The following is a 57,671-nucleotide window of genomic DNA, read 5'->3' on the forward strand; positions in this document are numbered from 1 at the left end:
TATTTGATGACATTCGTGATGTATTCGCGCAGACAAATGAAGCGAAGGTCCGCGGCTATAAAAAAGGCCGTTTCAGCTTCAACGTGAAGGGCGGACGATGTGAAGCCTGCCGCGGAGACGGGATTATTAAAATAGAAATGCACTTCCTTCCTGACGTATACGTTCCATGCGAGGTGTGTCACGGCAAACGCTATAACCGTGAAACGCTTGAAGTGACGTACAAAGGAAAAAGCATCTCTGATGTGCTTGATATGACGGTTGAAGATGCTCTTTCTTTCTTTGAAAATATCCCGAAAATCAAACGTAAGCTCCAAACCCTTTATGATGTTGGTTTAGGTTATATTACGCTCGGCCAGCCGGCGACGACCTTGTCAGGCGGAGAAGCGCAGCGCGTGAAGCTCGCATCAGAGCTGCACAAACGCTCGACCGGACGCACGCTCTACATTTTAGATGAGCCGACGACAGGTTTGCATGTCGACGATATCGCCAGGCTTCTTGTCGTGCTGCAACGGTTGGTAGACAACGGAGACACTGTACTGGTTATTGAGCATAACCTTGATATCATTAAGACGGCCGATTACATTGTGGATTTGGGCCCGGAAGGCGGAGCCGGGGGCGGAACCATTGTCGCGTCAGGAACGCCTGAGGAAATCACTGAAGTGGAAGAATCATATACAGGCCGTTATTTGAAGCCTGTTATCGAACGTGACAAAACACGCATGAAATCGCTCTTGAAAGCGAAAGAAACAGCTACATCTTAAAACCCTCTGTTAAGAGGGGACAGCTTGTCAGCAAGTCCATCCTTGGACTTAGCAGGCAAGCTTTTTCTTTACGGCATAATAGGTTTAGAATCGTCTTTGGGTAAAATTTCTTTGGGAAAACGCCTAAACATTTACAAATTGCTGTCGATATATGAATTGAAAGGCGGATGAAGATTTCCAAATTAAGCAGACAAACCCTATTAAGGGGCTTAAAGGCATCCTTAAGCAATAACTGAATCTACATAGGTTAGAAGCTTTATTGGAGTCTGATACGCCAGAAATCAAAGAAAAGGAAGTCTTTGATTTCAAAAACATATACACATGGAGGTATTTTTCACATGAGAATCAACCACAATATTGCAGCGCTTAACACACTAAACCGTTTGTCTTCAAACAACAGTGCGAGCTCAAAAAACATGGAGAAACTTTCTTCTGGTCTTCGCATCAACCGTGCGGGAGATGACGCAGCGGGTCTTGCGATTTCTGAAAAAATGAGAGGACAAATCAGAGGTCTTGAAATGGCTTCTAAAAACTCTCAAGACGGAATTTCTCTTATTCAAACAGCTGAGGGTGCATTGACTGAAACCCATGCAATCCTTCAACGTATGCGTGAACTTACTGTTCAAGCAGGAAACACAGGTACACAGCAAACTGAAGATTTAACTGCAATTAAAGATGAAATGGATGCTTTAACTGAAGAGATCGATGGAATTTCTCAACGTACTGAATTTAACGGAAAAAAACTTTTAGACGGTAGTGAAACAGCAGGATTTACATTCCAAATTGGTGCAAATGCTGGCCAAAATATTAATGTTACAATTGGTAACATGGATGCAACAACTTTAGGAGTAAAAGGTATCGATGTTTCAGCAGATGATTTTAGTTTTGACACTGAGATTGTTAAAATCGATAGTGCAATTACAAGTGTTTCAAACCAACGTGCTAAACTTGGTGCGGTACAAAACCGTCTAGAGCACACAATCAATAACTTAAGCGCTTCTGGTGAAAACCTGACTGCTGCTGAGTCTCGTATTCGTGACGTTGACATGGCGAAAGAAATGAGCGATTTCACAAAAAACAACATTCTTTCTCAAGCTTCTCAAGCGATGCTTGCTCAAGCAAACCAACAGCCGCAAAACGTGCTTCAATTGTTACGTTAATTTTGAACGGCTATCTCTTTCTGTTAGTTACAGCTTGCCGACAGAGTCCATTAACTGGATGTGCCGGCAGGCTTTTTTTGTTACAATCATTTTGTGACAGCCAGGGAATCACTTGTTTTTTCAAAACAAAAAAGGCAAGATATTGTCATCTAACCTTTAACTTTGTTTCAGTTATAATGAATGATATGTTTTCCGCAATTACAAAGTCTTCTTATACAGCTGCTTACTTACACTCATTAAATCTTGAACAATATGCGTGTTGCTGCTGTCGAGCAGCACTTTTATATATTGGATATCGTGAGAGATCGGGAAGGGTCCGTGAATCTGCTCAAGCTCGGCGATCATTTCACGATTCATTCTTTTTTGTTCATGAATCAGCTTTAACACTGATTCTTGTGTTACTGTATAGTCACTGGGATCTTTCTCCATTGCTTGTCCAGCCTCCTTGGTTGCCGTAAGCTTTTTACATATTGTAATCGGTATAGCCGGAAGATTCTACTTCTAAAACTTTTTAAAATCCAATTTCCGTAAATCGGAGCATGTCTAAAGAATGAATTTGAAACCTGAAGAGATTTTAAACGTATAAATAAGTAAAACGTCCCTGATCTTTTGTCATGGACAATCTACAATAGGAGTGTGGAATGAATTGAACCGTAATCAAGCTATTATTGCATCACTTTGTTATTTCAGTGTGTTCATTGCGCCAATCATTGTGCCGATTGTCGCTTATTTTGTTGTAAATGAGAAAGAAACAAAACGCCATGCGATACGCTCTCTTATTTCTCACATTGTTCCGTTTGTCGGCTGGCTGTTCCTTTTTATTGCTTTACTTGGCGGAGCCGTTGCGATTGATGGAGACAGCTTGCTTCCTGTATTTGTAATCATTGGGGGAGCGGTTATTTATTTCTTAGTTGTCATTGGCATTATCATTTGGAATGTGATTCAGGGCATTAAGGTCCTGCGTGCAGCATAAGTAGACAATGGGGAGGAGATCGTAATGAAGCAAGAAAAGGAACGAATCCTTAAGCTTGTTGAGGAAGGAAAGCTTACAGCACAAGAAGCTTTGACACTGATTGAAAAGCTTGACAGCGACTACAAGGAAAAAGAAGAGAAAATCACAGCGCTCTCAGTTCACGTTCATGACGAGGAAGAGCCATTTACAACGGCAAAAAAAGAAAGCGGCAAGCCGTCTTTAGGAGCCAAGCTGTTTGACTGGATTGATTCTGCTGTGAAAAAGGTCAAGGAAGTTGACCTTGATTTAAACTTTGGCCATGCGTATGATGTTCAGCACATTTTTCAATTTAAAGATACTGACTTTTCCAGTGTTGAGCTTCAAATTGCCAATGGCAGCGTGAATATCGTCCCTTGGGAAGATGACGATATCAGAGCGGAATGCCAGGCGAAGGTATATCGCGCTGACAGCCAGGATGCGGCGAGACACGCATTTCTTCAGCATATTGAATGTGAAATCAAAGGTAATAAATTTTTTATCCGTACTGAGAAAAAGACGATGAAAACGAATGTCACTTTGTATATTCCTCAGAAGGAGTATGATAAGATTCGAGTGAAGCTGTTTAACGGTCCGGTCAGAGGGGAACATTTACATGTAAAAGAGTTCTCAGCGAAAACGACAAACGGCGTGTTGTCGTTCTCGCACTTAACAGCCGAAAAAGCCATAGCTGAAACGGCCAACGGGCAAATTAAGCTCGCCAGCCACAGCTGCGAAACGATAGAAGCGGAAACCATTAACGGATTGATCGATCTCCGAGGGAAAAGCGAATCCATTGACGTTCAAAGCTTTAACGGAAATATTGCGATTAACGTTACAGAATCGGACTGCCGCTCCATTTATGCAAAAACAACGACTGGAAGTGTGGAGCTTGCGATTCCGGACGATCTCGCAGTGAAGGCAGAGCTGAAAAGCAATCTTGGTTCGCTGTCCCATGAATTAATGGATGTTGAGATGCTGAAGGAAAAAAATGATACCATTCAAAAAGAAATGATGTTCACTTCAAATCAGGCACATGATCAAAACATCACCGTCTTCTCAGAATCACTAACAGGCGCCATCAAACTAAAGTACTCACAGAGGTGATCGAATGAATAAGCTTTATCGCTCAGAAAAAAATAAGAAAATCGCCGGTGTTATCGGAGGTCTCGCGGAATATTTCAATTGGGACGCATCACTCCTCAGAGTCATAACTGTCATCTTAGCCATTATGACAAGTGTCTTCCCGGTTTTGCTCATTTATATCATTTGGATTTTTATCGTCCCGTCAGAAAGGGATATGAAATGACATGGTAAAATGGGCAGTCAGCATTTTAGTCAATGCATTGTTATTAATCGTCATTGATGGATATATTGACTCCATCCATATCAGCAGCATTGGGGCAGCGATTATCGCCAGCCTCATTTTATCGATCTTAAACGTGCTGATTAAACCGCTTTTAATTATCTTTACACTGCCGGTCACCATGGTGACGCTTGGACTCTTCTTGTTTGTGATTAACGCCATCACGCTTATGATGACCGCGTCCATTATGGGTGACAGTTTTCAAATCGACGGCTTCGGCACAGCGATATGGGCATCCGTTATCCTGTCGGTCTTCCATTTGCTGATTCAAAAAGGCATTTTAGAGCCTCTTAGAAAAAAATAAAAAAAGCTGCCCGCAAAGGCAGCTTTTTTACATGTTTTGCAGCCTCCTTAAAAAATTGTGAAGTGAAGTGTTCGCTTTTTGTCAGCAGTCCCGCGTATATGTCGTATACCATCTGCTTTGTCAGATTGGATATTGTTTAAAAATGAACTCATAAGCTTCCCTGTTCAGACGCAAAATACATGAAAAGGGAGGTGCTTTGATGAGGAAATACACGGTTATTGCTTCTATATTACTGTCTTTTCTTTCCGTTTTGTCTGGCGGCCATCATGAATCGAAAGCTTTTCCTGTTGTACAGCAGGAACTATTTCAAACGCCTCATTACATACCCTTGCTTGAAAATCCTCCTCAAATTGATGTGAAAGCTGAAATGAGAAACAATCTAATGATTGAGGCTCAAGTTCGCGATAATTCGTATCAAGCATTTTCCGCCTTTCTTTTTTATAAACAAAGTAATGAGCTGGGCTACAAAATGGTGCCGATGGACCCGACCCCCGGAGCGGTCCGCAAGTTTTTGGCACAAATTCCGAAACGTTTGATTTGGAACAGCGAGCTTGAGTATTACATTGTGATGTCGAATGGGAAGCAGCGGGTGAAGTCGGAGACGAAGAAACTGAAGCTTGAAGGATACCAGGCTGACCTTGCCCATATTCCGGAGCTTCTGATCACAGAGCTGGCGGTTGATACGAAGAACATAGGACGCGCAGACGGTTATGAATTTATTGAGATTTTTAATACGACTGACAGAACGATTGATTTTAAAGACTACCATATCCGTTACCGCTACCCAAAAGAAGGGCCTGACTCCGATCTGATTTGGAGGCCTGATGAAAGGATCTTGATACCATCCGGCGAAACGTTTGTCGTCTGGCTGAAGCCTGCCGGGCATCCAGAATTGACGTCAGAGGATTTCAATCGTTATTATCAGACACAACTAAAAGAAGGAAAAAATCTCGCGGTGATAGACGAGACAGAGGGTATGGCCAATACGAGGCCGCGGGCCGTTGTGATATCAACGAATACAGGAAAGGACATTTCGGTTGCGCATTATCGGAAACATGCGCTGCGCCGGCTGTCATCAGTGCTTTATAAGTATCCGCTGAACGGAACCGCAGAACTTCTGAACATTTCAATCGGGGAAAAGAATCCGTCTCCTGGAACCGTATTACAGGCACAGGTGCCCGAGCAGAAACGGAAAATCAAGCTCGATAAAGAAAAGCCGGTCATTGAGGATTTGACTGACCGCAAGCCTGTCCGCCCTGCTGAAAGCATTGAGCTGCGGGCTGACATACGGGACCGAAGTCTAGTGAAAACAGCGGCCTTTTACTACCGGACGGATGAGAACAAACCGTTTAAGCGAATTCTTGCTGAAAAAGACCGCAACGATAATCTCTACCATTATATTGTGTATTCGCCTGAATTGATCGGGAAGGATCAGCTAGAGTATTATGTGGCGGCCGGGGACGGGATCAATGAAGCGAGAACGCCGGTCAAAATGATTGATATTAAACAAACAAGCAAGTCGCACGGCCTGCGGATGAATATTGAAAACAGAGACACGCTGTCGGGAACTCAGTTTCTCAAAGCCACGACAGAAGGGCGAGCTGACCGCATTAAGCTATGGGTTGACGGGAAAAAACAAGTGACAGAGCCCGCGATGGAAAAAGAAGTATATTTTGCATTCGATACGAGGAAAACGAACCTTTATTTTAAAAACGCGGTAACGATGGAAGGCAAAGTGCTGAAGGTGTTCGATGATACAACAAATAAATACCGCACCTATTCTGTTCCATTGCCAGAGACACTGCTTCGGAAAGGGAAGCAGCTGCAGCGTATTACAATACGATCGGGTTCGAAGGTGTCTCCGTTTGATACGGCTGAAAACCGTGATGACTTCTTAGTCAAAAACGCCCGATTGGTGTTATCGGATGGAACGGTGATCAGGGATCAGAGGGTGTCCCCTGAGAAGGAACTTTTTATTGGCGATAATCAGCGCTCGAATAAAAGCTGGCAATTCCAGTTCAATCTGCCTGACGGACTGTTTACATCACAGCTGCTGGAGTGGGATACATCAAAGCTTTCTGAAGGCGCTCACCATATTCAAGCAAGCGACGGCAAGGAAAATGTCAGCCTGGTTGTACGGGTAGATAATTCAGGACCTCACATTGAGCCGAATATCACCGAGGGGCAAACGTATAAAGGAAACCTTATTCTGCAGGCGGATATGTATGATAAATGGAGCAAAATTGAGGAAGCGGAAGCGTCTTTAGATGGAGAAAGCGTTACACTCCCATATCATACGTCATCTTCTGACCTTTTGCCGGGAAAACATTCTCTAAAAGTGACAGCAACGGATCTCGCGGGCAATAAAACAGTGATTGAGAGGATATTTAAAACCGAACGAGAGCATCCGGACCAGCCGGAGGTTATAGACAGCGAAGCCGACACGCATAAGGCCAAGCTTTCTGTACGGGTGAAAGATCCGACGAATGATGCCATGGATGTTGGTTTTTATAGGGGATTTCAATATACAGCGCGCAATCATGTGAAAATATTTAAGCACGCGTCACTGACTGAACCGCCGAAAAGCTTTGTGCCGGAAAGGGAGACCCCATTTACGAATAAAGAATTGGAGCGGGTATCAGCTGTTGATGGAAAAACAGTATCGACAGAAAACAAAGAGCTTTTCCCTTATCATCGCTTTGAAGTGACGGTTGATCCATCAATTGATGAGAATGATCTGGCTGAAGCAGTCTGGAAGGGCAGTTCTTTGCCGGGGAGAAAGGTGACGATGTATGCTTGGAATTATCGGACAAACGAATGGCAGCCAGTTGACAGCTTCGTCGCGAAGGATGACAAACCGTTTACGCTGAAAGCGTCTGTGATTGCCGCCGATTTTGTACGGGAGTCGAAAATGAATGTGATTGTACAGGATGAAATTCCCCCTGCGAAGGATATGTACACATTTGTCTGGATGTCTGATACACAGTATTACGCCGAAAGCTATCCGCATATTTTTGATAAACAGACCGAATGGATAAAAGATAATCAAAAGCAGCTCAATATCAAATATGTGTTCCACACGGGTGATATTGTAGATGATTCCGCTGATATCAGACAGTGGAAAAACGCTGATCGGTCAATGTCCGTTCTGGATAAGAGCGGAATTCCTTACGGCGTGCTGGCCGGCAACCACGATGTCGGGCATAAGGACGGCTCCTACAGGGCGTTTGGCAAATATTTTGGCAGCGATCGTTTTGATAAAAAATTGCATTATGGCGGTTCCTATAAAAACAACCGCGGACATTATGACCTGATTTCTAGCAACGGCAATGATTATATCATGCTGTACATGGGATGGGGCATTACGGATGAAGACATCGCGTGGATGAATCAGGTGTTGAAGAAACACCCTGACCGGATGGCAATTTTAGCTTTTCATGAGTATTTGCTGGTCAGCGGAAACAGAAGCCCAATCGGAGAGAAAATATTCAAAGAAATCGTAAAGCCGAACCCGAATGTCGTGATGGTGTTGAGCGGGCATTATCATAGTGCGATGAGAAAAACAGATGAGCTGGATGATGATGGTGATGGGAAACCGGATCGTCTTGTGCATCAAATGCTGGCCGATTATCAGGGCGGGCCAGAAGGCGGTCAAGGGTATTTGCGTTTGCTTCAATTTGACCAGACCAATGACATGGTGCACGTATCGACGTATTCTCCGTATGTAAAGGATAAGAATTACTATGATACGGATATCTATGGCAACAAGGATGAATTTTCCCTTTCGCTTGATTTGAAGCCAAGAATCAAAAAGGTGGAAACGGATTATTTTGAATGTAACGTATATACCAATGAAGAGCTCGGAAAACGGGAGCAAGTGAAGAGCGGGGATACAGCTGAATTCCGCTGGGATCATCTTGAACCGCAGTCTGTTTATTATTGGTACATTATAGTGGAAGACAGTTTTAACGGCAAAACGAAATCACCGATCTGGAAGTTCAAGACGAAAAAAGAAACATATCGTCCGGCACCAGACCAGTTTGATTTTCGCCATGTCTCCAATCCTTAAAAAGGGTTGGAGGCTTTTTTTATGAAAGACGATCCATATAGTGGACAAATGTATAACGGTCGCCTCTGTATACGGATTTTGCATGCTCAAAAGCAGTTCCGTTCTGCAGATATGTTGTTCGTTTGATTAATAGGACCGGCGCTCCCTTTTGAATACCAAGAATGTTCGCTTCTTCCGTGGTGGCAGCGCTTGGCTCAAGCTCCTGTTTTGCACGGGAAATCGGTATGCTGTTGTACCTTTCAATATGATCATAGATCGACGACTGAAAATGCGATTCGTTTAATTCACCCGCAAGCTCAAACGGAATATGTGAGGACTCAATCGCCATTGGAATATCATTTGCCAGCCGCACCCGAGTGATTTTATGGATAGAGGAGGGGTGCCCGCAGCCTAATATAGCCGCGAGCTCCTCAGTTGAATCAATAAGCTGATAATCAATGAGCCTGCTGCCCGGTGTCATCCCGCGGCTTTTCATATCCTCGGTAAAGCTTGTCAGCCCTTGAAGTGCTTGTTCCATTTTTGGCTTGCTGACAAAGGTGCCCCGCCCTTTCAGGCGATAGAGCAAGCCTTCATTAACTAAATTAGAAAGCGCCTGGCGAACTGTCATCCGGCTGATCCCGAATTGTTCGGCATATTCGCGCTCCGAAGGAAGAGGCATATCCGGCTGCAGCTCTCCGCTCTTAATTTGTTTTTTTAATTGCTCCATAATCTGATAATAAATTGGAATAGGCGATTGTTTATTGATATTCATAAGTCAGCATGTTCCTTTCAAGGTCTTAATGACGCGGCTTCACGATCAATCAAAACCGTAACATCGGAATGCAGGTGCAAAGCAGATGCGGGAAAATCTTCGCTTATGTTTCCTTCTAACAGCTTACGAACAGCTTCCGCTTTGCTTTTTCCAGAAATAAGCAGCAGAATGCGCTTGCTTGAGAGTATCGTTTGAATTCCCATTGTGAGCGCTTTTTTCGGCACGCTGTCTATAGAAGGAAAATATCTGGCATTCGCTTGGCGGGTTTGCTCATTTAATGTCACAACATGAGTTCGCGACTTGAAAGACGTTCCCGGTTCGTTAAAGCCGATGTGTCCGTTTCGGCCGATGCCGAGAACCTGAATGTCAGTGCCGCCGAGGGACTCGACTAGCTGTTCATACCGTCTGCATTCGGCTTCCAAATCGTCTGCATTTCCATTCGGAATAAAATGCCGGCTAGGCTTGCTGTCGATATGCTGAAATAAACGGTCATTCATATAGAAGTGATAGCTGTTCGGGTCATCGCTTGAAAGTCCGGCGTACTCATCCAAATTAACTGTAGTGACGTTTTGAAATGAGAGATTCTCAGTTTGGTGCAGGCGGATCAGCTCGCGATACGTGCCTTCCGGTGTGCCGCCCGTCGCTAACCCGAGAACGGCATCAGGTTTTTCTTTGATTGTATCTGCCGTTATTCTGGCTGCTTTTTGGCTTAGCTCTTCATATGTTTGACATTCCATTACTTTCATATCTGGTCAGCCTCCTTGGATATAAATGCAATGTTTCCGCGGCAAATGGTGAGAATCACCTCGCAATCACTGCTGACAATCACCAAATCTGCATCTTTTCCCACAGTCACACTGCCTTTTCGGTCAAAGATGCCCAGCTGTTTGGCCGCGTTTGCAGAAGTTATATTAGCTATATCCGTCCAAGAGCAATTTGTAAACTCACGCATATGCCGTGCGCCTTCGTTCATTTTGAGGATCGAACCGGCAAGGGTTCCGTCTGAAAGAAGAGCTGTTCGTCCTCTTACCGTCACACTTTGGCCGCCGAACTCATATACGCCGTCTTTCAGGCCTTTTGCCCTCATGGAATCGGTAATTAAAATGAGCTTGCTGCTGCCTTTCGCCAAAAAAGCAAGCTTTGCAGCTAAAGGATGGGAGTGAATGCCATCGGCGATAAGCTCTGTCACAAACCCATCATGGGCCAGCGCCGTTCCGATCACTCCGGGCTCTCGGTGATGAAACGGGCTCATCGCGTTGTACAGATGAGTCATATGGCTCGCCCCTGCTTTTGCGGCATCCGACAGCAATGCGGAATCGGCATCCGTGTGCCCCATGGACGCGATAATCGATTCGTCTTTCAAATGGCGGATCAGTTCAAAATGCTGATCCTCCTCCGGCGCAAGTGTAACAATTTTGATCAGTCCGCCCGCCTCCTGCTGCCACTTTTTGAAAAGCGCAACATCCGAAGGCCTAATCCACTCCTTTGGCTGTGCTCCGGCTCTTTTAGGCGAAACAAAGGGGCCCTCTAAATGAATGCCGAGCAGTTCTGAACCTAATAAAGAGGACTCTTCAGCCGCTTTCCACTCTCTTGCGTTCACCAAAGCTTGAGAAATGTTCCCATGTTCCTGGGTAATCGTTGTGGCTAAAAAGCTCGTCGTGCCTTCTTCGGGAAGTCTTGACGACATGATGTCGAGCGTGGAAAAGCTTGCATCCATCGTATCTGCGCCATAGCCGCCGTGGATATGAATGTCAATCATGCCGGGAAGCAAAACGGAATCCGCAGGTGCTTGAATCTCTTTTGAATATTGCTCCTTGGGCCGTTCTGCTGAAACTGTGCTGATTTTTCCGTCATTGATTCCGACATAGCCGTTTTTAATTACTTCATTTTCTGTCACGATCGCAATGTCTTTGATAAGAAGACTCTCTGCCATAGATGATCCGCCTTTCTGGAATTTGAATACCTTTATTTTACTCTTTTTCAGACTAGTGATCTAGACCAGCTGAGGTGTTTTCCCCCCTTTTATAAAATCTGTTTTAGGTTCAAGCCCGAAAGTGATAAAATGAAAGTATTGTGAGCAAGCTCGGGGCAGCCCGGAACAGGAGGAACATATCGTGGCAAAGGTTCGCACAAAAGACGTAATGGAACAGTTCAATTTGGAATTAATCAGCGGAGAAGAAGGAATTAACCGCCCGATTACAATGAGTGACCTATCAAGACCAGGCATTGAAATTGCCGGATATTTTACATATTACCCGAGAGAGCGCGTGCAGCTTCTCGGAAAAACAGAGCTTTCTTTCTTTGAACAGCTTCCTGAAGAGGAGAAAAAACAGCGAATGGATTCTCTGTGCACTGATGTAACACCAGCTATTATTCTTTCTAGAGATATGCCCATCCCGCAGGAGCTGATTGACGCCTCCGAGAAAAATGGGGTGCCTGTCCTCAGATCGCCGCTAAAAACGACAAGACTGTCAAGCCGTTTAACCAACTTCCTTGAGAGCAGGCTGGCGCCTACCACAGCAATTCATGGCGTTCTTGTCGATATATATGGTGTCGGCGTGCTGATCACAGGAAAAAGCGGCGTCGGAAAAAGCGAAACAGCGCTGGAGCTTGTGAAAAGAGGGCATCGCCTTGTTGCCGATGATTGCGTTGAAATACGGCAGGAGGATCAGGATACTCTTGTGGGAAACGCTCCGGAATTAATTGAGCACCTTCTTGAGATCAGGGGCCTTGGCATTATCAATGTGATGACGCTATTTGGCGCTGGCGCGGTCAGAAGCAATAAACGAATCACGATTGTCATGAATCTTGAACTCTGGGAGCAGGGCAAGCAATACGACCGGCTCGGACTTGAGGAAGAGACCATGAAAATCATTGATACAGAAATTACAAAACTGACGATTCCCGTCCGTCCAGGCCGAAATCTTGCAGTCATCATCGAAGTGGCAGCAATGAACTTCAGATTGAAGCGGATGGGGCTGAATGCCGCTGAACAATTTACCAACAAGCTGGCGGACGTCATTGAAGACGGTGAACAAGAAGAATAGGAGTTGGCGTTAAATGAATGAAGCGATAGAACCACTCAATCCGATAGCATTTCAGCTGGGGCCGTTAGCCGTCCATTGGTACGGAATCATTATCGGTCTCGGCGCTTTGCTCGGGCTGTGGATTGCGATGAGGGAAAGTGAAAAGCGGGGGCTGCAGAAAGATACGTTTATTGATCTTGTCCTGTTTGCCATTCCAATTGCGATTATTTGCGCACGAATTTATTACGTTGCCTTTGAATGGGATTATTATGCGGCACATCCGGGAGAAATCATTAAGATTTGGAAGGGCGGCATTGCCATCCATGGCGGATTAATCGGCGCCATTTTAACGGGTTATGTGTTTTCGAGAGTGAAAAACCTTTCGTTCTGGAAGCTTGCGGATATTGCCGCGCCCAGCATTTTGCTCGGCCAGGCGATCGGCCGCTGGGGGAACTTCATGAATCAGGAAGCGCACGGCGAGGCTGTCAGCAGAGCCTTTTTAGAAAACCTGCACCTGCCTGAATTTATCATCAATCAAATGTACATCAATGGGCAATATTATCATCCTACTTTTTTATATGAATCACTATGGAGTTTTGTCGGCGTCATTGTTTTACTGCTGCTGCGCAGAGCGAATTTGCGTAGAGGCGAGATGTTCTTGTTCTATATCATTTGGTATTCAATCGGAAGATACTTTATTGAAGGAATGCGGACTGACAGCTTAATGCTGACTGATTCACTTCGCATCGCTCAGGTGATTTCAATCGTATTGATTGTTTTGGCTGTGGCAGCCATCATCTTCAGACGCGTCAAGGGATACTCGAAGGAGCGGTACGCGGAGTAGACGTCAACAAAGGGGGATGAGGGATGAAGAAGATCTTTCTGGCCGGTCTTGCAGCAGGTCTTCAAACAACATGGACGCTCGGTAAAGTGATTTTCCCGGTAACGCTATTGGTCACTTTGCTTCAGCATACCCCTGTCATGGATTGGCTTGTACGGCTGATCACACCGGTAATGGGTCTCTTCGGGCTTTCTGGTGAAGCGGCCATTCCGCTTGTACTGGGAAATATGCTGAATCTGTATGCGGGAATTGCCGCGATTTTGACATTGGATTTGTCTGTAAAAGAAGTCTTTATTTTAGCTGTTATGCTTTCATTCTGTCATAACTTGATTATCGAATCGACAGTTGCCGCAAAGGTTGGTATCAGAATTGGCGTTATATTGGCGGTGCGCATCGGTTTGGCCGCTGTGTCAGCCATCGTCATCAACCTCATTTGGCATGGTGGACAGGAAACGGCGCAGTACGGTTTTATCGCTGCGAAGAGCGCGGCGCCAGACAGCTGGCTGGCAATGCTGGCAGAAGCCTTAACGAAAGCCGGACTTGGTGTTTTGCAGCTGGCGGCAATTGTCATACCGCTGATGATCATCATCCAGTTTTTAAGAGATTTAGGCTGGCTGCTTCGGTTCTCCAGGTGGCTGTCTCCGTTTACGCAGCTGCTTGGCATGAATAAAAATACGTCTATGACGATGGTGGCGGGACTGACGATTGGTCTGGCCTACGGAGCGGGTGTTATGATCAAAGCTGTTGAGGATGACGGCGTGAGCAGGCGGGATATGACATTGGCATTTATATTTCTCGTTGCCTGCCACGCGGTCGTAGAAGATACACTTGTCTTTATTCCGCTCGGCATACCGGTCTGGCCGCTTCTTTTGATTCGTGTCACCACAGCAGTTCTGCTGACAATGGCTATTGCGCACACGTGGAAAAAATGGAAACCCTCAGCGGTTGGAAAGGAAGCAATATGAGTGATAAACAAGTAACGACGATTCTGTTTGATTTAGACGGAACGCTTATTAATACGAATGAATTAATTATCGCGTCCTTTTTGCATACACTGGAGCATTATTATCCGAGCAAGTATAAACGAGAAGATGTCCTTGCATTTATCGGGCCGTCTCTTTTTGAAACTTTCTCCTCGATGGATCCTGAAAAATGCGATGATATGATCGCCATGTACAGAGCGTACAATCATGACATGCATGATTCACTCGTGACTGAATATGAAACGGTATATGAGACCCTGGATGCATTAAAAAAAGCCGGCTTTACATTAGGAATTGTGACAACAAAATTAAGAGATACTGTCAATATGGGCCTCAAGCTCACGGGAATCGGCGAATTCTTTGAAACAGTTGTCACCCTTGATGATGTGACGAATGCAAAGCCTGATCCCGAGCCTGTGCTGTTAGCGCTGAAACAGTTAGGAAGCAAGCCCGAGGAAGCCATTATGGTCGGAGATAATTACCACGATGTGCTGGCAGGCAAAAACGCCGGTACAAAAACGGCAGGAGTCGCATGGACGATTAAAGGGCCGGAAATGCTGGCGAAGCATGAGCCGGATTTTATGCTTGAGAAAATGAGTGATCTATTACAAATCGTTGGAGTGAAGTAATCTGTGAGAAAAACAGATCGTCATCCGGTCTCGGGGGCCAACTCACTGTGGCATGTCTATCAAACGGTACCTTTTTTAAAGGTCGTCAAAAATTTCATTGTCATTCAAATTGCGAGATATACGCCGTTTATAGGGATGAAAAACTGGCTGTACCGTACATTTCTGCGGATGAAGGTTGGAAAACATACATCCTTTGCCCTCATGGTGATGCCAGATATCATGTTTCCGGAAAAGATCTCAGTCGGAACAAATACAATCATCGGGTACAATACGACCATTCTGGCCCATGAGTATTTGATTCACGAATACCGGATCGGCAAAGTTCTGATCGGAGACGAAGTGATGATTGGTGCCAACACGACCATTCTGCCCGGGGTGAAAATAGGAGATGGCGCAGTTGTGTCCGCCGGAACGCTTGTCCATAAGGATGTGCCTGACGGGGCATTTGTCGGCGGAAATCCGATGAGGATCATCTATACGAAGGAAGAAATGCAAGAAAGATTGAAAAAGTCCGCTGAATAAAATCAACGGACTTTTTTGGTTAAAATTGAGTGTTGTTGTTTTCGTAAATATGCTGAACACCAATCCATTTTTGACCGACATTAGAGTAGCGTGTATTTGTCATTCTGACCGTGCTTGTTTTGCTGTCCGTCCGGAATATCGCTTCCTTCATGTTTGTGATGGTGCACTTGTCGATGATCACATCAACGTGGAAGGTTGAACCGCCAAGCTGTCTAATGAACTTCCCGCCATTGTCCGCCGTGAAGTTTTTCACTGTGAATGTACTGGCTTTATTGATTTGGAATATCTTATCTGACGCTTTTTGAGCAGAACCGCCGTCGATCGTCACTTTTCCTTCCTTCTTCACCGTTAACGCATCCTCACCAACATCTTCCCATTTCACATTCTGAATGTTAACGTTTCCATAAGTGTGTACACCATCAGCGGCAGGTGCACCAAGCACCACATTTTTCAGGGTTGCTCCATCCTCCACACGAAAAACAGGGTCTTGGTTTTCTGACTGGCTTCCGTCGCCTAATTCTTTCCCTGCCACAAACCGCTGTCCTTTCCCGTCATATGTTGTATTTTTTGGTACGATAATTGTTTCGTGCACCACTTTGTCTGCTGCAAAAACGGTTGATGGCTGAAACTGGCTGAACCCCATAACCAAACCGAACATAAATAGGATAGACACGAATTTTTTCAATGATAAATCCTCCTCGGATATCTTTCATTTTTTGCAAGAGAAGCGTCAGCGACTTGCACCGGCTTCTCTCACATAGATCGGGGCAAGGCTGAATCTGCTTTAATCATAAAAACAGACAGCCTGAAAGTAAAGACAATTTTGGGTGATAAATGGAAAATGAATCGATCTTACCGATTGAAACCAAAAGCATGAATATTGTCGTATTTGCTCAGGATAGAGCATAGTGAGGCTTTCAGGTGTTTACTTTTGAATAACCACGGCCTGGCTGCCCATTTGTTTCCACGCTTTTTCAAAGCTTGTTCTATCGGTTTTTCTGTTTTTATAGCCATACGGATCATTGAGATACACATATTTATCATCATATCCCGTAACGGCGACGCTGTGTTCGCTGTACGTAATTTCTATCGTTCCGTTTGGCGTTTTCCATGTCTGCATGTTGTCAACTGGCGTAAAGTTGGCTGTCGTAATAACCCAAACTGGATTGCCTTTTTCAAGCTGTTCATAAACAGCAGAAATGCTTTTTCCAGTCAGATCAGACACTTTGTCTCCCGCATAGGTTTTCGCCAGCTGATAGATCGGTCGATGGTAGACACCGAGACCAGGGCCATTCGCCATATCCCCGACAAATCCGTCATTCGGATCACCCTTTAATCCGCTGCTGTATGTCAAAGGCACTGTGGCAACCTGATTTGCCAGGGTGTTTTTTGTCACGTCGTATCCCGCGTAATTCAGCACCATCGCAAGGCTTGTTACTTCACAACCGTTATAGAGCCGGGGTGCGTCCATTTGATTGTAAAGGATGACATCCAGCGGTTTTGCGCTTCCCTTCAGCTCCTTTTTGCTGTTCGCAGCTGAGTCTGTATCGCTATCAGAAACCACTTTTTTAAGGCTGTTCAAAAAAGGAATATCTATATCTTTTGCATCTATTTTAAGTCCGAAAAAAATAACGCCTGAAAGAATCATCAGGACACATAGAGTTCGCAGTGTTTTCATCTTTATCTCCTTGTTCTCTATTTGATTTGTATTATAGCATGCCAAACATAAAGAATTTGAGATATTACGTACCTTTAATACATTATTCATGAATTTTTCATAATGAGGAGAAGGATATTTGAACTAAAAAAATCCTAACTGAAGTTAAGCGTTGATTTTCATTCTTTCATCTGCTAACATATTATCATATTAGCGAACTAAAGGATTCGGAATTTTCCTTCATAAGATAACAGCGGAGGTGCTCGGGTTGATGTTTATGTTTGAAAAACCGCACGGCATGAGAGATACACTGCCCGGTTTATACGAAACGAAAAAAAAGGTGAGACGATCGTTAACCGATTTGATTGATAAATGGGGATATCAATTTATGGAAACGCCGACACTGGAGTTTTACGATACCGTTGGCGTCCAGTCAGCAATTGAAGAGCAGCAGCTGTTTAAGCTACTTGATCAGGACGGCAAGACATTGGTGCTTCGCCCGGATATGACGGGGCCGATTGCAAGGGTGGCGGCATCAAAGCTTCTGAAACACGGTCATCCGCTAAGAGTCGGCTATGCGGCAAATGTATTCAGGGCTCAGGAGCGTGAAGGCGGACGTCCGGCTGAGTTCGAGCAGGTCGGAGTGGAGTTAATCGGTGACGGCACGACGAGCGCGGATGCGGAGGTCATTGCTTTAGTCGTCGGGGCATTGAAAAACGCTGGGCTGGCATCCTTTAAAATTGCCATCGGCCATGCCGGCATTGCGGATGCTTTGTTTGTTGAGGTGCTCGGGAACGTTGAACGAGCTGATGTGCTGCGGAGGTTCTTATATGAAAAGAACTACGTCGGTTACAGAGAGCATGTCAAGTCTCTCCCGCTTTCCTCCATTGATAAAAGCAGGCTGCTTGAGCTCCTTGAACTGCGGGGCGGTATAGAAGTATGCGGACGTGCCGAAGAAATCGTCGATTCTGCGCAAGGAAAAAGCGTGGTTGATGAGCTGAAGGCGCTGTGGGACATTCTTGAGGATTACGGATGTACGGAAAATGTCCGCCTGGATCTGAATATGGTCAGCCACATGAGCTATTACACAGGAATTTTATTTGAAGTGTACGCCGAGAATGTCGGTTTTGTCATTGGAAGCGGCGGCCGTTACAACAAGCTGCTGGGCCATTTTGATTCACCTGCACCGGCAACAGGCTTCGGGCTTCGGATCGACCGGCTGATTGAATCCCTTCATATGAAAGACGAACCTTGTGATATAGACGCTGTTATTTTCAGCAAAGAGCAGCGGGCGCAAGCCATCGCTTATGCGAATGAAGAACGCATGAAAGGGAACAAAGTGGTTCTTCAAGATTTATCGGGAATAGAAAATATCGACCAGATGACAAAATCTTTTGCAAACGTCACTTATTTTATCGGTGCCAGAAAGGAAGAGCAAAATGGGTAAGTTACTCACAATGGCGATGCCAAAGGGCCGGATATTTGAAGAAGCGGCAGGGCTGCTGAGGCAGGCAGGATACAGGCTGCCTGAGGAGTTTGAAGATTCGAGAAAACTGATCATCGATGTGCCGGAGGAAAATCTCCGTTTCATATTAGCGAAGCCGATGGACGTAACCACGTATGTGGAGCATGGCGTGGCAGACGTCGGAATTGCGGGCAAGGATGTCATGCTGGAGGAGGAACGCGATGTGTATGAGGTACTGGATTTAAAAATCAGCAAATGCCACTTAGCTGTCGCCGGACTTCCGAATACAGACTGGAGCGGCGTAGCGCCAAGAATCGCGACAAAGTATCCAAATGTGGCTTCCAGTTATTTCAGAGAGCAGGGAGAACAAGTCGAGATCATTAAGCTCAACGGTTCAATTGAACTGGCTCCGCTCATTGGGCTTGCAGATCGGATAGTGGACATTGTTTCCACAGGACAGACGCTGAAAGAAAATGGGCTTGTTGAAACGGAGCACATTTGTGACATTACCTCTCGCTTTATTGTCAATCCGGTTAGCTATCGCATGAAAGACGATGTGATTGACGAAATGGCATCCCGCCTATCTCTCGTTGTGGAAGGAGAGACGGCAAAATGAAGATCAAAACCATCAGCGGAACGGAACGGCTTTCTCTCAAGCGTTCCATCGATGCCGGAACGGAAGAGCAAAGAAAGACGGTCCGGTCCATTATTGAAGATGTTAAAGCAAACGGTGATCAGGCGGTTCGCAGCTACACGGCGAAATTTGACGGCATCGAAATAGACAGCCCGCTGGTCACAAAAGAAGAATTTGAGGAGGCATACACCTCACTGGATTCACGTCTTCTTCAGGTGATTAGGCAGGCAATCGAAAATATTAGGGAATATCACGAAAGACAGCTGCAATCCTCCTGGTTTTATCACAGAAAGGACGGCACAATGCTGGGGCAGAAAGTGACGGCGCTGGATTCCGCCGGTGTATATGTGCCGGGGGGAACGGCTGCATATCCTTCATCTGTTTTGATGAATGTCATTCCGGCGCTGACAGCGGGTGTGGATAGAATCGTTCTCGTCACGCCTCCGGGAAAAGACGGTCTGCTGTCTCCTGGAGTTTTGGTTGCTGCAGCCGAGCTGGGCATAAAAGACATTTACAAAATGGGCGGCGCTCAGGCGATTGCAGCGTTAGCATACGGAACAGAAACCATTGAGCCGGTGGATAAAATCACGGGTCCGGGCAACATTTATGTCGCGCTTGCCAAACGAGAAGTGTTCGGCGATGTCGATATCGATATGATTGCCGGACCTAGTGAAATCGTCGTGCTGGCTGATGAAACAGCGATTCCGAGCGAAATTGCAGCCGATCTGCTGTCACAGGCGGAACACGATAAGCTCAGCTCATGTGTGTTTGTCACAGATTCCATGGCGCTGGCCGAGGCGGTTTCAGCCGAGGTAAGTAAGCAGCTGAAAACCTTGCCGCGTAGAGAAATAGCGGAAGCTTCAGTGAGAGATTACGGTTGTATATATGTGGCGGAAACAATGGTGGAAGCGATTAATACTGTCAATACACTCGCGCCAGAGCATTTAGAAATCATCACACAGTCTCCGGAAGCTTTGCTTGGGAGTATCAAACATGCGGGTGCCATTTTCTTAGGCAGATACAGTCCCGAGCCTGTCGGTGATTATTTTGCCGGACCGAACCATGTGCTTCCGACAAACGGAACAGCCAGATTTTCAAGTCCATTAAACGTAACAGATTTTCAAAAGAAATCGAGCATTATTTCTTACAGTCAATCAGCCTTTGAAGAACATGCCGAAAGCATCGCGGCTTTTGCCAGACTGGAAGGGTTAGAAGCCCATGCCAGATCAATTGAAGCGAGAGAACGGAGGATTTCTAAATGAGAAAAGCGGAACGCGTCAGGAAAACAAACGAAACAGATATTGAGCTGGCATTTACAATAGACGGCGGGGGACAAGCGGATATCAAAACAGATGTGCCGTTTATGACACATATGTTGGATTTATTCACGAAACACGGGCAATTCGATCTTTCGATTAACGCAAAGGGCGATGTTGATATAGATGATCACCACACGACCGAAGACATCGGCATCTGCTTAGGGCAGGCGCTGCTCGAAGCCTTGGGTGATAAAAAGGGAATCAAACGCTACGGATCGGCGTTTGTACCGATGGATGAGGCACTTGCTCAAGTTGTGATTGATTTAAGCAACCGGCCGCACTTAGAAATGCGCGCTGATTTCCCGGCTGCTAAAGTCGGAACTTTTGATACGGAGCTTGTACATGAATTTTTGTGGAAGCTGGCGCTAGAAGCTCGAATGAACCTGCACGTCATCGTTCATTATGGCACAAATACCCACCACATGATTGAAGCCGTTTTTAAAGCGCTGGGACGCGCGCTTGATGAAGCGGCAACGATCGATCCGCGTGTTAAAGGAATACCGTCAACGAAAGGGATGCTGTAAATGATCGGCGTAATAGATTACGGAATGGGCAATTTATACAGTGTCTCAAAGGCGCTTGAGCGTGTCGGCGTACCGTATTTTGTTTCTGAAAAGCCGGAGGAGCTGAAAGAAGCTGATGCCTTCATTTTGCCGGGAGTCGGTTCATTTGGAGACGCGATGGACAATTTGCGCCACACGAAGCTTGATCAATTGATTCACGATATGGTCTCAGAGGGAAGGCTGCTTCTCGGGATCTGCCTTGGCATGCAGCTTTTATTTGAAGAAAGCGAAGAAAACGGCACCGCTTCAGGGCTCGGGCTGCTAAAAGGTAAAGCAGTCAGGCTAAAAGCAGAAGATGAAAAAGGAAACAAGCTGAAGGTTCCGCATATGGGCTGGAATCGTCTTTCCTTTCATAACGAATCTCCGCTGCTGTCTGAAACAGAACAAGGCTACGCTTACTTTGTTCATTCTTATTACATTGACGGGATGGAAGGGGATGCGCTTCTGGCAAGCGCCGATTATGGTGTGCGAGTGCCAGCAGTAGTCGGAAAAGGGAACGTCTTCGGCGCCCAATTTCACCCGGAAAAAAGCAGCACGGTCGGCATGTCTATTTTAACCCAATTTACGAAAATGGCAGCAGAACAGAAGGTGAAAAAATGAGTGCTTTTACATTATATCCGGCAATTGATATGAGAAACGGCAAATGTGTCCGCCTTGTTCAAGGGGATTATAATAAGGAAACGATATATGGCGATTCACCGTACGACATGGCTGAGTTATTTGCGAAAGAGGGTGCCGAATGGATCCATCTCGTTGATCTCGACGGAGCCAAAGAAGGGAAAAGAGTGAATGACCGCCATGTGATTGAGATTGCGCAAAAGCTGAACCTGAAAGTCGAAATCGGCGGCGGGATCCGTTCCGAAAAAGACGTCTATGAATATTTATCAGCAGGAGTCGATCGGGTGATCCTGGGAAGCTCAGCAGTTTCTAACCCTCCGTTTGTCAAAAAAATGCTGAAACAATATGGCGAGAAAATTGCAATCGGACTGGATGCGAGAAACGGCTTTGTTTCAACAGAGGGATGGCTGGAAACATCAACCCTTAAGGCAACTGAACTGGGCAAAGAGCTAGCCAATGAAGGAGCGGAAGTCTTTATTTTTACTGACATCGCGACAGACGGAATGCTGTCAGGCCCTAATGTTAAAAGCACGGTCGAGCTTGCGAAGGAAACGGGGAAATCGGTGATCGCTTCAGGCGGAGTCAGCTCCGTCACGGATCTCGAAGCCCTCGCCCGCTATGAGGCGGACGGCGTCTCTGGAGCGATCATCGGAAAAGCGCTGTATACCAATCAGTTTACGCTTTGTGAGGCGCTTGAAAGGGTGAAGCGCAAATGATCACAAAACGGATTATTCCATGCCTTGATGTCAAAGAAGGACGCGTTGTCAAAGGAATTCAATTTCTCGAATTGAAGGATGCCGGTGACCCAGTTGAACTCGCCGAAGTGTACGACCGGGAAGGTGCGGATGAACTTGTTTTTCTTGATATCTCCGCCTCGCATGAAGGACGAAAGACGATGGTTGACGTTGTGGAGCAGGTTGCCGCGAAGCTTGCCATTCCGTTTACAGTCGGCGGCGGCATCAATCAGCTCAGCGATATGAAAACGATACTGCGTGCCGGAGCGGACAAAGTGTCGGTGAACACGGCAGCTGTTCTCCGCCCTGAGCTGATTGCAGAAGGAGCCGAGTTTTTCGGTTCTCAATGCATCGTTCTTGCCATTGATGCCAAGTATGATAAAGAATCTGACACATATAAGGTCTATACGCACGGCGGCAGAAAGAAAACAGATTGGGAAGTCACCGCGTGGGCAAAAGAAGGCGTCAAACGCGGTGCAGGAGAAATATTGCTGACAAGCATGGACTCTGATGGTGAGAAAAAAGGCTTCGACCACACGCTGACAAAGCTTGTTTCCGAAGCTGTCCCCGTCCCTGTTATCGCTTCGGGAGGCGCGGGAAACGCACAGCATATGCTTGAGGCTTTTACAAAAGGAGAAGCCGATGCCGCGCTGGCCGCCTCAATTTTTCATTATAAAGAAACATCGATTAAAGAAGTGAAATCATACTTGAAAGAGTACGGGGTGAATGTGAGATGAAACAGGCAGATGAACTGCGTTTTAACGAGGAGGGATTAATTCCTGCCATCGTGCAGGATGCGGCAAGCAAAGAAGTGCTGACACTTGCGTATATGAACAAGGAATCGTACGAAAAAACGCTGGAAACGAAGGAAACATGGTTTTACAGCCGCTCACGCCAAGCGTTATGGCATAAAGGAGAAACCTCAGGGAACACGCAAGCCGTCAAAGGTATCCGGTATGACTGCGACCAGGACGCATTGATCGTACTTGTAGAGCCGTCCGGCCCGGCATGCCACACTGGCAGCTACAGCTGTTTTACGAAGGAACAAACAGAAGAACAGGCCGCAAGCCGATTCGACATCATGAACGAACTGGAGCGCGTGATCGCGGAACGCCAAGCGGAGATGCCTGAAGGAGCTTACACCACTTACCTTTTCCGTGAAGGCGTCGATAAGATTTTGAAAAAAGTCGGAGAAGAAGCATCCGAAGTCATCATCGCCGCGAAAAATCGGGACCGCGAGGAACTCAAATGGGAAGCGGCAGACCTGCTGTATCACCTGCTTGTCCTGCTCAGAGAACAAGCCCTGCCGCTGGATGATGTGCTTGACGTATTGAAAAAACGCCATTCTGGGAAAGAAGAGTAAAGAGCCGTATGATACGGCTCTTTTTGTTTTGTGAAAAAAGTAATAGGTATTTAGAGGTATATGAGGTGTTATACATGATTAGTTAATAAAAGGAGATCAAAACCGAGTCTCATTTCCTATTTATCCAAATTCCGCCATGATGTAACATGAAAAAGGATGAAATAATCATCCCTTAACCAGGTCAATAGAATTATTTTTGGTATAAAAATAGAATACTATTCTCACAAAACCCGTGGAGGTTCGTAATGAAAAAGATCATCTTTATTTGCTTCAGCTTATTACTTGCCCTGACAGGAGGATGCAGTATGAATGACAATGATAAAAACACCACAAATGACAATAAAACAGAAGCGGTAAAACCAAAAGACATGGATCCCAAGGATCTGCCTCAAGTACCTGCGTTTCAGGACGAGAAAACGAGAGAGTACATGGTGTCAACAAAAGAAGAGGAACCGGGGTATTATTTGCTGGAATCTAAGCTGAAAGGGTTTAGGATGCTGTTTCCGGAGGATGGGGAGTATCTCCCTGATTATTCTGCGTCAAATGGAGAAAATAGTGAATCAATTGGGTTTCAAAGCTATAATGAAAAATCAAATATTCTCTTAGATGCGCAAATAAGCTACTATAACAAATCTTCATTTATTAATGATCCAGAGACAATGCTGGACCAAATTAGTAATGAGAATGGTTACAAAGGAAATTTTAAGAAGCAACAAACTGACGGAAAAGTAGTTTACGCAGCAACAAAAAAAAGCAATTTTAAAAACAGTGATCGTAAATACAATTTTTCCTATCGTTATTTTGGATATATAAAATCCAATGAAGAAGAGTATCTAGGGATAGTATATTCTTTTATAGTCCGCTGTAAAAAAGATGATAAACCTTGTACTTTGGATGAAGCTCGAGCAAAAGAAAAAACTGATAAACTAATTAACTCTATAACCTTTTTAAGAAATAACAAGGAGGTTAGAGATGGAAAATAATATGTTTTCGGAAATGAAAATGTAAAGCTCCGTTTAATTAACTTAGAGTATGCCTATAAAGAAAAGTTTGCATCGAACAATCCGGAAAAAGTAAAAAAAGCCAAGGAAGAGTTTGAAACTGAAATACGGAGGATCTATAAAGAAGAAACTAACTCGGAGCTTCCTAAAGAAATAGAGATATATACTTCACACGAACTTATTCAAGAAAATAAGAACATAGATAAACGGATTAGAGATTCTGGTTATGATGGTACAGCGATTTATATAAAGGAAAAGAAAAATGATATAGAGCAGCTTCATATTATTTCTGAGGGGAGTGCTGATAACGCAGATTGGTCTTATAATTTCTTTGGTTTGTTTTTAGGTATTGATGATAACCAATACAGAGCTACGAGAGAATTTGTAAAGAATTCAAAGAAAAAAGCAGGTAATTCCGAGGAATTAAGAACATTTGCGCTAGGACATTCTCTTGCTAATAATAACCAAGTATTAGCTCAATTAATTGATGGAGAATTTGATGAAGTATATGGAGTGAATGGGGCACAAATAAGTATCGACCAACTTTTATTAGCTGATAGAAATTTGGTAGATTTTTTATTAAATAAATATGATCTTAGTCGTCAAGAGCTTAAAGAGCTTCCACGAGAACAGCTAAAAAAAGCAATCACCCAATACTACAATGACAAAGGCGTCACAGCAAACATCACCCAGCGTATTTCTAAAGATGACCCGCTTTATGGCGTCAGCGGAAAGGCCGATTTTATTACATTTGGCAATGTAAAGATGAAAGATACAAATACAGATGTCAAAGGAATCAGAAGTATTATAGATAAGATTCCTGATGAGGAAGTCCGTTCTATCCAAACTTTTTTACGAAAGTATTCGGATGAATATAAAAAAGGCGGGCTAAACGGATTTATCATGGCTTCGACCGGGATAGATGCAGAGCTTGTCGGCAGTATATTTAGTGCTGATGGAAATGTGGCGAAAGGGAAAATAGTGAAAGACCGGTTTGGTGATATACAGGTAATGGTTAAAAATATCGGGGAAAAAATGCCGGCCTTTATCAAATTCTTTCATACAATCTTGAATAATAGCGGAACAGTTGTGGATCAGCTTGAAGAGAATGGGTATATTGATGAGGCGCAAAGGAAGAGTATCGAAAAACAGTTAAAAATTGTTAATAGTAAGATAGGCGATATAGAAATTCAATATCAACAGTTAAAATACGCACTTTCTACTAATAATGTAGTTGCAATTGTTTATTATGTCTGTGAGTTAATAGGCAGTGTTAATGAATTAAAAGATGCATTTGAAACACTCGACACAGAAACAAAAGACGCACTAAAACTTATCGTCGACGGCCACAGTATCGTTCAAATGCTCAACGCCTTGTCAAAGGAAAAAGGCTTCAGCTATAAAGGCTCCGATATTTATTTTACAGGGAAGAGCGGCTCGGGAGAAACGATTCAAGTCAATCTCTCATCCGCTGTCAGAATCTATCAAAACGGTATGAAAATCGTTGAAGATATGGAAGATGCGATTTCTAAGTACCAGAAGGTTTACAGCCAGGAAATCGATGAAGACTTCATAGACAAAAAGCAGGCGATCATCACGGCTATTCATCATATGGAAGAAAACCCTTCGCATTATGCCTTCGATCTTCAATTCCGGCTTGCAGCTGGTTTCAGCCACACATTCGATAAATTGGAGAAAATCTCAGTTCATGAATCATTCCACACAGGTGCGCTTCCTGCTAATGATGGAATTGTTGCTGAATTAAAAAAACAGACAACAGAAAAAAGAGATTTTATCAAAAATATCCGCGAGAGTATTGAAAAGCTGTTTGAAAAAGAAGAAATGATTTCTCAGTTATTTGATTTTCAGCCTTAGGAGGAATATGAAGAGTGACTTCCTTATTTTCAGAAAGTGAAACAGAAATTGTATCAACGACCTATATGTTTCTTACCCAAGATGAAATGAAGGGGAAAGCGGGCACCCTCAATCAACCGATCAACGACTTTCTCAGCCTGACAAAAAAATTTGAGTCTTCATTAAAAGAGGAAATCAAAGGGCAAAAAGGGTTGATTGTAAAAAAAATAAAAAAAGAGCTTGAGTCTAAAAGCGAAAAACGAAAAGCCGCCCTTGAGATGATAAAAGAAGAACATACTGCAAAAGTTGATCGATACAAAATGATAATAGAAGACCTGCGACAGCAGGAGGTAACATTGACTTATAGAAAAAAGAAGCCTGTGAAAGATGTCTAACATAAAAATCTCCTATTCAAACAATGAGTGGGAGATTTTTATTTTGATCACCGCAAAAATATACTGAAAAAGTCTTTCTCCATTGATATGATTGAGAAAGAGTAAAAATCATCCTTTTGCTATACATTTCACCTTTCTGAACGCTGAAACAGGAGGAAAAATATATGCCAACCAAGAAACAAAAATCTAAAAGTAAATTGAAACCCTTTTTTGCCTTAGTAAGACGGACCAATCCTTCTTATGGAAAGCTTGCCTTTGCGCTGGTCCTCAGTATTGTGACCACACTGGTCAGCCTGCTCATACCATTATTAACAAAGCAGCTTGTCGATGGCTTTTCTATGTCAAATCTGTCAGGCACGCAAATCGGTTTGATCGCGCTTGTGTTTTTCGTTCAGGCCGGTTTAAGCGCTTATGCCACCTATGCGCTTAACTATAATGGACAAAAAATCATCTCCGGGCTGCGGGATTTATTATGGAAGAAATTAATTAAGCTTCCTGTCTCTTATTTCGACACAAATGCTTCCGGGGAAACAGTCAGCCGTGTAACGAATGATACGATGGTGGTCAAAGAACTGATTACAACCCATATCAGCGGGTTTATTACAGGCATCATTTCTGTCATTGGATCATTGACAATCTTGTTTATTATGAACTGGAAGCTGACACTGCTTGTGTTAGTGGTCGTTCCGCTGGCCGCTCTCATCTTGATGCCGATTGGCCGGAAGATGTTTTCTATCTCACGGGAAACACAAGATGAAACGGCTCGTTTTACAGGCCTGCTGAATCAAATTCTCCCGGAAATCAGACTCGTTAAGGCTTCAAATGCGGAGGATGTCGAATATGGACGCGGGAAGATGGGGATTTCCTCATTATTTAAGCTTGGAGTTCGTGAAGCCAAGGTTCAATCGCTTGTCGGCCCGCTTATTTCACTCGTGTTAATGGCAGCGCTAGTCGCAGTGATCGGATATGGCGGCATGCAGGTCTCATCAGGCGAGCTCACAGCCGGAGCGCTCGTGGCTTTTATTTTATATTTGTTTCAAATTATTATGCCGATGGGCCAGATTACAACGTTTTTCACACAGCTGCAAAAATCAATCGGTGCAACAGAACGAATGATTGAGATTTTGGCAGAGGAAGAGGAAGATACAGTGACAGGAAAACAAATTGAAAATGCGCATTTGCCTATCCAGCTTGATCGCGTGTCTTTTGAATATAAGCCTGATCAGCTGATTTTAAAAGAGGTCAGCGCTGTCATTGAAGCAGGTAAAGTCACAGCGATTGTCGGTCCGAGCGGCGGGGGGAAAACGACGCTGTTTAAGCTGCTTGAACGTTTTTATTCTCCGACTGCAGGGTCCATTCGGCTGGGGGACGAGCCGATTGATACTTATTCGCTTGAATCGTGGCGGGAGCACATCGGGTATGTATCGCAGGAAAGCCCGTTAATGTCCGGGACAATCAGAGAAAATATTTGCTACGGGTTAGAACGAGATGTGACGGATGCTGAGATCGAAAAAGCCGCGGAGATGGCATATGCGCTCAATTTTATAAAGGAGCTGCCGAATCAGTTTGATACAGAAGTGGGCGAACGCGGCATTATGCTGTCAGGCGGACAAAGGCAAAGAATCGCGATTGCGAGAGCGCTTCTCCGTAACCCAAGCATTCTTATGCTCGATGAAGCTACCTCAAGTCTCGACAGCCAATCTGAAAAATCAGTTCAGCAGGCGCTGGAGGTGCTGATGGAGGGCCGCACAACGATTGTTATCGCTCACCGATTATCTACCGTTGTAGATGCGGACCAGCTTTTGTTTGTTGAAAAAGGGGAAATTACCGGCCGTGGAACACACCATGAGTTAATGGCTTCCCATGGACTTTATCGGGATTTTGCTGAACAGCAGCTGAAAATGAATGCGGACTTAGAAAACAAAGCCGGGTAAATTCTGGTCGAATCAGCCAATAAAAAAGAGGAGGGATTTTCCCAATCCTTCCTTTTGAACTATTGAGGGGCTTACGATTTATGGTATACTACTGACGGTAATATTGTATAAAACGGAGGGTAGTTGTGGGAAAACACACTTCTGAACATAAAAATCACGCACAAATTGTCCAGCTGCTTCAAGATGGACAATATTTTTTTCATAAAGGCTTGAAAGCGTATAAAGAGCGCAATCTAAAACGGGCAAGCAAACTGATTCAGCGCGCGGTTCATTTGGAGCCGGAGGATTCAGAGATGCTTTCACAGCTTGCGGTCATTTATTCGGAAATGGGCCAGTATCAAGAGTCGAACGATCTTCTTGACTATATCATGGCAAATCTGGAGGCCGAAATGCCGGAGTGCCATTACTTTAAAGCGAATAACTTTGCCCATCTGGGGCTCTTCCAGGAAGCTTATAAAGAAGCGGCCGCTTATTCTGATGCGGACCCGGATGGTGAATTCGCCGAAGAAAACGATAGTCTGCTTGATTTGCTCGATTTAGGAGACGACGGCATTGAGGATTCGTTGTATGACCAGGATGAACTGCTGGTGAAACAGGATCGGGCAAAGTCATTGCTGGAAAGCGGCCAGCTTGCTGAAGCGGTTGCGGCGCTTGAGGAAATCACAGCTGAATATCCGGAGCTTTGGTCAGCATACAACAATCTCGCGCTTGCCTACTTCTATTCAGGAAACGTTGTAAAAGCGAAGCAAACCGCTTATGAAGTGCTTTCTCATAATGAAGGAAATCTTCACGCCTTATGCAATCTTCTCGTTTTCTACTATTATGAAAGAGAAGATGAAAAAGTGGCGGAATTGAGTGATCAGCTCTCCAATGTCTATCCGATGCTAATGGAGCAGCGTTATAAATTGGGTGCTACTTTGGCGCTTGTCGGCCGCTACGAGATCGGATATAAATGGCTCAAATCATTATATAAAACCGGCTTTGAAGGTGACGACACCTTCTTTTACTGGCTTTCCTGCTCTGCTTATTTTACGGGACATACCGACTTTGCCGAGACGATCTGGAGAAAAGTCGAGTCGCAATATCCCGGCGAAGACCGCCCGGCGCCTTGGATAGAGCGGAGGGAAGCTCTTCCTTCATCTGTGGAGCAGCGTCTCGCAGCCTATTATATCAGCAGCACAAAGGGAGAAACGGAGCATCTTGAAGCGGTGATACGCTCAAAGAGAATCACCGCTTCTTTTGAAAATCATTTTGTAAAGCTGCTTCTAAATGGAGATTCTGGGGCTGCTGACGTTTCAGAGGATGCACTTTTCGCCTATCAAACGGTCAAACTATTAGAGCAAGCTGAAAAAGAAGAGATGAAAACAGAAGTCATGAGCTGCTGGGTTTTCCATGTCATCCAGCAAATTCGTGCAGCCGCTCCGTTGAAGAATGAGAAAGGCTGGGCAGCAGCCATCTGTTATATTTGGAAAGAAGCCCATGGCAAGCAAGACACGAAAAAAGACACAGCGGCCCGATTCGGCATCTCTCCGGCAACTTTGACGAAATATATGAAATATATTGATGATATTCTAGAATAGTAAATTTTAAAGAGTCGATTTATTTAATCGACTCTTTTTTTGTTTGATAGATTATATTAAGAAAATAATATCGACAGTTTTTTTACACGCTTAAGAAAAATGACAAATGATGTGTGACTTGACATCTGTTTGAAACATAAATGTAATAAAATTTATCGCTAATTTGTCGAAACTTGATGGTATAATGATTCTCGTACATAAGGAATTAGTGTTTTTTACATATGATGTGAAATAAACGCTATACAACCAGAATAAGAGATGCACAGAATAATTAACCATAAACAACCATCATTCCTCGTAGAGTATGAGGAACGAAACTTGATGTTCAAAATACGATTCCAAATGAGGACAGGTTCACAGTAAAAGGGAGGATATAAAAAGTGAGAAAGAGTTTAATTACACTTGGTTTGGCTTCCGTCATCGGGACAAGCAGTTTTTTGATCCCATTTACAAGTAAAACTGCATCGGCGGAAACATTAGATGAAAAGAAACAAAAAATCGAAAGCAAGCAATCTGAGGTTGCTTCCAGCATTGAAGCGAAGGAAAAAGAATTAACTGAGCTTCAGGAAAATCAATCAAAGATTGAAAAAGAACTGAAAGACATTAACGATAAGGCGCTTGATACAAGCAACAAGATCGAAGATAAAAAAGAAGAAAATGATAAAACAAAAGAAGAAATCAAAAAACTGAAAAAAGAGATTAAAGAAACAGAAGCACGTATCGAAAAACGCAATGAAATCCTGAAAAAACGCGTTCGTTCTTTACAGGAAAGCGGCGGATCTCAAGGATACATAGATGTTCTTTTAGGATCAACAAGCTTTGGTGACTTTATCTCTCGTGCGACTGCGGTTTCATCTATTGTGGATGCAGACAAAGATTTAATCAAACAGCAAGAGCAGGATAAAGCGAAGCTCGAAGATTCTGAAGCGGATTTGAATGACAAGCTGAAAGAAGTTCAAGCTGCATTGGCTAAATTAGAAACAATGCAAAAAGACCTTGATAAACAGCTTAATGAAAAAGACAAGCTTTTCGACGAAGCAAAAGCAAGCCAAAAGAAAACGGCTAAAGCGATTTCTGAATTGAAATCAGAGGCGTCTGAACTTGCAAATCAAAAAGCAAATACTGAAGCTGAACAAGCACGCATCAAAAAAGAACAAGAAGCAGCGGCTGCTTTGATCAAAAAGCAGGAAGAAGCACAAAAAGCATCTGATGAAACACAAACAGATGACAGCCAAACGGCTACAACTGAATCAGCAAAAGCAAGCTCATCTGATGATTCTTCAGACAATTCTTCTAACGGTTCATCAAACAGCTCGTCTAACGGCTCATCTTCTAAGAAGAGCAGCGGCTCAAACAGCAATTCAGGCGGCACTGTTATCAGCAACTCTGGCGGAATTGAAGGCGCGATCAGCGTTGGTTCAAGCATTGTAGGACAATCTCCATACAAGTTTGGCGGCGGACGCACTCAGTCTGATATCAACAACCGTATTTTTGACTGCTCATCATTCGTACGCTGGGCATACGCTTCTGCAGGTGTTAACCTTGGACCTGTCGGCGGAACAACAACTGATACGTTAGTTGGCAGAGGACAAGCTGTCAGCGCGTCCGAAATGAAACGCGGAGACCTTGTGTTCTTTGACACTTACAAAACGAATGGACACGTAGGAATCTACTTAGGTAACGGTACATTCCTAAACGACAATACATCTCATGGTGTATCTGTTGACTCTATGAGCAATCCTTACTGGAAAAAAGCATTTAAAGGCGTTGTAAGACGTGTTGTTCAATAATAAATATGACAAGGGCCTTCTATAAACAGAAGGCTCTTTCTTTATTAACATATACCCTTTTCGAATACATTTAATCGTGTTGAGCAAAAAAATAGCGTATCACCATGAGATTTTATAGGATATGGGTAAGGAATACGTTTGATGGGGATTCTTATCTTATAAGAAAGAGCCCAAACTTGAAAAGATGGTTTAAGGAGTGAATAGTGTGTCAGAAGAAAAAATTTATGACGTGATTATAATCGGCGCGGGCCCTGCTGGGATGACGGCCGCTGTATACACATCAAGAGCGAATTTATCGACATTAATGATTGAAAGAGGAATTCCTGGCGGACAAATGGCCAATACGGAAGATGTAGAAAACTATCCTGGATTCGAAAGTATCCTTGGGCCTGAGCTTTCTAACAAAATGTTTGAACACGCGAAAAAATTCGGCGCTGAATACGCTTATGGCGATATTAAAGAAGTCGTTGACGGCAAAGAGTACAAAGTAGTCAAAGCCGGTTCAAAAGAATATAAAGCCCGTGCTGTCATCATTGCTGCTGGTGCGGAATATAAAAAAATCGGCGTGCCTGGCGAAAAAGAATTGGGCGGACGCGGTGTATCTTATTGTGCAGTATGTGACGGCGCTTTCTTTAAAGGCAAAGAACTTGTCGTTGTTGGCGGCGGAGATTCCGCGGTTGAAGAAGGCGTATATCTGACTCGTTTCGCTTCAAAAGTAACGATTGTTCACAGACGTGATAAACTCCGTGCTCAAAGTATTCTTCAAGCGAGAGCATTTGATAATGAAAAAGTTGATTTCCTATGGAACAAAACCGTGAAGGAAATTCATGAGGAAAACGGCAAAGTCGGTAACGTAACGCTTGTCGATACGGTAACCGGTGAAGAAAGTGAATTCAAAACAGACGGCGTATTCATTTACATTGGCATGCTTCCTCTGTCTAAACCGTTTGAAAACCTGGGCATTACGAATGAAGAAGGCTACATCGAAACAAACGACCGCATGGAGACAAAGGTTGAAGGAATTTTCGCTGCCGGAGACATTCGCGAAAAATCACTGCGCCAAATCGTAACGGCTACAGGAGACGGAAGCATTGCGGCACAAAGCGTACAGCATTATGTCGAAGAGCTTCAAGAAACGCTGAAAACCTTAAAATAAAAAGGGCTGTCATACGAGTTTCACATTACGTTACTGGGTTTTAATTCCGCTGTAACACATGTGTAATGCTTTTCGGTTATGATTAATAAAGTAATTGACCCCCTTTTTATAATGAATACACTTTTTTGGCACGGATTCTCCAGTTATCCGTGTCCTTTTTTTGTCCATAAATAAAAGATGAATACCAGTTACAGCAAAATCATCTGAATTAAGGAATGAATATGCTGTAAAATAGAAGAAAAGATTGTCAATGTCTCTTCATTGTGGGAGGCATCTTGAAGCGGTATAATAAAGAGACGATGACAGGACGAAGGTTAGGTGACGTACTTGCAAAGAGTGACAAATTGTGTGCTTCAGACGGATGACAAAGTTCTTCTGCTTCAAAAGCCGAGACGCGGATGGTGGGTCGCGCCGGGAGGCAAGATGGAGAGCGGAGAATCAGTCAGAGACTCCGTCATCAGAGAGTACAGAGAAGAGACTGGTATCTATATCATAAATCCTCAATTAAAAGGCGTTTTTACCTTTATTATTAAAGACGGTGACCACATTGTCTCCGAGTGGATGATGTTTACGTTTGTCGCGGATTCTTATACAGGACAAAATGTATCAGAATCAGAGGAAGGCAAACTGCAGTGGCACGATGTCAATGACATTCAGAACCTGCCTATGGCCCCTGGAGACGGCCATATCCTTGATTTTATGATGAAGGGACAAGGGCTGCTGCACGGCACATTTACGTATACACCGGAATTTGAGCTGCTCAGTTATCGTTTAGACCCGCAGCACATCAAATAGAAAGACAAGTCAGGGGGGAGAAAGATGAGTGTTAGTGAATCACATGATATTCAGCTTGTCATTATAACCGGAATGTCGGGAGCGGGGAAAACTGTCGCCATTCAAAGCTTTGAAGATCTCGGCTATTTCTGCGTCGATAATCTTCCGCCTTCATTGCTTCCGAAGTTTTTAGAGCTGATGAAGGAATCAAATTCGAAAATGAGCAAAGTCGCGCTCGTGATGGATCTGCGCGGCCGCGAATTTTTTGACCGGCTGATTGAAGCGCTGGATGAAATGGCCGAAAATCCGTGGATCACACCGCGAATTTTATTCCTGGACGCGAAGGATTCCATTCTCGTCACAAGATATAAAGAAACGAGACGCTCGCATCCGCTGGCAGCGACTGGCCTGCCGCTTGAAGGCATCGCACTGGAACGAGAGCTGCTTGAGGAATTAAAAGGCCGCTCTCAAATCATTTACGATACGTCTGACATGAAGCCGCGTGATTTGCGTGAAAAAATCGTGAAGCACTTTGCGACAAACCAAGGAGAGACATTTACCGTGAATGTCATGTCATTTGGTTTTAAATACGGTATTCCAATTGATGCAGATCTCGTCTTTGATGTCAGATTTTTGCCGAATCCGTACTATATCGAAAGCATGCGGCCGCTGACTGGTAAGGATAAAGAGGTTTCCTCTTACGTCATGAAGTGGAATGAAACGCAAAAGTTCAATGAGAAATTAATTGATCTGCTGAGCTTTATGCTTCCATCTTATAAAAGAGAAGGAAAAAGCCAGGTTGTCATTGCGATCGGCTGCACAGGGGGCCAGCACCGCTCTGTGACATTAGCCGAGAATTTAGCTGATTATTTCAAAAAGGATTACTATACTCATGTTACTCACCGGGACATTGAAAAGAGAAGCCGGAAATAAGATGGGACAAAAGCCGAAAATCGCAATCTTTGGAGGCGGTACAGGTCTTTCTGTATTGCTTCGGGGCCTAAAGCATAAACCTGTTGACATCACGGCCATTGTAACAGTTGCCGATGATGGCGGAAGCTCTGGCCGTCTGCGGAATGAACTGAAAATTCCGCCTCCCGGAGACATCAGAAATGTGCTTGCCGCTTTATCCGATGTGGAGCCGCTTGTTGAAGATCTTTTTCAGCACCGCTTCAATAAAGGGAATGACTTAACAGGCCATTCTCTCGGGAATTTGATTTTGGCAGCGATGACAAATATAACCGGTGATTTTTTTCACGCTGTCACTGAAATGAGCAAGGTGCTGAATGTAAGAGGAAAGGTTTTGCCGGCTGCCAATGCCAGTGTCGTTTTGCATGCTGAGATGGAAGACGGCCGCGTGGTCTCAGGCGAGTCAACGATCCCGGAATACGGACAGCGTATTAAGCGTGTTTTTCTCACGCCTGAACAGATTGATCCGCTGCCGGAAACAATAGACGTGATCAGGGAAGCGGATTTGATTATTATCGGCCCGGGAAGCCTCTATACAAGCATTCTTCCCAATTTGCTCGTCCCAAAAATCGGGGAAGAAGTGATAAAGGCGCCGGCGAAAAAAGTATACATTTGCAACGTGATGACTCAGCCCGGTGAAACGCTCCATTACACCGCTGCTGATCATGTGAAAGCGCTCAATCAGCATATGGGCTGCGGTTTTATTGATACGATATTAGTGAACAGTGAAGACATTCCCGACGAAATAAAACGTAAGTACGAAATGGAATCTGCGCGTCCTGTTGATTTTGATATTGAAGAGCTGAAAGCGATGGGGCTTGAAGTCATCAGAGATCAAATTGTAACGTATAAAAATGACGTAATACGTCACGATACACATAAAGTGGCCTCTCTTCTTGTTGATTTACTGAAAGAATGAAGCCTTGAAATGAGGTGGCTATATGTCATTTGCATCAGAAACAAAAAAAGAATTAACGAATCTGGAAGTGAAGGACTGCTGCATTAATGCCGAGCTGTCTGCACTCATTCGGATGAATGGAGCTTTATCATTTACAAACCGCCATCTCGTACTCGATGTTCAAACCGAAAACGCGGCCATTGCCCGCCGCATCTATACATTGCTGAAAAAACAATATGATGTGTCGGTCGAGCTGCTGGTCAGAAAGAAAATGCGGCTGAAAAAGAATAACGTCTATATTGTGCGTTTTTCAGAAAATGCAAAAGCGATCTTAGAGGATTTAAAAATACTCGGGGAGAATTTTGTGTTTGAACGAAGTATTTCGAAAGAGCTGGTCAAAAAGAGATGCTGCAAGCGTTCTTATATGAGAGGAGCATTTTTGGCAGGAGGTTCGGTCAATAACCCGGAAACCTCCTCGTATCATTTAGAAATCTTCTCTCTTTATAAGGAGCATAACGATTCATTATGTGACCTGTTAAATGAGTTTCAGTTAAACAGCAAAACGCTTGAACGGAAAAAAGGCTACATTACCTATTTAAAAGAGGCTGAAAAGATTACAGAGTTTCTGAACGTAATTGGCGCTCACAATTCGCTTCTGCGATTTGAGGATGTCAGAATCGTCCGAGACATGAGAAATTCGGTCAACCGCCTCGTCAATTGTGAAACAGCCAACTTAAACAAAACGATCGGCGCATCGCTGAGACAGGTGGAAAATATTAAATACATCGATGAAAGAATCGGCCTGGAGGCGCTGCCTGAAAAACTTCGGGAAATTGCGCAGCTTCGGATTGATTATCAGGAAGTGACGCTGAAAGAGCTGGGGGAAATGGTAGCAAGCGGGAAAATCAGCAAATCAGGGATCAATCACAGGCTGAGAAAACTTGACGAAATCGCAGAACAGCTGCGGACAGGGCAAACCGTCACTTTAAAATAACCGTAAAGAAAAGGGGAGATCTTATGGTTCAACAGAAAGTGGAAGTTCGATTAAAGACAGGACTGCAAGCACGTCCTGCTGCTTTGTTTGTACAAGAAGCAAACCGGTTTACGTCAGATGTGTTTCTAGAGAAGGATGGGAAAAAAGTAAACGCCAAAAGCATCATGGGGCTGATGAGCCTTGCGGTAAGCACAGGCACTGAGGTTACCTTGATTGCCCAGGGAGAAGATGAACAAGAGGCGCTGGAGAAGCTGGCTGCTTACGTTCAAGAAGAAGTTTAGGTGATAAAAATGAGTGACTTTCTAAAAGACTGCTTTCAGAAAATCGGCTGGGAGAAAGACCATGTCAGCTTCGGCGATCTTCCCCTTTTTCTCAAAGCAATGGCATACCGTTTTCCATTCGAAAACCGTGCCGTACTTGCAAAAGAGAATTATAGGGTAACAAAAGAAGATCTATGGCGCCGTCTGGTCAAAGAACAGCACGGCGGCCTATGCTACGATTTAAATGGCTTCCTTTATTTTGTCTTGCGTGAGGCCGGGTTACATGTGAAGCTTATTCGAGGAACGGTTTATGCAGGCAATCAAGAGGGATGGGCACTAGAAGGGACGCATGCTGCTGTATGGCTGTCTGCGGAAAACGGCGATTACCTCGTTGATATCGGCTTCGGCATCAACCTGGCGCTCCAGCCGATACCGCTTTCCGGAGAAACGGTACAGTCACCAGTCGGGTCATTCCGAATCAAAAGAGAAGAGACAGAAAAGGGCAGCCATGTTCTGCTGATGGACAAGGGAGAAGGCTGGCAAATTGGGTACGCCTTTACCCTTGAAGAGAGTGATCTCGGTGATTTAGATAACATGAAGGACATCATTCACTCTCATGAAAAATCTCCTTTTAACAAATCCCCGCTTGCCTCAAAGCTGACGCCGAGCGGAAGGATGGTCATGTCAGAGCGCCATTTTACGATTTATGAAAACGGCGGTAACATTCAAAAAAGCGACATCGGCCCTTCAGGATTTGAAGAAGAATTAAATACTCATTTTTTGTAACGTGAAAAGCTTGCAGGTTATCTGCAAGCTTTTTCTTATGAACAAGTGTAGATTGCTGTATCAAATGCGTCTTCAGGGATATACAGTTTTCCCTTTTCGTATTTATAAGGAATTTCATTCTCTTTAAAGCACTCTTTGGTATAGTCAGTTAGTGTATCCCCAATTTCTATGTATTTCCCGGTATAGTTGGGCTGACATGCTGAAAGAATTGACGTCATTGCCAGAAACAGCATGATTTTCTTCATCACGACACCTGCCTATTATGAAAATTTTACCTTTATCATTCTATTATAACAAAAAGAAAAAGTCCGATTTACTATTCCGCACATGCTATAATAATTTTGGAATCTTCTAGAAAAATCATCGTGATGTACATATAAGGGGGATCAACGTGTATCGGATTTTGCTTGTGGAAGATGATGAGCGGATTGCTTCTTTGCTGGGCGGTCATCTTCAAAAATACGGATATGAAGTGAAAATTGCTGAACAGCTGAATGATATAAAATTGGAATTTGCAGAAATGAAGCCTGATCTTGTGCTGCTTGATATCAACCTGCCTTTTTTTGACGGATTTTATTGGTGCAGGCAAATCCGTACCATTTCCAATGCGCCGATTATCTTTATATCGGCACGGACCGATGAGCTGAATCAGGTAATGGCGATTGAAAATGGCGGCGATGATTATATCACAAAGCCGTTCCATCTGGAGGTAGTGATGGCCAAAATCAAAAGCGTCCTGCGCCGCACATATGGTGAATATTCGCCCTCTTTGCCGCAGGAATCTAGAATAGTGGAGCTTGGTGGGCTGACGATTTATCCTGATCAAAATGAGGCCGAATGGAACAGCTCCCGTATTCTGTTTTCCCAAAAAGAATTTCAGCTTCTCTCTATTTTTGTGAGGGAGCATAAAAAAATTGTTTCTCGTGATGAACTATTGGAGGCGTTATGGGATGACGTTGATTTTGTCGATGACAATACGTTAACGGTCAATGTCAACCGGCTGCGGAGAAAACTGGAGAATGCCGGACTGAAAGATTGCATTTCCACAATCAGAGGACAAGGCTATCAATTTCAAGTCAATCGGAAGGATGAAGCGGAGTGTTAAAGACTTACCTCATCGACCGCTTAGCCATTATTCTATTTTCATTATTAGGGATAGGATCCGCCATGCTGATTGCGTATTTAAGCATTGTAGAGAGCGGCGCAGAACCTTCCAAAGAAAATATGATGTACATATGGATTTTGCCCGGTACTCTTTTAGCCGCAGGTTTTGCTGTTGATTATGTTCGGCAATTTTCCTTTCTCACATATGTTAAAAAGCTTGCAGAACAAGCCTCTTCTTCGAATGACATCGGACAGTCTTTGAAAGCCAGAAAGCCAAGAACAGGAGAGCAAGCGCTTTGGACGAAAATGATCAACGCACTCGGGCAGCAATACGAAAGCAGGCTCTCACAATATATCAATCAGCAAAAACAGCATTATACCTTCACCAACCAATGGGTCCACCATATGAAAACACCGGTATCCGTCATATCCTTAATGATTCAGGAAGGAAAAAACGGAACCTCATCCTCTTTTCCGACGTTTTTAGAGGAGCTAGAGGATGAGAATGAGAGATTTCGCCACGGTCTTGATATGATGCTGCAAACGGCTCGGCTGGAGGAATTTGCATTTGATGTAAAACCGCAAACCTTTGATTTGGCAGAAATGGTTCGTTCACTGATCAATCAGGAAAAACGTCAGTTTATCAAGCGGCGCCTTTTTCCAACATTACATGTGCCGCCAAATGCCGTTCAGATTTCCAGTGATCAAAAGTGGCTTTCCTTTGTTGTCGAGCAAATCCTTTTCAACGCCTTAAAATATTCAAAGCAAGGTGTGGGAGACTCTATTACAATCCGGATTGAAACACAGGGACATGAGACGCGATTGTCGGTTGCCGATGAAGGAATCGGCATACCGCCGCAGGATCTGCCGCGGATTTTTGACGCGTTTTTTACCGGAGAAAATGGACGAACCATGAAAGAGGCAACTGGAATGGGCCTTTATTTAGCAAAACAGGTGTGCAGCCGTCTCGGCCATAAGCTGTATGCGGAATCAAAAGAAGGGGCTGGCACTGTGATGACCATCGTGTTTTCAAGTGACACCCTCGTGAATGTGACAGCATTGTAAGGTTGGGGAGCGGAATTGCAAGAAAGTTCGATGGGAGGATGCTGACTTCCTTTTTATAATAAAGAAAAAGGAGGAGCAGAACATGAACGTGTTGCAAACAACGAACCTATCGAAAACGTACTATTCAAATAAAGGAACAATATCATACCAAGCGCTCAGCGCCTTTGATCTCAGTGTGTCAAAAGGAGAATTTGTCGGGATTATGGGGCCGTCGGGAAGCGGAAAAACCACGCTTTTGAATTTGCTGGCTACCATTGATAAGCCGACCCAGGGCGAGATGATGATCAACGGCATTCAGCCGAAAACGTTAAAGGACCAAGAGCTGGCTTTGTTTCGCAGAAGAGAACTCGGCTTCGTCTTTCAGGATTTTAATCTGCTTGATACGCTGACGATTCGTGAAAATATTCTCTTGCCGCTCGCATTGGATAAGGTAAAGCTGAGAGAAATGGAAGCCCGATTGGATGAACTGGCGGATACGCTGCAAATCAAGCATATTCTCGATCACCGCACATATGAGGTGTCGGGCGGACAGCAGCAGCGGGCAGCCTGTGCCAGAGCGATTATTCACAATCCGGCGCTCATTCTTGCCGATGAACCGACAGGAAACCTCGACTCAAAATCGGCAAAGCAAGTGATGAACACACTGGCTCAGTTGAATGAGGAAAAGGAAGCGACGATTCTGTTGGTTACGCATGATGCGACAGCAGCAAGTTTCTGTAAACGAATTGTTTTTATTAAAGACGGACGTTTCTTTTCAGAGATTCACAGAGGAACAAACAGGCAGGTGTTTTATCAAAGTATATTGGATACCTTGAGTGTGTTGGGAGGCGATTTTCATGAATTTGAGAACTATCGCCCGTAAAAACATTCTTGGGAATCTGCAACGGTATGTGGCCTACTTTTTAAGCTGTGTGTTTGCCGTTTCGGTGTTTTTTGTCTTCACATCATTTATTTTTCATCCTGATGTCAATGAAGACAATATATATGGCGGAAGCCTTGTCAAAACATGCTTGAGCGCAGCTCTTGTCGTCATCATTGTGTTTTGTATATTTTTCATCACATATTCCAATTCAGCGTTTTTGCAGGCAAGAAAGAAAGAGTTTGGGCTGCTGACACTGTTTGGCACATCAAAGCAGCAGCTTCGCAAGATGATTTATTATGAGCAGTCACTTATTTCTCTTGCGGCGATTGCGGCCGGCATTGGAGCAGGCCTGTTATTTTCAAAACTGTTTTTTATGATCATGACATGGATGCTCAGCGTGAAGGTGCCGATTTCGTTTGCCATTGTGCCGAAAGCGTTTGTGATGACAATTGCCGGCTTTCTCATCCTGTTTCAGACGCTGCTCATTTTATCACTGGGACGGATTCGGAAGCTGGAAATCATTGAACTGATTAAATCGGCCAAAAAGCCGAAAAGCTTGCCGGTTTATTCGAAATGGCTCACTGTATTGTCTTTGCTATGTCTTGGCAGCGGTTATTATCTATCTGCAACAGCCAATGCAATTGACATGATGTTTCGGGTATTTCCAATTTTGATTTTAGTGTTAATTGGCACGTATTTCTTTTTTACACAAAGCAGTGTGGCGTTTTTCCGCATGCTGTACCGAAAGAAACACAGCTTCTACAAAGGCACAAATATCATTGTGCGTTCCAACATGATATTCAGGCTGAAGGATCATGCACGCATGCTGTTTTTAACCTCTGTCATTACAGCGGTCATACTAACAGCTACAGGTGTCATCTATATGTTTTATTCCGATTTACAAAGGCAGGAGGAGCAAAGCATTCCTCAGTCTGTTTCCTGGGTGGAAAAGGATGCTTCCCGCTTTCAGGTCATGAAGCCTGAGACGGCTGAGAATACATTGAAAAAAGCTCATGCTGTTATCAAGTATAAGGTGGATGCCACTGGGATTCCTGTCACTTTTCAGTCAGACTTGCCGTATGGAAATAAGAAGATGGAAGCGGAAGCTTTGCTGATTTCAGAAAAGGTCTATAATCAAGTCGCAAAGGAAAAAGGGTTCCCAGTTATTCATTTACAAGAAAATGAAGCATTTATTAATGTTTCTTTTCAAATGATGGTGAAAGACACATTTGGAGAAGGGGAAACAGCAGCATTTCATATGAAGTCAGGAAAAACCCTTTCCTACGTCATGAAAAAGCAGCAAAACAAAGGGATATTGATGTCTGTCGATGGAGTCAGCCGTTTATTGGTTGTCAGCGAAAAGAGCTTTGACAGTCTGTCACAGGATGTGCCGCTGAAGGAACAGATGAGAATGGTAGGTTATGAGCTTGAGCATTGGCAGGAGACGGTGGATGTCTCTGAAAAGCTTGAAAACATGGTGCCGAAAGAACATACATCTGATTTTCAAACACGTGCTCCTAGTTATCAAATTGTGAAGCAGGGAGTTGCATTAATGCTGTTTATTGGTCTGTTTGTCAGCGTGCTGTTTTTTATCGTGCAAGGAAGCATGCTGTATTTGCGGATGTTTACGGAAATAGAAGATACGAGAGTGCAGGTGTTAGCGTTAAAAAGGATAGGGGTTACGGACAAAGAGATTCACTCGATCCTTGGAAAGCAAATAGGATTTTTATTCTTCATCCCATTTATTGCAGGTGCGATTCACGCCGGCTTTGCGTATGCAGCGTTAAGTAATATGCTGAATTCCAATTTGTTTCTTGAGGCCGTAATTGTCATCTTCATTTATTTTGTATTCCAGGCTGTTTATTATATCGTCACCCGCCATATTTATAAGCGTGCTGTTCTTCAGCGTATGTAATAGAAATCCGGTCTGTTATCAGACCGGATTTTTGATTTATTGAAATTCTCTTGTGAGATTTTTCGGTGTTTGTCCTTGAATGGCTGCAATCATATTTTCGGCGGCCTGTTTGCACATGTTGAAGCGCACTTTAGCTGTTGCTGAACCGATATGAGGAAGCAGCGTGACATTATCCAGGTGCAGAAGCGGATTATCTCGGGTGACAGGCTCTTTTTCGTATACATCTAAGCCGGCTCCCCTGATCCAGCCTTCCTGAAGAGCGCAAACCAGTGCTTTTTCATCGACTGTCTTTCCCCGGGAAATATTGACGAAAATTGCTGAATCCTTCATCAACTTAAATTCACGTTCTCCTATCATGTGATAGGTTTCATCAGTCAGCGGCGTAATGAGAAGAATAAAATCAGATTGCTCCAGCAATGTATCAAGCTCTGCATATTTAACGCCGATGCTGTCTTCTGTTTCTTGTTTGCGATGTCGGTTATGATAAAGCACTTCCATATCAAAACCAAATTTGGCGCGTCTCGCTGCTTGTTCTCCAATTCTGCCCATGCCGATAATGCCTAACGTTTGATGATGAACATCAATTCCGAAAAGCGCTTCCTCTTCCACGGTTCCCCATTTTCCTGCTCTGACAAAACGGTCCAGTTCGGCAACACGTCTGGCGGAAGACAGAATCAGTGAAAAAGCCAGATCTGCAACTGTGTCATCCAGTGTATAAGGTGTATGAGTCCCGACGACTCCTCTTTCTTTCATTGCTTCTATATCGAAGTTATCGTAGCCTACTGATTGGTTGCTGACCACTTTGAGCTTAGGCGCGTGTTCCAGCAACTCACGATTGATTGACGGCCCGGAAGTCCCTGACGTTAAAAGCCCTTCCGCATCTTTTAATTTTTCAAATAGCACGTCACTCGGAAGCGTATCCTCCTGCCATATTTCATAACGGCAATGTTCACCGATGAATGCTTCAATCTCTTCAGGAATCGGTTTTGTGATAAATACAAATGGTTTCAACAAGGCTCCCCCTTTATGGCTGTTGTCTATTTTATTATATCGGAAATAAATAGATGTTAAAAATATAGCTGCGTTTTTTTAGTTTCTGGTTCTTTTGAACTTAAAATGAAGATCGAACAGCTAAATCTGCTTAGAAAAGTTTTTTAATTATCAGAATTCACCCATATTTTTTGTCAGACAAATCATCAATATGCGAGCTGCAGCCGGATTATAGGATTCATTAAATATAAATTTTATTATCTTTGAAAGATATAAATGTTTATGTTTTGATTCTACAGTCCAATTATAGTGTCTTTTTTTGAAAGCCTTTTCTTGGCTTATTCCTATGCTATAATTCCTTACTGTAAGCTGGGTAAGAAGGCTTGCAAAATCATATGGATGGGAGATGAATCAAATGGTTTCTTTAACATCAATTTTGGAACACAATCAGCGGTTTGTCAGTGAGAAGAAGTATGAACCGTACAAAACGACAAAGTTTCCTTCGAAAAAGCTCGTCATTGTCACCTGTATGGATACAAGGCTTACAGAACTTCTTCCGCAAGCAATGGGGCTTAAAAACGGTGATGCTAAAATTGTAAAAAACGCGGGAGCCATCGTTTCTCACCCATTTGGAAGCGTGATGCGAAGCATACTGGTCGCGATTTATGAATTGCAGGCTGAAGAGGTATGCATTGTCGGCCATCATGAATGCGGAATGTCAGGGCTGAATGCGTCCTCGATTCTTGAGAAAGCAAAGGAACGCGGGGTGGAGGATAGCTGCCTGAATTTGCTGACGAGCGCCGGACTCGATTTGAAAACGTGGCTGACCGGTTTTCACAGCGTGGAAGAAAGCGTTTCCCATAGTGTGAACATGATTAAGAATCATCCGCTGCTTCCGAAAAAAGTGCCGGTTCACGGACTTGTCATTCATCCTGAAACAGGAAAACTTGATGTGGTCATTAACGGTTATGAAACTGAGCTTATAAACAATCACTCATAAGGGAGGTTATAACAAAATATGCGATTCTCAGGGAGATTCAAGGGGTACAATTTGCAGAAATTTCAGAAAGACTTGATTGCAGGTATCGTAGTAGGTGTCGTGGCAATTCCTTTAGGAATGGCGTTTGCCATTGCCTCGGGAGTCGAGCCTGAATATGGGCTATACACTGTTGTTATAGCAGGGATTTGTATTTCTTTGTTTGGAGGATCAAAATATCAGATTGGCGGTCCGACGGGCGCCTTTGTCCCGATTTTATTCGGCATTATCATGCAGTACGGCTTGGAAAATCTGCTGATTGCGGGGTTTATGGCAGGAGTGATGCTGGTACTGTTTGGGCTGTTTAAGCTCGGAAAAATAATGAAATTCGTGCCCAAACCCGTTATCGTCGGTTTTACAGCCGGAATTGCCGTGCTGATTTTTACGGAACAAATCGCTAATTTTCTCGGATTGAGAAATGTTGAAAAACATGAGAACTTTCATCACAACATGTTTGAAATTGTGCAGCAGCTCGGCACCTTTAACGTGTATGCCATTTTGACAGCTGTGATCGGGCTCGTCATTTTGCTTGTATCCGCCAAGGTGATGCCTAAAGTGCCGGGCGCTTTGTTGGCGCTTCTTATTTCCACAGTGGTCGCGGTTGTCTTTTTCCCTGACCGCATGGCAACGATTGGGTCAACTTATGGAGAAATCCCCCGCCATTTGCCTGAATTTCAGTTTCCTGAGCTTACTTTGGATAAAATGGTTATGCTGTTTCCAGCTGCGCTTGTCATCGCGCTTCTTGGAGGACTTGAGTCGATTTTGTCCGCAATGGTCGCTGATAACATGAAGGGCTCAAAGCATGACAGCAACAAGGAGCTTGTCGGCCAGGGGATTGCGAATATGGCAGCGCCCCTGTTTGGCGGAATCCCGGCTACAGGAGCGATTGCGAGAACGGCGACCAATATAAAAAACGGAGCGGTTTCCCCAGTTTCCGGCGTCGTTCACGGCGTAGTCGTTCTCCTTGTCCTGCTTGTATTTGCGCCTTATGCGTCCCATGTGCCGCTCGCCAGTATGGCACCGATTCTCATGGTGGTCGCATGGAATATGAGTGAGCGCAAGGAAGTCGCAAACATGCTGAGACTGAAAAATGCTGATTCCTTTATTTTGGCGGCGACTTTCGCCCTTACGGTTCTGTTTGACTTAATCATCGGTGTGGCAACCGGATTGCTGCTTGCATTTGTGTTCTTTATCAGAAGAATGAGCGAAGCGACCCGCATCCACAATCAGGAATCGCATCCTGTTCTGGCGAAGAGAGTAGATCCATCTGTCAGCATGTATGCCATAGAAGGGCCGCTGTTTTTCGGATCAATTGATTCCCTTGAATCGTCATTGCTGGAGCATGTACAGAAAAAACCGAAAACCCTCATTCTGCTCATGAATAAGGTGCACTATATGGATACGTCAGCTGAAGCGGTGCTTGGGAACATTATGAATCGAATTAAACGCGACAATGGAAAGCTGATGATTGTAGGATTGCAATCGCAGCCGAAGGAGCTGCTGCATAAAACAGGCCTTTTTCACAAAATAGGAAAGCAGCATTTCTTTGATCACCATGATGAAATCACAGGTTAAAAAAAGCGGCCATCGCGGCCGCTTTTTTATGCATGCTCAAATCGTTTTGTCAGTTTTTCTTGGTGGGCCTTCATGACGTCTTCTAAAGAGACACCATACATATCAGCAAGAATGGCGATATTTCCGATGACATCTCCCATTTCTTCAATCAATTCTTGTTTTAGCTCAGCGCGTGACGATTCTTTCTCATCCGGCCGGTCTCTGCCGATTTCATACGCCCTGACAGCCCGGGCCAGTTCTCCGGCTTCCTCCATTAAAAAGCCGACGCGAATAAAAGGTCCGTATTCTGTCCAGCCTCTTTTTTCGTAAAACTCTTTCATCCATTTTTCTGCATCAGCCAGTTGCAACCTCATCACTCCTGCATTCTTTATGTATTTCATATTGATATTATCACATGAAGATGGGACAATATATAGTGTGTTTTTGAATATTCAACACGATATATAGATGCGGAGATGACAAGATGAAAACCATTTGTGTATTTGCGGGATCAAACCCTGGGGGAAATGAAGCGTATAAAAGAAAAGCGGCAGAGCTTGGCGTGTATATGGCTGAGCAGGGAATCGGCCTTGTCTATGGGGGCTCCCGCGTAGGCTTGATGGGCACGATTGCTGACGCGATTATGGAAAACGGCGGAACTGCAATCGGGGTCATGCCGAGCGGTTTGTTCAGCGGGGAGGTTGTCCATCAAAATCTGACTGAGCTGATTGAAGTAAACGGGATGCATGAACGAAAGGCTAAAATGAGCGAGCTGGCGGACGGCTTTATCTCGATGCCGGGCGGCTTCGGTACATATGAAGAATTATTTGAAGTGCTGTGCTGGGCACAGATCGGCATCCACCAAAAGCCAATCGGACTGTACAATGTAAACGGATATTTTGAACCAATGATGAAAATGGTGAAATACAGCATTCAAGAAGGGTTTTCTAACGAATCGCACCTAAAACTGATTCACAGCTCGTCACGGCCGGATGAGTTAATTGAGCAAATGCAAAGTTATTCTTATCCGATTTTAGAAAAAAAGTGGACAGAAATTTAAAAAACAGACTTTCTCGTGGAAGTGGAGAGAATGAGTCTGCCACCTAGCGTATGAATCCATGAAAAATCGAGTGTTTTTAACAAAGTGAGGTTTCCTTAAGGGAAATCTCTTTTTTATTTCTCTTTTGCCTGCATCGTATATTTAGCAGTAATAGAGGACTTTATCACTAGTTTGGATAATAAGCACAGATAAGGGAGGGGATGAAAATGGCAACATTGTCAGATGTGGCGAAAAAAGCAAATGTTTCGAAAATGACGGTATCACGAGTGATCAATCACCCTGAGACGGTGACAGATGAATTGAAAAAGCTTGTTCATTCTGCGATGAAAGAGCTGAATTACATCCCTAATTATGCGGCGAGAGCGCTCGTGCAAAACAGAACACAGGTTGTGAAACTATTGATACTTGAGGAAATGGATACGACAGAACCATATTACATGAACCTGCTGACAGGAATCAGCAGGGAGCTGGATCGCAATCACTATGCTCTCCAGCTTGTGACAAGAAATTCTCTTAATATTGGCCAATGTGACGGCATTATTGCCACCGGCTTGAGAAAGAACGATTTTGAAGGTGTAATAAAAGCCTTTGAGAAGCCACTCGTTGTATTTGGACAAAATGAAATGGGCTATGACTTTATCGATGTGAATAACGAGAAAGGCACCTTTATGGCAACCCGCCATGTTATGGGGCTGGGGGAGCGGGAAGTTGTCTTTTTTGGCATTGATTTAGATGAGCCTTTCGAACGTGCAAGAGAACAGGGGTATATACGGGCGATGAATAAAAGCTTTAAAAAATCGAATATGTTTTGGATCGACAACAGTTCTAAGAAAAGTGAATGCCTTGCAAGAGAACTGCTGAAATCCATGGACAATCAGGCCGCATTTGTCTGCGCATCTGATCGAATCGCGCTCGGCGTCATTCGTGCGGCGCAATCCCTTGGAAAGCGAATTCCAGAAGACGTTGCGGTTACCGGGAATGACGGTGTGTTTCTTGATCGCATCTCCTCGCCGCGCTTGACTACGGTCAGACAGCCTGTTGTTGAAATGGGGGAAGCCTGTGCGAAAATGTTGCTGAAAAAAATGAATGAAGACGGTGCTGCACAAGGAAGTCTATTTTTTGAACCAGAGTTAATTGTACGAGAATCAACGCTGTAAGCGTCTTATTCTGTTATCGGTAACAGGGTGAAAAGGATTGTTCCCACAATTTCATCATGATACTTTCAAACTATGAGCCGGCTTCAATAAAACGGAAATCAAAGGGGGAAACATGATGGAATATGCAGCGATTCACCACCAGCCATTCAGCACCGATGCTTATTCTTATGATGGGCGGACTGTGCATATCAAGATTCGGACGAAAAAAGGTGATGCAGATCACATTCGATTCATTTGGGGTGATCCCTATGAGTACAACGACGGCAAGTGGTCGGCAAACGAGCAGCCGATGAGGAAAATTGCTGCTACAGAAATGCATGACTATTGGTTTGCTGAAGTGGTGCCGCCATTTAGGCGTTTACAATATGCGTTTGTTGTAACAGACGATCATGAAGACATCTTTTTCGGAAGTTCGGGTGTATGCCCTTATAACGAAAAAACACTGGAAACGATTCATTATTACTTTAAATTTCCGTTTGTTCACGAGGCTGATACATTTCAAGCGCCTGAATGGGTCAAGTCAACGGTTTGGTATCAAATTTTTCCGGAGCGTTTTGCAAATGGAAGAGAAGACTTGTCACCGAAGAATGCATTGCCGTGGGGGAGCAAGGACCCGGACGTCAATGATTTTTTTGGAGGGGATTTACAAGGGATTGTTGACAAGCTTGATTATTTAGAGGATTTAGGGGTGAACGGAATTTATCTGACACCGATCTTTTCCGCACCTTCTAATCATAAATACGACACGCTGGATTACTTTTCTATTGATCCGCATTTCGGGGACCCTGAGCTTTTTCGTACATTGGTCAGCCAGCTGCATCAGCGGGGGATGAGAATTATGCTTGATGCGGTTTTTAACCATATAGGAAGCGCGTCTCCGCAATGGCAGGATGTCGTCAAAAACGGAGATCAATCCCGCTATAAGGACTGGTTCCATATTCACTCTTTTCCCGTCACAGACGACAATTATGACAGATTTGCTTTTACAGCTGATATGCCGAAGCTAAACACGGCTAATCCCGAGGTGCAGAAATATTTGCTTGATATTGCTTTGTACTGGATTCGCGAATTTGACATTGACGGCTGGCGTTTGGATGTCGCAAATGAAGTAGATCACGCTTTTTGGAAGACATTTAGGCAGGCTGTATCTACTGAAAAGCCTGACGTTTATATTTTAGGTGAGATCTGGCATTCTGCCGAACCCTGGCTTAGAGGGGATGAATTTCATGCGGCGATGAACTACCCTTTTACAGAGCCTATGATTGAATACTTTGCTGACCAGACGATCTCAGCTTCACGTATGGCTCACCGTGTCAATGCACATTTGATGAATGGGATGAAGCAGGCCAATGAGGTGATGTTTAATTTACTGGATAGCCATGATACAAAGCGCCTTTTGACCAGATGCCGCAATGATGAGAAGAAAGCACGTGCGTTGCTGGCCTTTATGTTTGCCCAGACAGGCTCACCATGCATTTATTACGGAACGGAAATCGGGCTGGACGGCGAAAATGATCCTTTATGCCGGAAATGTATGGTTTGGGAAAAAGAAAAGCAAAATCAAGAAATGCTTCTATTTATGAAGCGGTTAATTGCTTTACGCAAACAGGAAAACACTTTATTGACTGAAGGACATCTTGAGTGGAATCTGCTGGATGACCAAAACGATTTTATTAGCTTTTCACGGACTCTTAATGAAAAAATACTGATTTATTTCTTTAATCAAGGGAATGCGGTTCAACATGTCAGTTTACTGGATTTGAATATTGAAAGGAATAAGAAAATCTGTGATGCATGGACAGAGCAGCAGCTTCAGCATCACGATGTCATTGCCGTTCAGCCGGGAGAATTTTTGATTTTGAGTGCTGCCGCCCCTGTATAACATTCTGTTATCGGTAACAAATCAAAAGTTGTTGTAACCGCTTTCTACAGGACAATACAATTGTTATAGTTTCGTAAATAGAAGGGGGAAAAGAGATGGTTCTTTTTAAAAAGGGGTTCGCCATATTGGCGGCATCATTCCTGGCAATCGGCCTTGCCGCCTGCTCAAGTTCAAAAAATCCAGCAAGCGCTGATGGCAAAAAGGTGCTGACTGTGTCTGTCGAAGAAACGTATAAAGAATACATTGAAAGCATAAAAACAAAGTTCGAAAAAGAGAATGATGTCACAGTAAAAATTATTGAAAAGCAAATGTTCGAACAGTTGGAGGCGCTTCCCCTTGATGGCCCGGCGGGTAATGCGCCTGATGTTATGCTTGCTGCATATGACCGGATCGGCGGTTTGGGACAGCAAGGACATTTGCTTGACATTAAGCCATCTCATACAAAAAGCTTTGGTGATAAAGAAATGCAGCAGGTGACAGTTGACGGCAAAGTGTACGGAATGCCGCTAGTCATTGAGACACTTATTTTGTATTACAATAAAGATCTTTTAAAAACAGCGCCAAAAACATTTAAAGACCTTGAAAAGTTAACGGAAGATCCTCGATTCGCGTTTGCTTCGGAAAAAGGAAAATCAACCGGATTTTTAGCAAAATGGACTGACTTTTATATGTCGTACGGCTTATTGGCTGGATACGGCGGATATGTATTTGGAAAAAACGGCACAGATTCCGGGGACATCGGCCTGAACAACAAAGGGGCTGTAGAAGCGGTGAAATATGCGGAGAAATGGTTTAAAACATATTGGCCGAAAGGGATGCAAGACAATTCAAGCGCAGACGACTTTATTCAGCAGATGTTTTTAGAAGGCAAAGCGGCTGCGATCATTGGCGGACCGTGGTCAGCTGCCAACTATAAAGAAGCTAAATTGAACTACGGAGCGGCTCCCATTCCGACATTGCCAAATGGAGAAGAATATGCCCCTTTTGCGGGCGGGAAGGGCTGGGTAGCTTCAAAATATACAAAAGAACCCGAGCTGGCTGAAAAATGGCTGGAGTATGCTGCAAATGATGCCAATGCTTACGCTTTTTATCAGGATACAAACGAAGTTCCGGCCAACACTGCCGCAAGGAAGAAAGCCGATGAGCAAAAGAATGAACTGACGTCAGCTGTGATTAAACAATATGAAACAGCGACGCCGACTCCAAATATTCCGGAAATGGCTGAAGTATGGACAGGAGCGGAAAGTTTGATTTTTGATGCAGCTTCAGGAAAAAAATCGACACAAACATCAGCGAATGATGCTGTAAACGTCATAAAGGAAAATATTAAAGAAAAGTATGTGAAATAAAACGGCGGGATAGCGTCCGGAAGAATAGAGGGCGGAAAAAAATGAATAAACATCACACACTTGCAAAGCAAAAACGAAAGGCAGGGCTTTTATCGATCATTCCAGGACTTGGGCAGATTGCGAATCAGCAATTGTCAAAGGGGCTCTTATTTCTTGCCATCACAGGCTTGTTTGCTTTTGAATTATGCGTTTTCGGTATACAGGCGCTAACCGGATTGATGACATTGGGAAGTGTTCCCGGTGAAGACCACTCGCTGTTTATGCTGATTGAAGGCACGCTGCAATTGATCGTGACGGTGATTTTCCTCATGTTCTATATCTTTAATATTCATGATTCGCGTAAGACCGCCGCCATGAAAGCGGCGGGTTTGGAAGTCAATACAACAGCCAAGGATATGATCTGTCATGCGGGCGATAAAGGGTTTCCATATCTATTTACACTTCCGGCATATATCATGATGGTGTTTGTGATTATCTTTCCGGTTTTGGTGACTCTGTTTGTTGCATGTACAAACTATGATTTTTATCATATTCCGCCTAATCGTCTGATTGACTGGGTCGGGTTTAAAAATTTCTTAAATATTTTTTTCCTTGGCTCTTATCGTGAAACATTTGTGAATGTACTGGGCTGGACGGTTATCTGGACAATCTGTGCAACAACGCTGCAAATCATTTTAGGTATTGTGACGGCACTTTTCGTCAATCAGGATTTTATAAAAGGCAAGCGGATATTCCGAATGATTTTCTTATTTCCATGGGCTGTTCCGGCTTTTATTACAATCATGAGTTTTTCTAACATGTTTAACGACAGCATAGGAGCGGTGAATGCACAAGTGATTCCACTATTCAATCACCTGCCGTTTGTTGAGCTGCCTGCGATCGCGTGGAAGACCGATCCTTTCTGGACAAAGACAGCCCTCATTATGATTCAGACGTGGCTCGGCTTTCCATATATTTATGTCATGGTAACGGGAGTGCTTCAGGCGATTCCAGGTGAATTGTATGAAGCGGCAAAGATTGACGGGGCCACATTTATTCAGCGTTTTCGGCATATTACATTTCCGATGATTTTATTTGCGACAGCACCCGTGATGATTACTCAGTATACGTTTAATTTCAATAATTTCTCGATCATCTACTTATTTAATGAGGGAGGGCCAGGCAGTGCGGGAGCCGGGGCCGGATCGACCGATATCTTAATTTCGTGGATTTATAAACTGACAACAGGCACATCACCCCAATATTCCGTTGCGGCGGCTGTGACACTGTTAATTTCTTCCATTGTCATTGGAATTTCACTGATTGCTTTCAAAAAATCGAATGCTTTTGGCAATGAGGAGGTTATGTAGGTGAACGCGAGCACTGCCAGAATGCTTAATAAAATCTGTACGTATTTCTTTTTGACGCTTTTAAGTATTGTCATTATATATCCGTTGCTGATTACGGCATCATCAGCATTCCGTGTGGGGAATTCGGCGGCTTTTCAGCTCGATTTTTCGGGTTCTTGGACATTGGGTCATTTTAAGCGGCTATTTGACGAGACGCTTTATCTCAATTGGTACAGCAATACACTTGTCATCGCGCTATCGGTCATGGTTTTGCAGGTTACAATCGTGACACTTGCCGGATACTCGTACAGCCGCTATCGGTTTGCAGGCAGAAAAAAGAGCCTGGTATTCTTTTTAATCATTCAAATGGTGCCGACAATGGCGGCGCTGACTGCTTTTTATGTCTTGGCGATGCTAATAGGCGCACTCGATCAATACTGGTTCTTAACAGCGATCTATATCGGCGGCGGAATTCCGATGAACACGTGGCTGATGAAAGGTTATTTTGATACTGTGCCGAGAGAAATTGATGAAGCCGCGCGAATTGACGGAGCGGGACATCTGAGGATTTTCGCTTCAATTGTTCTGCCGCTTGTTAAGCCAATGCTCGCGGTACAAGCGCTTTGGGCGTTTATGGCACCGTTTGGCGACTATTTGCTGGCGAAGTTTTTGCTTCGCTCACCGGAAAGGCTGACCATTGCTGTAGGATTACAATCCTTTATTTCTAATCCGCAGCAGCAAAAAGTAGCTCTATTTGCGGCTGGTGCCATCCTTGCCGCACTGCCGATATGCGTTCTATTCTTTTTTCTCCAAAAGAACTTTGTGTCCGGTTTGACAGCCGGCGGAACAAAGGGGTAATTCAATGAAGAATCTGGAGAATAAAAGCTTTATCATCCGCTGCCTGAAAGCGGCTGCATCTCCATCAGGTGTTTGCCGCTACGGGAATACCTTCAGCTGGCTGCAGCTCTCTTTTCTCTTTATGTTTTTAACGGCCTGCTTAATGGCGCCGTTAACGGTTTCGTTTGTGAAAATGGATCGCTTCAGCGTTTCATCTTTCATGCCGTCAGCGATTCAAGGGGTTAATGATCAATTTGCTGATCAATTACAGGGTTTTAAAATCAGGAACGGAAAACTAAAAGGCGGGAAGAGCTCTGAGAGGATTGAAGATGGGCAGAATGTGATGGCAGTCGATATGAAGCATGAATATGAGACAAGCGGTGAGAATGGGCGATTGAAAGTAACTGGATTTGAAAACGCCATCATATTTCAACCTGATCAACTGGTGATCACCGATCAAAACGAAACGGGGTTTTCTGTTGGCTATGCGAAAATGGACGTTAAGCTCGAGAAACCAAACGTCCATGATGTAGAGGTTTTGATCGATACATTATGGTTGGCACAGTATAAGCCGATGATCATGATGCTGGCATATACGGTGGTTTCTATGATCCAGCTTTTGTTAACGTTTGTTCTTACCGGAGGCCTCTGGATCACAAAAATATCAAACATGGTCTCTATTGCATCATTCAAGGAAGCGGCCTCTATAGCGATTTGCGCATCAGCACTGCCGGCATTTGCGGCAGCTGCTATCGGCATGGTTCATTTTGATTTGATTACTGTATTGATGATCCATTCGTGTGGCGTTACTTTGATGATCTCTTTTGCATTTAGATATTTGACCAAAACCCGCCGTGATAATGGAAACTTACATTCGGGAGGAAATGATGATAAATCAGCGGTTATTTGAGATTGATGAATGGAAAATCAAAACAAATACATTTAATAAGGAGCATACACGGCTGCTGGAAAGCCTGACGTCTCTTGCCAATGGTTATATGGGGGTCAGAGGGAATTTTGAAGAAGGCTATTCAGGCGACAGTCACCAAGGCACATATATTGCAGGCGTGTGGTTCCCCGACAAAACGCGAGTAGGCTGGTGGAAAAACGGGTATCCAGAATATTTCGGAAAAGTGATCAATGCAATGAACTTTATGGGCATAGGCTTATATGTTGACGGTGAAAAAATCGATCTCCATCAAAACCCAATCGAATCATTTGAGGTAGAACTCAATATGAAAGAGGGGATTCTGCGGCGAAGCGCTGTTGTCCGCATTCAAGATAAATCCGTCAGAATCAGGTCTGAGCGGTTTCTTAGCCTTGCTGTAAAAGAACTCTGTGCGATTCATTATGAAGCGGAGTGCCTGACGGGAGATGCTGTCATTACGCTTGTTCCTTACCTGGATGGAAATGTGGCAAATGAAGATTCTAACTACCAAGAACAGTTTTGGCAGGAGGAAGCGAAAGGTGCTGATTCTCACAGCGGCCATTTAGCGACAAAAACAATCGAAAATCCATTTGGAACACCGCGCTTCACGGTTTTAGCCGCAATGGCAAACGAGACGGAGGGTTTTGTCCATGAAAGCTTTAAAACGACTGAAATGTATGTCGAGAATCGCTACAGTTATCAAACGAAGGCATCATTGAAAAAGTTTGTGATTGTCACGACTTCCCGTGATTTTCGGGAGGAAGAGCTTTTAACGAAAGCCAAAGAGCTTTTGGCGGATGTGGTTGAGAACGGCTATGAAAAAGCAAAACGGAGGCACACTGATCGATGGAAGGAAAGATGGGCAAAAGCGGACATTGAGATTAAAGGAGATGAGGAGCTACAACAAGGAATCCGCTACAATATCTTTCAGTTATTCTCGACGTATTACGGGGGCGATGCCCGTTTGAATATCGGGCCGAAAGGATTTACTGGCGAGAAATATGGAGGTGCAGCATATTGGGATACTGAGGCGTACGCCGTTCCGATGTATTTGGCGACAGCCGAGCCGGAGGTGACGAAAAACCTGCTTTTGTATCGCTATCATCAGTTGGAGGCTGCTAAACGCAACGCGGCAAAATTGGGGATGAAGGGGGCACTTTATCCGATGGTGACGTTCACCGGTGATGAATGCCACAACGAATGGGAAATCACCTTTGAAGAAATTCACCGCAATGGCGCGATCTGTTATGCGATCTACAATTATATCAATTATACAGGCGACCGTAACTATATGGAAGAATACGGGATAGACGTTCTTGTGGCAGTCAGCAGATTTTGGGCCGACCGTGTTCACTTCTCGAAACGAAAAAATAAGTATATGATCCATGGCGTCACAGGGCCGAATGAATACGAAAACAACGTTAACAACAATTGGTATACGAATGTCATTGCGGCTTGGACGTTGGAGTATACTCTACAAAGTCTCGAAAGTATCTCAGCGGAGAAACGCCGCCTTCTGGATGTGCAGGAAGTAGAATTGAAAGTCTGGAGAGAAATCATCCAGCACATGTACTATCCATTTAGTGAAGAACTGCAAATTTTCGTTCAGCATGACACGTTCTTGGACAAAGACCTGCAAGCAGTTGACGAATTAGATCCAGCGGAGCGGCCTCTTTATCAGAATTGGTCATGGGACAAGATTCTCCGCTCCAATTTTATTAAGCAGGCAGATGTTCTCCAAGGCATTTATCTTTTTAATGACCGTTTTACAATAGAAGAAAAACGGCGAAATTTTGAATTTTATGAGCCGATGACTGTTCATGAATCAAGCCTATCGCCCTCTGTCCATGCGATTCTCGCAGCCGAACTCAAGCTGGAAAAGAAAGCGCTCGAATTATATAAGCGCACAGCAAGGCTTGATCTTGATAATTACAATCATGATACGGAAGAAGGCTTGCATATTACTTCAATGACGGGTAGCTGGCTGGCAATCGTTCATGGCTTTGCAGGCATGCGCACCGCGAATGAGACGCTGTCATTTGCTCCGTTTTTGCCGAAAGAATGGGACGAATATTCATTCAACATCAATTATCGAAATCGATTAATCAATGTGACGGTTGACGAAAAGCGCGTTATTTTTGAGCTTGTAAAAGGCGAGCCGCTGCACATGAACGTTTATGAGGAACCAGTTGTCCTACAGGGACGATGTGAAAGGAGAACGCCTAATGAGTGAATGGTGGAAAGAAGCTGTCGTTTATCAAATTTACCCGCGCAGTTTTTATGATGCCAATGGAGATGGATTCGGGGATTTGCAAGGTGTGATTCAAAAGCTGGATTACATCAAAAATCTCGGGGCGGATGTCATCTGGCTCTCCCCGGTATTTGATTCCCCGCAGGATGACAACGGATATGATATCAGCGATTACAAAAACATGTATGAAAAGTTTGGGACAAATGAAG

At 44.1% G+C, this 57,671-nt stretch carries 57 protein-coding genes (2 of these 57 cut by a window edge); 48 read left to right on the plus strand and 9 right to left on the minus strand.

The features are described 5' to 3' along the window. Together uvrA and hag are read left to right on the plus strand one after the other, a co-directional pair. A protein-coding gene (gene uvrA / locus ACQVGT_RS03155) for an excinuclease ABC subunit UvrA (protein ID WP_014478114.1) crosses the window boundary here: on the plus strand, positions 1 to 761 show its 3' end. Its footprint begins 2,113 nt before the window's first position; the window shows 761 of its 2,874 coding nt (coding positions 2,114-2,874); the start codon falls outside the window, past its left edge; its stop codon occupies positions 759 to 761. A 338-nt stretch (positions 762 to 1,099) separates the two neighbouring features. Further along, positions 1,100 to 1,921: a flagellin Hag gene (gene hag / locus ACQVGT_RS03160; RefSeq protein ID WP_046340271.1), complete on the plus strand. Its 822-nt coding sequence runs from the start codon at positions 1,100 to 1,102 to the stop codon at positions 1,919 to 1,921. 198 nt (positions 1,922 to 2,119) lie between these two features. Here hag and ACQVGT_RS03165 read toward each other — a convergent pair whose 3' ends face one another. Next, positions 2,120 to 2,350: a hypothetical protein gene (locus ACQVGT_RS03165; protein ID WP_003235419.1), complete on the minus strand. Its 231-nt coding sequence runs from the start codon at positions 2,348 to 2,350 to the stop codon at positions 2,120 to 2,122. 217 nt (positions 2,351 to 2,567) lie between these two features. Here ACQVGT_RS03165 and yvlA point away from each other — a divergent pair, with 217 nt between their 5' ends. The 5 genes from yvlA (at position 2,568) to ACQVGT_RS03190 (ending at position 8,648) form a co-directional block, all read left to right on the plus strand. Then, complete coding sequence (gene yvlA / locus ACQVGT_RS03170; protein WP_003244375.1) at positions 2,568 to 2,894, plus strand: protein YvlA; 327 nt, start codon at positions 2,568 to 2,570, stop codon at positions 2,892 to 2,894. 24 nt (positions 2,895 to 2,918) lie between these two features. Then, positions 2,919 to 4,016 carry a DUF4097 family beta strand repeat-containing protein gene (locus tag ACQVGT_RS03175; RefSeq protein ID WP_015384764.1) on the plus strand — a complete coding sequence of 366 codons (1,098 nt, stop codon included), beginning with the start codon at positions 2,919 to 2,921 and terminating at the stop codon, positions 4,014 to 4,016. Positions 4,017 to 4,020: 4 nt separating this feature from the next. Next, positions 4,021 to 4,218, plus strand: a complete 198-nt coding sequence (locus ACQVGT_RS03180; protein ID WP_015384763.1) for a PspC domain-containing protein — start codon at positions 4,021 to 4,023, stop codon at positions 4,216 to 4,218. A gap of 1 nt (position 4,219) precedes the next feature. Then, complete coding sequence (locus tag ACQVGT_RS03185; RefSeq protein ID WP_003228066.1) at positions 4,220 to 4,579, plus strand: phage holin family protein; 360 nt, start codon at positions 4,220 to 4,222, stop codon at positions 4,577 to 4,579. 199 nt (positions 4,580 to 4,778) lie between these two features. Continuing rightward, a complete protein-coding gene (locus ACQVGT_RS03190; RefSeq protein WP_046340270.1) occupies positions 4,779 to 8,648 on the plus strand; it encodes a lamin tail domain-containing metallophosphoesterase family protein in 3,870 nt (1,289 codons plus the stop codon). Between the two features lie 19 nt (positions 8,649 to 8,667). Here ACQVGT_RS03190 and nagR read toward each other — a convergent pair whose 3' ends face one another. The 3 genes from nagR to nagA are packed head-to-tail and all read right to left on the minus strand — an operon-like array spanning position 8,668 to position 11,332. Next, positions 8,668 to 9,399, minus strand: a complete 732-nt coding sequence (gene nagR / locus ACQVGT_RS03195; RefSeq protein ID WP_015384761.1) for an N-acetylglucosamine utilization transcriptional regulator NagR — start codon at positions 9,397 to 9,399, stop codon at positions 8,668 to 8,670. A 17-nt stretch (positions 9,400 to 9,416) separates the two neighbouring features. Next, positions 9,417 to 10,145 carry a glucosamine-6-phosphate deaminase gene (nagB, locus tag ACQVGT_RS03200; protein WP_015483755.1) on the minus strand — a complete coding sequence of 243 codons (729 nt, stop codon included), beginning with the start codon at positions 10,143 to 10,145 and terminating at the stop codon, positions 9,417 to 9,419. Next, positions 10,142 to 11,332 carry an N-acetylglucosamine-6-phosphate deacetylase gene (gene nagA / locus ACQVGT_RS03205; protein ID WP_015483754.1) on the minus strand — a complete coding sequence of 397 codons (1,191 nt, stop codon included), beginning with the start codon at positions 11,330 to 11,332 and terminating at the stop codon, positions 10,142 to 10,144. The genes nagB and nagA overlap by 4 nt, the downstream gene beginning before the upstream one ends. 181 nt (positions 11,333 to 11,513) lie before the next feature. Between nagA and hprK the strand changes: the two genes are divergently transcribed. The 5 genes from hprK to ACQVGT_RS03230 are packed head-to-tail and all read left to right on the plus strand — an operon-like array spanning position 11,514 to position 15,400. Further along, on the plus strand, positions 11,514 to 12,446 hold the full coding sequence (gene hprK, locus ACQVGT_RS03210; protein WP_003228097.1) for an HPr(Ser) kinase/phosphatase: 933 nt from the start codon (positions 11,514 to 11,516) through the stop codon (positions 12,444 to 12,446). A gap of 13 nt (positions 12,447 to 12,459) precedes the next feature. Continuing rightward, positions 12,460 to 13,269 (plus strand): prolipoprotein diacylglyceryl transferase, encoded by an 810-nt coding sequence (gene lgt / locus ACQVGT_RS03215; protein ID WP_015384758.1) that lies wholly within the window; start codon positions 12,460 to 12,462, stop codon positions 13,267 to 13,269. Between the two features lie 23 nt (positions 13,270 to 13,292). Then, positions 13,293 to 14,231 (plus strand): nucleoside recognition domain-containing protein, encoded by a 939-nt coding sequence (locus ACQVGT_RS03220; protein WP_015483753.1) that lies wholly within the window; start codon positions 13,293 to 13,295, stop codon positions 14,229 to 14,231. After that, a complete protein-coding gene (gene ppaX, locus ACQVGT_RS03225; RefSeq protein ID WP_015483752.1) occupies positions 14,228 to 14,878 on the plus strand; it encodes a pyrophosphatase PpaX in 651 nt (216 codons plus the stop codon). The genes ACQVGT_RS03220 and ppaX overlap by 4 nt, the downstream gene beginning before the upstream one ends. Positions 14,879 to 14,881: 3 nt before the next feature. Then, positions 14,882 to 15,400 carry an acyltransferase gene (locus tag ACQVGT_RS03230; RefSeq protein WP_015384756.1) on the plus strand — a complete coding sequence of 173 codons (519 nt, stop codon included), beginning with the start codon at positions 14,882 to 14,884 and terminating at the stop codon, positions 15,398 to 15,400. Positions 15,401 to 15,419: 19 nt separating this feature from the next. Here the strand turns inward: ACQVGT_RS03230 and pelC are convergent, their stop codons facing one another. Then, positions 15,420 to 16,085 carry a pectate/pectin lyase PelC gene (gene pelC / locus ACQVGT_RS03235; protein WP_041518072.1) on the minus strand — a complete coding sequence of 222 codons (666 nt, stop codon included), beginning with the start codon at positions 16,083 to 16,085 and terminating at the stop codon, positions 15,420 to 15,422. A gap of 240 nt (positions 16,086 to 16,325) precedes the next feature. Then, positions 16,326 to 17,078 (minus strand): C39 family peptidase, encoded by a 753-nt coding sequence (locus tag ACQVGT_RS03240; protein ID WP_015483750.1) that lies wholly within the window; start codon positions 17,076 to 17,078, stop codon positions 16,326 to 16,328. A 250-nt stretch (positions 17,079 to 17,328) separates the two neighbouring features. Here ACQVGT_RS03240 and ACQVGT_RS03245 point away from each other — a divergent pair, with 250 nt between their 5' ends. From ACQVGT_RS03245 to ACQVGT_RS03345, 21 genes are all read left to right on the plus strand, one after another. Further along, positions 17,329 to 18,504 carry an ATP phosphoribosyltransferase regulatory subunit gene (locus ACQVGT_RS03245; RefSeq protein ID WP_491798037.1) on the plus strand — a complete coding sequence of 392 codons (1,176 nt, stop codon included), beginning with the start codon at positions 17,329 to 17,331 and terminating at the stop codon, positions 18,502 to 18,504. After that, the gene (gene hisG / locus ACQVGT_RS03250) at positions 18,497 to 19,138 is read left to right on the plus strand and encodes an ATP phosphoribosyltransferase (protein ID WP_015251138.1); all 642 of its coding nucleotides are present in this window, start codon (positions 18,497 to 18,499) and stop codon (positions 19,136 to 19,138) included. Before ACQVGT_RS03245 ends, hisG begins: the two co-directional genes overlap by 8 nt. Further along, entirely contained in the window at positions 19,135 to 20,418 is a 1,284-nt protein-coding gene (hisD, locus tag ACQVGT_RS03255; protein ID WP_015384752.1) for a histidinol dehydrogenase, read from the plus strand. The genes hisG and hisD overlap by 4 nt, the downstream gene beginning before the upstream one ends. Then, positions 20,415 to 20,999 (plus strand): imidazoleglycerol-phosphate dehydratase HisB, encoded by a 585-nt coding sequence (gene hisB, locus ACQVGT_RS03260; protein WP_015483749.1) that lies wholly within the window; start codon positions 20,415 to 20,417, stop codon positions 20,997 to 20,999. The genes hisD and hisB overlap by 4 nt, the downstream gene beginning before the upstream one ends. Next, entirely contained in the window at positions 21,000 to 21,638 is a 639-nt protein-coding gene (hisH, locus tag ACQVGT_RS03265; protein WP_015384751.1) for an imidazole glycerol phosphate synthase subunit HisH, read from the plus strand. Further along, positions 21,635 to 22,372 (plus strand): 1-(5-phosphoribosyl)-5-[(5-phosphoribosylamino)methylideneamino]imidazole-4-carboxamide isomerase, encoded by a 738-nt coding sequence (gene hisA / locus ACQVGT_RS03270; RefSeq protein ID WP_015384750.1) that lies wholly within the window; start codon positions 21,635 to 21,637, stop codon positions 22,370 to 22,372. Before hisH ends, hisA begins: the two co-directional genes overlap by 4 nt. Next, positions 22,369 to 23,127 carry an imidazole glycerol phosphate synthase subunit HisF gene (hisF, locus tag ACQVGT_RS03275; protein WP_015384749.1) on the plus strand — a complete coding sequence of 253 codons (759 nt, stop codon included), beginning with the start codon at positions 22,369 to 22,371 and terminating at the stop codon, positions 23,125 to 23,127. The genes hisA and hisF overlap by 4 nt, the downstream gene beginning before the upstream one ends. Further along, on the plus strand, positions 23,124 to 23,753 hold the full coding sequence (hisIE, locus tag ACQVGT_RS03280) for a bifunctional phosphoribosyl-AMP cyclohydrolase/phosphoribosyl-ATP diphosphatase HisIE (protein WP_015483748.1): 630 nt from the start codon (positions 23,124 to 23,126) through the stop codon (positions 23,751 to 23,753). Before hisF ends, hisIE begins: the two co-directional genes overlap by 4 nt. A 245-nt stretch (positions 23,754 to 23,998) precedes the next feature. Continuing rightward, positions 23,999 to 24,736, plus strand: coding sequence for a lipoprotein YvcA (gene yvcA / locus ACQVGT_RS03285; protein WP_015384747.1), 738 nt, complete (start codon positions 23,999 to 24,001; stop codon positions 24,734 to 24,736). A 36-nt stretch (positions 24,737 to 24,772) separates the two neighbouring features. Next, the gene (locus ACQVGT_RS03290) at positions 24,773 to 26,629 is read left to right on the plus strand and encodes a DUF6792 domain-containing protein (RefSeq protein ID WP_046340269.1); all 1,857 of its coding nucleotides are present in this window, start codon (positions 24,773 to 24,775) and stop codon (positions 26,627 to 26,629) included. Positions 26,630 to 26,643: 14 nt separating this feature from the next. After that, positions 26,644 to 27,003, plus strand: a complete 360-nt coding sequence (locus tag ACQVGT_RS03295; RefSeq protein ID WP_015384745.1) for a hypothetical protein — start codon at positions 26,644 to 26,646, stop codon at positions 27,001 to 27,003. Between the two features lie 164 nt (positions 27,004 to 27,167). Beyond that, a complete protein-coding gene (bmrA, locus tag ACQVGT_RS03300; RefSeq protein ID WP_015384744.1) occupies positions 27,168 to 28,937 on the plus strand; it encodes a multidrug resistance ABC transporter ATP-binding protein/permease BmrA in 1,770 nt (589 codons plus the stop codon). Positions 28,938 to 29,062: 125 nt separating this feature from the next. Beyond that, positions 29,063 to 30,517: a tetratricopeptide repeat protein gene (locus ACQVGT_RS03305; protein ID WP_015384743.1), complete on the plus strand. Its 1,455-nt coding sequence runs from the start codon at positions 29,063 to 29,065 to the stop codon at positions 30,515 to 30,517. Positions 30,518 to 30,897: 380 nt separating this feature from the next. Next, positions 30,898 to 32,307 (plus strand): peptidoglycan DL-endopeptidase CwlO, encoded by a 1,410-nt coding sequence (cwlO, locus tag ACQVGT_RS03310; RefSeq protein ID WP_015483746.1) that lies wholly within the window; start codon positions 30,898 to 30,900, stop codon positions 32,305 to 32,307. A 205-nt stretch (positions 32,308 to 32,512) separates the two neighbouring features. Further along, the gene (gene trxB, locus ACQVGT_RS03315) at positions 32,513 to 33,463 is read left to right on the plus strand and encodes a thioredoxin-disulfide reductase (RefSeq protein ID WP_003228139.1); all 951 of its coding nucleotides are present in this window, start codon (positions 32,513 to 32,515) and stop codon (positions 33,461 to 33,463) included. A 318-nt stretch (positions 33,464 to 33,781) separates the two neighbouring features. Further along, a complete protein-coding gene (locus tag ACQVGT_RS03320; RefSeq protein WP_010886622.1) occupies positions 33,782 to 34,258 on the plus strand; it encodes an 8-oxo-dGTP diphosphatase in 477 nt (158 codons plus the stop codon). Positions 34,259 to 34,282: 24 nt separating this feature from the next. Further along, on the plus strand, positions 34,283 to 35,170 hold the full coding sequence (rapZ, locus tag ACQVGT_RS03325; RefSeq protein ID WP_003243903.1) for an RNase adapter RapZ: 888 nt from the start codon (positions 34,283 to 34,285) through the stop codon (positions 35,168 to 35,170). A gap of 1 nt (position 35,171) precedes the next feature. Continuing rightward, a complete protein-coding gene (gene mgfK, locus ACQVGT_RS03330) occupies positions 35,172 to 36,125 on the plus strand; it encodes a gluconeogenesis morphogenetic factor (RefSeq protein WP_003244450.1) in 954 nt (317 codons plus the stop codon). Between the two features lie 22 nt (positions 36,126 to 36,147). Continuing rightward, entirely contained in the window at positions 36,148 to 37,098 is a 951-nt protein-coding gene (gene whiA, locus ACQVGT_RS03335) for a DNA-binding protein WhiA (protein WP_003243775.1), read from the plus strand. Positions 37,099 to 37,121: 23 nt separating this feature from the next. Further along, a complete protein-coding gene (locus tag ACQVGT_RS03340) occupies positions 37,122 to 37,379 on the plus strand; it encodes an HPr family phosphocarrier protein (RefSeq protein WP_003219835.1) in 258 nt (85 codons plus the stop codon). Next, positions 37,380 to 38,144, plus strand: coding sequence for an arylamine N-acetyltransferase family protein (locus tag ACQVGT_RS03345; protein WP_015384739.1), 765 nt, complete (start codon positions 37,380 to 37,382; stop codon positions 38,142 to 38,144). 35 nt (positions 38,145 to 38,179) lie between these two features. On the opposite strand, the gene ACQVGT_RS03350 is transcribed toward ACQVGT_RS03345, so the two are convergent. Continuing rightward, complete coding sequence (locus tag ACQVGT_RS03350) at positions 38,180 to 38,389, minus strand: lipoprotein (RefSeq protein ID WP_003243327.1); 210 nt, start codon at positions 38,387 to 38,389, stop codon at positions 38,180 to 38,182. Positions 38,390 to 38,535: 146 nt separating this feature from the next. On the opposite strand from ACQVGT_RS03350, the gene psdR reads away from it, so the two are divergent. From psdR to psdB, 4 genes are all read left to right on the plus strand, one after another. Continuing rightward, positions 38,536 to 39,249 (plus strand): two-component system response regulator PsdR, encoded by a 714-nt coding sequence (psdR, locus tag ACQVGT_RS03355; RefSeq protein ID WP_015384738.1) that lies wholly within the window; start codon positions 38,536 to 38,538, stop codon positions 39,247 to 39,249. Beyond that, positions 39,243 to 40,313 (plus strand): two-component sensor histidine kinase PsdS, encoded by a 1,071-nt coding sequence (psdS, locus tag ACQVGT_RS03360; protein WP_015483745.1) that lies wholly within the window; start codon positions 39,243 to 39,245, stop codon positions 40,311 to 40,313. The genes psdR and psdS overlap by 7 nt, the downstream gene beginning before the upstream one ends. A gap of 82 nt (positions 40,314 to 40,395) precedes the next feature. Continuing rightward, positions 40,396 to 41,175, plus strand: coding sequence for a lantibiotic ABC transporter ATP-binding protein PsdA (psdA, locus tag ACQVGT_RS03365; RefSeq protein ID WP_003228167.1), 780 nt, complete (start codon positions 40,396 to 40,398; stop codon positions 41,173 to 41,175). Continuing rightward, the gene (gene psdB / locus ACQVGT_RS03370; RefSeq protein ID WP_015483744.1) at positions 41,150 to 43,090 is read left to right on the plus strand and encodes a lantibiotic ABC transporter permease PsdB; all 1,941 of its coding nucleotides are present in this window, start codon (positions 41,150 to 41,152) and stop codon (positions 43,088 to 43,090) included. Before psdA ends, psdB begins: the two co-directional genes overlap by 26 nt. A gap of 36 nt (positions 43,091 to 43,126) precedes the next feature. Here the strand turns inward: psdB and ACQVGT_RS03375 are convergent, their stop codons facing one another. Continuing rightward, complete coding sequence (locus ACQVGT_RS03375; RefSeq protein ID WP_080030695.1) at positions 43,127 to 44,104, minus strand: 2-hydroxyacid dehydrogenase; 978 nt, start codon at positions 44,102 to 44,104, stop codon at positions 43,127 to 43,129. A gap of 382 nt (positions 44,105 to 44,486) precedes the next feature. On the opposite strand from ACQVGT_RS03375, the gene ACQVGT_RS03380 reads away from it, so the two are divergent. Both ACQVGT_RS03380 and ACQVGT_RS03385 read left to right on the plus strand, forming a co-directional pair. Beyond that, entirely contained in the window at positions 44,487 to 45,080 is a 594-nt protein-coding gene (locus ACQVGT_RS03380) for a beta-class carbonic anhydrase (protein WP_010886620.1), read from the plus strand. A gap of 18 nt (positions 45,081 to 45,098) precedes the next feature. Further along, entirely contained in the window at positions 45,099 to 46,691 is a 1,593-nt protein-coding gene (locus tag ACQVGT_RS03385; protein ID WP_015483743.1) for a SulP family inorganic anion transporter, read from the plus strand. A gap of 26 nt (positions 46,692 to 46,717) precedes the next feature. Here the strand turns inward: ACQVGT_RS03385 and ACQVGT_RS03390 are convergent, their stop codons facing one another. Beyond that, the gene (locus tag ACQVGT_RS03390; protein ID WP_015483742.1) at positions 46,718 to 47,038 is read right to left on the minus strand and encodes a MazG nucleotide pyrophosphohydrolase domain-containing protein; all 321 of its coding nucleotides are present in this window, start codon (positions 47,036 to 47,038) and stop codon (positions 46,718 to 46,720) included. A 116-nt stretch (positions 47,039 to 47,154) separates the two neighbouring features. Here ACQVGT_RS03390 and ACQVGT_RS03395 point away from each other — a divergent pair, with 116 nt between their 5' ends. The 9 genes from ACQVGT_RS03395 to malL all read left to right on the plus strand — a co-directional run. Then, the gene (locus ACQVGT_RS03395; protein ID WP_015384731.1) at positions 47,155 to 47,730 is read left to right on the plus strand and encodes an LOG family protein; all 576 of its coding nucleotides are present in this window, start codon (positions 47,155 to 47,157) and stop codon (positions 47,728 to 47,730) included. Positions 47,731 to 47,936: 206 nt separating this feature from the next. After that, entirely contained in the window at positions 47,937 to 48,887 is a 951-nt protein-coding gene (locus tag ACQVGT_RS03400; RefSeq protein WP_015483741.1) for a LacI family DNA-binding transcriptional regulator, read from the plus strand. A gap of 112 nt (positions 48,888 to 48,999) precedes the next feature. Next, on the plus strand, positions 49,000 to 50,769 hold the full coding sequence (mdxD, locus tag ACQVGT_RS03405) for a maltogenic alpha-amylase (RefSeq protein ID WP_015384729.1): 1,770 nt from the start codon (positions 49,000 to 49,002) through the stop codon (positions 50,767 to 50,769). A 95-nt stretch (positions 50,770 to 50,864) separates the two neighbouring features. Continuing rightward, the gene (gene mdxE / locus ACQVGT_RS03410) at positions 50,865 to 52,118 is read left to right on the plus strand and encodes a maltodextrin ABC transporter substrate-binding protein MdxE (protein ID WP_015384728.1); all 1,254 of its coding nucleotides are present in this window, start codon (positions 50,865 to 50,867) and stop codon (positions 52,116 to 52,118) included. Between the two features lie 41 nt (positions 52,119 to 52,159). Next, positions 52,160 to 53,467 (plus strand): maltodextrin ABC transporter permease MdxF, encoded by a 1,308-nt coding sequence (mdxF, locus tag ACQVGT_RS03415; protein ID WP_491798038.1) that lies wholly within the window; start codon positions 52,160 to 52,162, stop codon positions 53,465 to 53,467. After that, positions 53,468 to 54,304: a maltodextrin ABC transporter permease MdxG gene (mdxG, locus tag ACQVGT_RS03420; protein WP_015384725.1), complete on the plus strand. Its 837-nt coding sequence runs from the start codon at positions 53,468 to 53,470 to the stop codon at positions 54,302 to 54,304. A 4-nt stretch (positions 54,305 to 54,308) separates the two neighbouring features. After that, positions 54,309 to 55,193 carry a DUF1189 domain-containing protein gene (locus ACQVGT_RS03425; protein ID WP_015483738.1) on the plus strand — a complete coding sequence of 295 codons (885 nt, stop codon included), beginning with the start codon at positions 54,309 to 54,311 and terminating at the stop codon, positions 55,191 to 55,193. After that, positions 55,171 to 57,444 carry a maltose phosphorylase gene (gene mdxK / locus ACQVGT_RS03430; RefSeq protein ID WP_015483737.1) on the plus strand — a complete coding sequence of 758 codons (2,274 nt, stop codon included), beginning with the start codon at positions 55,171 to 55,173 and terminating at the stop codon, positions 57,442 to 57,444. The genes ACQVGT_RS03425 and mdxK overlap by 23 nt, the downstream gene beginning before the upstream one ends. Then, positions 57,437 to 57,671 carry the 5' portion of an oligo-1,6-glucosidase gene (gene malL / locus ACQVGT_RS03435; RefSeq protein ID WP_015483736.1) on the plus strand. The gene runs 1,451 nt beyond the window's last position, so only the first 235 of its 1,686 coding nucleotides appear in the window; its start codon is at positions 57,437 to 57,439; its stop codon lies off the right edge, out of view. The genes mdxK and malL overlap by 8 nt, the downstream gene beginning before the upstream one ends.

Source organism: Bacillus sp. SCT118, from assembly GCF_058566435.1.

Coding starts and splice junctions, on each gene's coding strand:
- ACQVGT_RS03245 (WP_491798037.1), top strand. CDS start 17,329: ATGTTTATGTTTGAAAAACCGCACGGCATGAGAGATACACTGCCCGGT.
- ACQVGT_RS03350 (WP_003243327.1), bottom strand. CDS start 38,389: ATGAAGAAAATCATGCTGTTTCTGGCAATGACGTCAATTCTTTCAGCA.
- hisIE (WP_015483748.1), top strand. CDS start 23,124: ATGAAACAGGCAGATGAACTGCGTTTTAACGAGGAGGGATTAATTCCT.
- psdB (WP_015483744.1), top strand. CDS start 41,150: ATGAATTTGAGAACTATCGCCCGTAAAAACATTCTTGGGAATCTGCAA.
- hag (WP_046340271.1), top strand. CDS start 1,100: ATGAGAATCAACCACAATATTGCAGCGCTTAACACACTAAACCGTTTG.
- mdxK (WP_015483737.1), top strand. CDS start 55,171: ATGATAAATCAGCGGTTATTTGAGATTGATGAATGGAAAATCAAAACA.
- ACQVGT_RS03165 (WP_003235419.1), bottom strand. CDS start 2,350: ATGGAGAAAGATCCCAGTGACTATACAGTAACACAAGAATCAGTGTTA.
- ACQVGT_RS03400 (WP_015483741.1), top strand. CDS start 47,937: ATGGCAACATTGTCAGATGTGGCGAAAAAAGCAAATGTTTCGAAAATG.
- whiA (WP_003243775.1), top strand. CDS start 36,148: ATGTCATTTGCATCAGAAACAAAAAAAGAATTAACGAATCTGGAAGTG.
- hisF (WP_015384749.1), top strand. CDS start 22,369: ATGATCACAAAACGGATTATTCCATGCCTTGATGTCAAAGAAGGACGC.
- ACQVGT_RS03240 (WP_015483750.1), bottom strand. CDS start 17,078: ATGAAAACACTGCGAACTCTATGTGTCCTGATGATTCTTTCAGGCGTT.
- ACQVGT_RS03180 (WP_015384763.1), top strand. CDS start 4,021: ATGAATAAGCTTTATCGCTCAGAAAAAAATAAGAAAATCGCCGGTGTT.
- hisA (WP_015384750.1), top strand. CDS start 21,635: ATGAGTGCTTTTACATTATATCCGGCAATTGATATGAGAAACGGCAAA.
- nagA (WP_015483754.1), bottom strand. CDS start 11,332: ATGGCAGAGAGTCTTCTTATCAAAGACATTGCGATCGTGACAGAAAAT.
- mdxE (WP_015384728.1), top strand. CDS start 50,865: ATGGTTCTTTTTAAAAAGGGGTTCGCCATATTGGCGGCATCATTCCTG.
- ACQVGT_RS03185 (WP_003228066.1), top strand. CDS start 4,220: ATGGTAAAATGGGCAGTCAGCATTTTAGTCAATGCATTGTTATTAATC.
- nagB (WP_015483755.1), bottom strand. CDS start 10,145: ATGAAAGTAATGGAATGTCAAACATATGAAGAGCTAAGCCAAAAAGCA.
- ACQVGT_RS03425 (WP_015483738.1), top strand. CDS start 54,309: ATGAAGAATCTGGAGAATAAAAGCTTTATCATCCGCTGCCTGAAAGCG.
- mdxF (WP_491798038.1), top strand. CDS start 52,160: ATGAATAAACATCACACACTTGCAAAGCAAAAACGAAAGGCAGGGCTT.
- ACQVGT_RS03220 (WP_015483753.1), top strand. CDS start 13,293: ATGAAGAAGATCTTTCTGGCCGGTCTTGCAGCAGGTCTTCAAACAACA.
- yvcA (WP_015384747.1), top strand. CDS start 23,999: ATGAAAAAGATCATCTTTATTTGCTTCAGCTTATTACTTGCCCTGACA.
- psdA (WP_003228167.1), top strand. CDS start 40,396: ATGAACGTGTTGCAAACAACGAACCTATCGAAAACGTACTATTCAAAT.
- nagR (WP_015384761.1), bottom strand. CDS start 9,399: ATGAATATCAATAAACAATCGCCTATTCCAATTTATTATCAGATTATG.
- bmrA (WP_015384744.1), top strand. CDS start 27,168: ATGCCAACCAAGAAACAAAAATCTAAAAGTAAATTGAAACCCTTTTTT.
- hisG (WP_015251138.1), top strand. CDS start 18,497: ATGGGTAAGTTACTCACAATGGCGATGCCAAAGGGCCGGATATTTGAA.
- mgfK (WP_003244450.1), top strand. CDS start 35,172: ATGGGACAAAAGCCGAAAATCGCAATCTTTGGAGGCGGTACAGGTCTT.
- lgt (WP_015384758.1), top strand. CDS start 12,460: ATGAATGAAGCGATAGAACCACTCAATCCGATAGCATTTCAGCTGGGG.
- mdxD (WP_015384729.1), top strand. CDS start 49,000: ATGATGGAATATGCAGCGATTCACCACCAGCCATTCAGCACCGATGCT.
- ACQVGT_RS03395 (WP_015384731.1), top strand. CDS start 47,155: ATGAAAACCATTTGTGTATTTGCGGGATCAAACCCTGGGGGAAATGAA.
- ACQVGT_RS03385 (WP_015483743.1), top strand. CDS start 45,099: ATGCGATTCTCAGGGAGATTCAAGGGGTACAATTTGCAGAAATTTCAG.
- hisB (WP_015483749.1), top strand. CDS start 20,415: ATGAGAAAAGCGGAACGCGTCAGGAAAACAAACGAAACAGATATTGAG.
- ACQVGT_RS03190 (WP_046340270.1), top strand. CDS start 4,779: ATGAGGAAATACACGGTTATTGCTTCTATATTACTGTCTTTTCTTTCC.
- hisD (WP_015384752.1), top strand. CDS start 19,135: ATGAAGATCAAAACCATCAGCGGAACGGAACGGCTTTCTCTCAAGCGT.
- ACQVGT_RS03175 (WP_015384764.1), top strand. CDS start 2,919: ATGAAGCAAGAAAAGGAACGAATCCTTAAGCTTGTTGAGGAAGGAAAG.
- rapZ (WP_003243903.1), top strand. CDS start 34,283: ATGAGTGTTAGTGAATCACATGATATTCAGCTTGTCATTATAACCGGA.
- ppaX (WP_015483752.1), top strand. CDS start 14,228: ATGAGTGATAAACAAGTAACGACGATTCTGTTTGATTTAGACGGAACG.
- hisH (WP_015384751.1), top strand. CDS start 21,000: ATGATCGGCGTAATAGATTACGGAATGGGCAATTTATACAGTGTCTCA.
- ACQVGT_RS03340 (WP_003219835.1), top strand. CDS start 37,122: ATGGTTCAACAGAAAGTGGAAGTTCGATTAAAGACAGGACTGCAAGCA.
- ACQVGT_RS03380 (WP_010886620.1), top strand. CDS start 44,487: ATGAATCAAATGGTTTCTTTAACATCAATTTTGGAACACAATCAGCGG.